Origin of the sequence: Acinetobacter sp. YH01020 (assembly GCF_013420275.1) — a bacterium.
Lineage (GTDB): Bacteria > Pseudomonadota > Gammaproteobacteria > Pseudomonadales > Moraxellaceae > Acinetobacter > Acinetobacter amyesii.
In genome coordinates this window covers 1-57,671 of sequence record NZ_VOYN01000019.1, presented here as the reverse complement: position 1 = coordinate 57,671, position 57,671 = coordinate 1, and the positions used below count along the sequence as shown (strand labels likewise).

General features: G+C 40.3%; 49 protein-coding genes and 1 pseudogene (1 of these 50 running past the window's edge). 23 read left to right on the top strand and 27 right to left on the bottom strand.

Translation table 11 applies throughout. From position 1 onward, the window contains the following. Positions 1 to 1,102: the 3' portion of an adenylosuccinate lyase gene (purB, locus tag FTT85_RS09270; protein ID WP_168379206.1), read on the top strand. Its footprint begins 287 nt before the window's first position; 1,102 of the gene's 1,389 nt are visible here — the last part of the coding sequence; the start codon falls outside the window, past its left edge; the stop codon is at positions 1,100 to 1,102. 184 nt (positions 1,103 to 1,286) lie between these two features. On the opposite strand, the gene FTT85_RS09265 is transcribed toward purB, so the two are convergent. After that, positions 1,287 to 1,526 (bottom strand): hypothetical protein, encoded by a 240-nt coding sequence (locus tag FTT85_RS09265; RefSeq protein WP_180004910.1) that lies wholly within the window; start codon positions 1,524 to 1,526, stop codon positions 1,287 to 1,289. Positions 1,527 to 1,738: 212 nt separating this feature from the next. Here FTT85_RS09265 and FTT85_RS09260 point away from each other — a divergent pair, with 212 nt between their 5' ends. Then, positions 1,739 to 2,404: a DUF2238 domain-containing protein gene (locus FTT85_RS09260; RefSeq protein WP_180004911.1), complete on the top strand. Its 666-nt coding sequence runs from the start codon at positions 1,739 to 1,741 to the stop codon at positions 2,402 to 2,404. A gap of 364 nt (positions 2,405 to 2,768) precedes the next feature. Here the strand turns inward: FTT85_RS09260 and FTT85_RS09255 are convergent, their stop codons facing one another. The 6 genes from FTT85_RS09255 to FTT85_RS09230 form a co-directional block, all read right to left on the bottom strand. Further along, the gene (locus tag FTT85_RS09255) at positions 2,769 to 3,191 is read right to left on the bottom strand and encodes a hypothetical protein (RefSeq protein WP_168379213.1); all 423 of its coding nucleotides are present in this window, start codon (positions 3,189 to 3,191) and stop codon (positions 2,769 to 2,771) included. A 108-nt stretch (positions 3,192 to 3,299) separates the two neighbouring features. Then, positions 3,300 to 4,262, bottom strand: a complete 963-nt coding sequence (sohB, locus tag FTT85_RS09250) for a protease SohB (RefSeq protein WP_180009607.1) — start codon at positions 4,260 to 4,262, stop codon at positions 3,300 to 3,302. A gap of 190 nt (positions 4,263 to 4,452) precedes the next feature. Continuing rightward, positions 4,453 to 5,376, bottom strand: a complete 924-nt coding sequence (gene pstB, locus FTT85_RS09245) for a phosphate ABC transporter ATP-binding protein PstB (RefSeq protein ID WP_218955460.1) — start codon at positions 5,374 to 5,376, stop codon at positions 4,453 to 4,455. Positions 5,377 to 5,389: 13 nt separating this feature from the next. Next, the gene (gene pstA / locus FTT85_RS09240; RefSeq protein WP_180114572.1) at positions 5,390 to 6,781 is read right to left on the bottom strand and encodes a phosphate ABC transporter permease PstA; all 1,392 of its coding nucleotides are present in this window, start codon (positions 6,779 to 6,781) and stop codon (positions 5,390 to 5,392) included. Then, positions 6,778 to 8,157, bottom strand: a complete 1,380-nt coding sequence (pstC, locus tag FTT85_RS09235) for a phosphate ABC transporter permease subunit PstC (protein ID WP_180023450.1) — start codon at positions 8,155 to 8,157, stop codon at positions 6,778 to 6,780. The genes pstA and pstC overlap by 4 nt, the downstream gene beginning before the upstream one ends. Positions 8,158 to 8,256: 99 nt before the next feature. Next, complete coding sequence (locus tag FTT85_RS09230; protein WP_168379199.1) at positions 8,257 to 9,285, bottom strand: substrate-binding domain-containing protein; 1,029 nt, start codon at positions 9,283 to 9,285, stop codon at positions 8,257 to 8,259. Positions 9,286 to 9,695: 410 nt separating this feature from the next. Here FTT85_RS09230 and FTT85_RS09225 point away from each other — a divergent pair, with 410 nt between their 5' ends. After that, positions 9,696 to 10,748, top strand: a complete 1,053-nt coding sequence (locus tag FTT85_RS09225) for a Rieske 2Fe-2S domain-containing protein (RefSeq protein ID WP_180116775.1) — start codon at positions 9,696 to 9,698, stop codon at positions 10,746 to 10,748. A 355-nt stretch (positions 10,749 to 11,103) separates the two neighbouring features. Here the strand turns inward: FTT85_RS09225 and FTT85_RS09220 are convergent, their stop codons facing one another. Continuing rightward, positions 11,104 to 12,636 carry an aspartate aminotransferase family protein gene (locus FTT85_RS09220; protein WP_180183393.1) on the bottom strand — a complete coding sequence of 511 codons (1,533 nt, stop codon included), beginning with the start codon at positions 12,634 to 12,636 and terminating at the stop codon, positions 11,104 to 11,106. Between the two features lie 2 nt (positions 12,637 to 12,638). Continuing rightward, the gene (locus tag FTT85_RS09215; RefSeq protein ID WP_180026310.1) at positions 12,639 to 14,012 is read right to left on the bottom strand and encodes a diaminobutyrate--2-oxoglutarate transaminase; all 1,374 of its coding nucleotides are present in this window, start codon (positions 14,010 to 14,012) and stop codon (positions 12,639 to 12,641) included. Between the two features lie 484 nt (positions 14,013 to 14,496). Between FTT85_RS09215 and FTT85_RS09210 the strand changes: the two genes are divergently transcribed. The 6 genes and pseudogenes from FTT85_RS09210 to arsH all read left to right on the top strand — a co-directional run bounded on the left by FTT85_RS09210 (position 14,497) and on the right by arsH (position 20,238). Further along, positions 14,497 to 15,198, top strand: coding sequence for an SIMPL domain-containing protein (locus FTT85_RS09210; RefSeq protein ID WP_180183392.1), 702 nt, complete (start codon positions 14,497 to 14,499; stop codon positions 15,196 to 15,198). Positions 15,199 to 15,385: 187 nt separating this feature from the next. Then, positions 15,386 to 17,579: pseudogene (locus FTT85_RS09205) on the top strand (TonB-dependent receptor family protein). Between the two features lie 113 nt (positions 17,580 to 17,692). Beyond that, positions 17,693 to 18,022, top strand: a complete 330-nt coding sequence (locus FTT85_RS09200; RefSeq protein WP_180183391.1) for a metalloregulator ArsR/SmtB family transcription factor — start codon at positions 17,693 to 17,695, stop codon at positions 18,020 to 18,022. Further along, a complete protein-coding gene (locus tag FTT85_RS09195) occupies positions 18,019 to 18,492 on the top strand; it encodes an arsenate reductase ArsC (protein WP_180183390.1) in 474 nt (157 codons plus the stop codon). The genes FTT85_RS09200 and FTT85_RS09195 overlap by 4 nt, the downstream gene beginning before the upstream one ends. After that, positions 18,492 to 19,532, top strand: a complete 1,041-nt coding sequence (gene arsB, locus FTT85_RS09190) for an ACR3 family arsenite efflux transporter (protein ID WP_180183389.1) — start codon at positions 18,492 to 18,494, stop codon at positions 19,530 to 19,532. The genes FTT85_RS09195 and arsB overlap by 1 nt, the downstream gene beginning before the upstream one ends. Before the next feature lies 1 nt (position 19,533). Further along, the gene (arsH, locus tag FTT85_RS09185; RefSeq protein ID WP_180076932.1) at positions 19,534 to 20,238 is read left to right on the top strand and encodes an arsenical resistance protein ArsH; all 705 of its coding nucleotides are present in this window, start codon (positions 19,534 to 19,536) and stop codon (positions 20,236 to 20,238) included. 57 nt (positions 20,239 to 20,295) lie between these two features. Here the strand turns inward: arsH and FTT85_RS09180 are convergent, their stop codons facing one another. From FTT85_RS09180 to FTT85_RS09165, 4 genes are all read right to left on the bottom strand, one after another. Beyond that, positions 20,296 to 20,757 (bottom strand): GNAT family N-acetyltransferase, encoded by a 462-nt coding sequence (locus FTT85_RS09180; protein ID WP_218955459.1) that lies wholly within the window; start codon positions 20,755 to 20,757, stop codon positions 20,296 to 20,298. A gap of 148 nt (positions 20,758 to 20,905) precedes the next feature. Further along, positions 20,906 to 22,039, bottom strand: a complete 1,134-nt coding sequence (gene proB, locus FTT85_RS09175; protein ID WP_180022809.1) for a glutamate 5-kinase — start codon at positions 22,037 to 22,039, stop codon at positions 20,906 to 20,908. Between the two features lie 40 nt (positions 22,040 to 22,079). Then, positions 22,080 to 23,294 (bottom strand): Obg family GTPase CgtA, encoded by a 1,215-nt coding sequence (gene cgtA, locus FTT85_RS09170; RefSeq protein ID WP_078190204.1) that lies wholly within the window; start codon positions 23,292 to 23,294, stop codon positions 22,080 to 22,082. 213 nt (positions 23,295 to 23,507) lie between these two features. Then, positions 23,508 to 23,882: a helix-turn-helix domain-containing protein gene (locus tag FTT85_RS09165; RefSeq protein ID WP_180088067.1), complete on the bottom strand. Its 375-nt coding sequence runs from the start codon at positions 23,880 to 23,882 to the stop codon at positions 23,508 to 23,510. 115 nt (positions 23,883 to 23,997) lie between these two features. Here FTT85_RS09165 and FTT85_RS09160 point away from each other — a divergent pair, with 115 nt between their 5' ends. Next, on the top strand, positions 23,998 to 24,852 hold the full coding sequence (locus FTT85_RS09160) for an SDR family oxidoreductase (RefSeq protein ID WP_180183387.1): 855 nt from the start codon (positions 23,998 to 24,000) through the stop codon (positions 24,850 to 24,852). A gap of 58 nt (positions 24,853 to 24,910) precedes the next feature. Here the strand turns inward: FTT85_RS09160 and FTT85_RS09155 are convergent, their stop codons facing one another. The 7 genes from FTT85_RS09155 to uvrB all read right to left on the bottom strand — a co-directional run bounded on the left by FTT85_RS09155 (position 24,911) and on the right by uvrB (position 34,511). Beyond that, on the bottom strand, positions 24,911 to 25,591 hold the full coding sequence (locus FTT85_RS09155; RefSeq protein WP_180183386.1) for a hypothetical protein: 681 nt from the start codon (positions 25,589 to 25,591) through the stop codon (positions 24,911 to 24,913). A gap of 3 nt (positions 25,592 to 25,594) precedes the next feature. Continuing rightward, on the bottom strand, positions 25,595 to 26,296 hold the full coding sequence (locus FTT85_RS09150; RefSeq protein WP_143221649.1) for an MFS transporter: 702 nt from the start codon (positions 26,294 to 26,296) through the stop codon (positions 25,595 to 25,597). Between the two features lie 309 nt (positions 26,297 to 26,605). After that, positions 26,606 to 28,063 carry a glyceraldehyde-3-phosphate dehydrogenase gene (locus FTT85_RS09145; protein WP_180183385.1) on the bottom strand — a complete coding sequence of 486 codons (1,458 nt, stop codon included), beginning with the start codon at positions 28,061 to 28,063 and terminating at the stop codon, positions 26,606 to 26,608. Between the two features lie 709 nt (positions 28,064 to 28,772). Further along, entirely contained in the window at positions 28,773 to 30,458 is a 1,686-nt protein-coding gene (locus FTT85_RS09140) for a hypothetical protein (protein ID WP_180183384.1), read from the bottom strand. A 218-nt stretch (positions 30,459 to 30,676) separates the two neighbouring features. Next, entirely contained in the window at positions 30,677 to 31,609 is a 933-nt protein-coding gene (gene rarD / locus FTT85_RS09135; RefSeq protein WP_078191878.1) for an EamA family transporter RarD, read from the bottom strand. Between the two features lie 134 nt (positions 31,610 to 31,743). Next, a complete protein-coding gene (locus FTT85_RS09130) occupies positions 31,744 to 32,334 on the bottom strand; it encodes a lipocalin family protein (RefSeq protein ID WP_180183383.1) in 591 nt (196 codons plus the stop codon). Between the two features lie 155 nt (positions 32,335 to 32,489). Then, positions 32,490 to 34,511: an excinuclease ABC subunit UvrB gene (gene uvrB / locus FTT85_RS09125; protein ID WP_180183382.1), complete on the bottom strand. Its 2,022-nt coding sequence runs from the start codon at positions 34,509 to 34,511 to the stop codon at positions 32,490 to 32,492. Between the two features lie 301 nt (positions 34,512 to 34,812). On the opposite strand from uvrB, the gene FTT85_RS09120 reads away from it, so the two are divergent. Both FTT85_RS09120 and FTT85_RS09115 read left to right on the top strand, forming a co-directional pair. Beyond that, positions 34,813 to 35,601, top strand: coding sequence for a hypothetical protein (locus FTT85_RS09120; protein ID WP_180183381.1), 789 nt, complete (start codon positions 34,813 to 34,815; stop codon positions 35,599 to 35,601). A gap of 197 nt (positions 35,602 to 35,798) precedes the next feature. Continuing rightward, positions 35,799 to 37,256, top strand: a complete 1,458-nt coding sequence (locus tag FTT85_RS09115) for a sensor domain-containing diguanylate cyclase (protein WP_180183394.1) — start codon at positions 35,799 to 35,801, stop codon at positions 37,254 to 37,256. A gap of 60 nt (positions 37,257 to 37,316) precedes the next feature. Here FTT85_RS09115 and FTT85_RS09110 read toward each other — a convergent pair whose 3' ends face one another. Further along, on the bottom strand, positions 37,317 to 37,496 hold the full coding sequence (locus FTT85_RS09110; RefSeq protein WP_180183380.1) for a hypothetical protein: 180 nt from the start codon (positions 37,494 to 37,496) through the stop codon (positions 37,317 to 37,319). A 444-nt stretch (positions 37,497 to 37,940) separates the two neighbouring features. Between FTT85_RS09110 and FTT85_RS09105 the strand changes: the two genes are divergently transcribed. From FTT85_RS09105 to FTT85_RS09095, 4 genes are all read left to right on the top strand, one after another. Continuing rightward, positions 37,941 to 38,999 (top strand): OmpW family protein, encoded by a 1,059-nt coding sequence (locus FTT85_RS09105; protein WP_180183379.1) that lies wholly within the window; start codon positions 37,941 to 37,943, stop codon positions 38,997 to 38,999. A gap of 240 nt (positions 39,000 to 39,239) precedes the next feature. After that, complete coding sequence (locus tag FTT85_RS09100; RefSeq protein ID WP_180183378.1) at positions 39,240 to 40,451, top strand: MFS transporter; 1,212 nt, start codon at positions 39,240 to 39,242, stop codon at positions 40,449 to 40,451. Further along, positions 40,444 to 40,578, top strand: a complete 135-nt coding sequence (locus FTT85_RS18710) for a hypothetical protein (protein ID WP_257221407.1) — start codon at positions 40,444 to 40,446, stop codon at positions 40,576 to 40,578. The genes FTT85_RS09100 and FTT85_RS18710 overlap by 8 nt, the downstream gene beginning before the upstream one ends. Before the next feature lie 221 nt (positions 40,579 to 40,799). Continuing rightward, positions 40,800 to 41,756, top strand: coding sequence for a TauD/TfdA family dioxygenase (locus FTT85_RS09095; protein WP_180183377.1), 957 nt, complete (start codon positions 40,800 to 40,802; stop codon positions 41,754 to 41,756). Between the two features lie 107 nt (positions 41,757 to 41,863). Here the strand turns inward: FTT85_RS09095 and FTT85_RS09090 are convergent, their stop codons facing one another. Continuing rightward, entirely contained in the window at positions 41,864 to 42,775 is a 912-nt protein-coding gene (locus FTT85_RS09090) for a LysR substrate-binding domain-containing protein (RefSeq protein WP_180183376.1), read from the bottom strand. 102 nt (positions 42,776 to 42,877) lie between these two features. On the opposite strand from FTT85_RS09090, the gene FTT85_RS09085 reads away from it, so the two are divergent. After that, on the top strand, positions 42,878 to 43,729 hold the full coding sequence (locus FTT85_RS09085; protein ID WP_180183375.1) for a pirin family protein: 852 nt from the start codon (positions 42,878 to 42,880) through the stop codon (positions 43,727 to 43,729). Positions 43,730 to 43,823: 94 nt separating this feature from the next. Here the strand turns inward: FTT85_RS09085 and FTT85_RS09080 are convergent, their stop codons facing one another. Continuing rightward, entirely contained in the window at positions 43,824 to 44,807 is a 984-nt protein-coding gene (locus tag FTT85_RS09080; protein ID WP_257232136.1) for an alpha/beta hydrolase, read from the bottom strand. A 335-nt stretch (positions 44,808 to 45,142) separates the two neighbouring features. Between FTT85_RS09080 and chrA the strand changes: the two genes are divergently transcribed. After that, positions 45,143 to 46,381 carry a chromate efflux transporter gene (gene chrA, locus FTT85_RS09075; RefSeq protein ID WP_180183373.1) on the top strand — a complete coding sequence of 413 codons (1,239 nt, stop codon included), beginning with the start codon at positions 45,143 to 45,145 and terminating at the stop codon, positions 46,379 to 46,381. A gap of 35 nt (positions 46,382 to 46,416) precedes the next feature. Here chrA and FTT85_RS09070 read toward each other — a convergent pair whose 3' ends face one another. Beyond that, positions 46,417 to 47,529, bottom strand: coding sequence for an AAA family ATPase (locus tag FTT85_RS09070; protein WP_111885530.1), 1,113 nt, complete (start codon positions 47,527 to 47,529; stop codon positions 46,417 to 46,419). A gap of 142 nt (positions 47,530 to 47,671) precedes the next feature. Continuing rightward, entirely contained in the window at positions 47,672 to 49,087 is a 1,416-nt protein-coding gene (gene sthA, locus FTT85_RS09065; protein WP_078190237.1) for a Si-specific NAD(P)(+) transhydrogenase, read from the bottom strand. 206 nt (positions 49,088 to 49,293) lie between these two features. Between sthA and lipA the strand changes: the two genes are divergently transcribed. From lipA to FTT85_RS09050, 3 genes are all read left to right on the top strand, one after another. After that, positions 49,294 to 50,307, top strand: a complete 1,014-nt coding sequence (gene lipA, locus FTT85_RS09060) for a lipoyl synthase (protein ID WP_078190238.1) — start codon at positions 49,294 to 49,296, stop codon at positions 50,305 to 50,307. 411 nt (positions 50,308 to 50,718) lie between these two features. Continuing rightward, positions 50,719 to 53,232 carry an acyl-CoA dehydrogenase gene (locus FTT85_RS09055; protein ID WP_180183372.1) on the top strand — a complete coding sequence of 838 codons (2,514 nt, stop codon included), beginning with the start codon at positions 50,719 to 50,721 and terminating at the stop codon, positions 53,230 to 53,232. A 159-nt stretch (positions 53,233 to 53,391) separates the two neighbouring features. Beyond that, a complete protein-coding gene (locus FTT85_RS09050; RefSeq protein ID WP_005008801.1) occupies positions 53,392 to 53,778 on the top strand; it encodes a carboxymuconolactone decarboxylase family protein in 387 nt (128 codons plus the stop codon). Positions 53,779 to 53,882: 104 nt separating this feature from the next. Here the strand turns inward: FTT85_RS09050 and FTT85_RS09045 are convergent, their stop codons facing one another. Together FTT85_RS09045 and FTT85_RS09040 are read right to left on the bottom strand one after the other, a co-directional pair. Next, complete coding sequence (locus tag FTT85_RS09045; RefSeq protein ID WP_078191893.1) at positions 53,883 to 54,140, bottom strand: hypothetical protein; 258 nt, start codon at positions 54,138 to 54,140, stop codon at positions 53,883 to 53,885. Between the two features lie 186 nt (positions 54,141 to 54,326). Then, entirely contained in the window at positions 54,327 to 55,505 is a 1,179-nt protein-coding gene (locus FTT85_RS09040; RefSeq protein WP_180064993.1) for a S1C family serine protease, read from the bottom strand. A 169-nt stretch (positions 55,506 to 55,674) separates the two neighbouring features. Here FTT85_RS09040 and FTT85_RS09035 point away from each other — a divergent pair, with 169 nt between their 5' ends. Next, on the top strand, positions 55,675 to 56,433 hold the full coding sequence (locus FTT85_RS09035) for a Nif3-like dinuclear metal center hexameric protein (RefSeq protein ID WP_180183371.1): 759 nt from the start codon (positions 55,675 to 55,677) through the stop codon (positions 56,431 to 56,433). Between the two features lie 156 nt (positions 56,434 to 56,589). Continuing rightward, positions 56,590 to 57,216: a superoxide dismutase gene (locus FTT85_RS09030; RefSeq protein ID WP_078192384.1), complete on the top strand. Its 627-nt coding sequence runs from the start codon at positions 56,590 to 56,592 to the stop codon at positions 57,214 to 57,216. Positions 57,217 to 57,671: the final 455 nt, after the last annotated feature.

The window sequence follows — 57,671 nt, the reverse complement described above, 5'->3', positions numbered from 1 at the left end:
CTTCTTAAAAGAGCAAATCGCACATATCGATGAGCTTAAAAATGCTGGAGAATTCATTCACTTTGCATGTACATCTGAAGACATCAACAACTTGTCTCATGCTTTAATGCTTAAAAATGGCCGTGAAGTTTTAGTTGCAGCAATGCAGCAAATCATCGATTCAATCGTTGCTTTGGCTGAACAACACGCTGAACAACCAATGTTGTCTCGTACACATGGTCAAACTGCAAGCCCAACAACTTTGGGTAAAGAAATGGCGAACGTGGCTTACCGCCTTGCACGTCAAATCAAACAATTCAAACAAGTTGAATTACTTGGTAAAATCAATGGTGCAGTAGGTAACTACAACGCGCACTACTCTGCTTACCCTGAAATTAACTGGCCTGCGCATTCACAAGCATTTGTTGAATCATTAGGTTTAGAATTTAACCCGTACACCACTCAAATCGAACCACATGACTACATGGCGGAACTTTTTGATGCGCTACGTCGTTTCAACACAATCTTAATCGACTTTAACCGTGACGTTTGGGGCTACATCTCACTTGGTTTCTTCAAACAACGTTTGAAAGAAGGCGAAGTTGGTTCTTCAACAATGCCACATAAAGTTAACCCAATTGACTTCGAAAACTCTGAAGGTAACTTGGGTATTGCGAATGCGGTATTGGCTCACCTTGGTGAAAAACTTCCTGTATCTCGTTGGCAGCGTGACTTAACTGACTCAACTGTGCTTCGTAACATGGGTGTTGGTTTTGCACAAAGCTTGATCGCTTTTGAAGCTTGCTCTAAAGGTATTGGTAAACTTGAATTGAATGCTCAACGTATTCTTGAAGACCTTGACCATGCGCAAGAAGTACTTGCAGAACCGATTCAAACTGTTATGCGTCGTTATGCAGTTGAAAAACCTTACGAAAAACTTAAAGCCCTAACTCGTGGTCAAGCAATGACTCGCGAAATGATGGTTGATTTCGTAAATGGTAACGAATTAGAAGCTGTTCCAGCTGCTGACCGTGCGCGTCTTGCAGAAATGACACCTGCAACATATACAGGTAATGCATCAACTCAAGCAGCAAACATTAAAGATCTTATTTCTAAAATCTAATTTTAGATAGATCAAAAAAAACGAGGCTTCATGCCTCGTTTTTTATTTATAATACTTCTGCTCTCTTTGAGATGAGGAGCATGCTCCGCAAGGAGATGAGACTATCCAACTCTCCCTTGCGAACTCAGAATATATTCTGAGGATTCTCATCTCCTATAAGGAGATAGAAAATTTAGACGCAATTTTATTCTGCAGGGCAATATTTCGCCCAATCATCTTTCATTCGCTGTAATTCACAACCCGTTAAAACATCTGAGTAATAAATATAATATGTGGCATTGGGATACTGAATTTCATGGCGAAACATCATGCCCCGCAAAGATACAGAGAGCTCTTCTGGAAAATCATCTGTTAAATTAAGTTCTTCAAACTCATAGTTAAAATAACAATTTTGAGTCGCAATAAATGCCTCAACAACGGCCATAGTTACTTCCAAATACATAAACTTCGATATACATCTGAGTTTAATACAATCTTTTTGAAAATACTTATCCCTAGTTGCTAGCTGATGACATTTGAAAAAATAATGCACAAATTCTAACGCCGGCGAACTAACACCTTTCATCGCATTATGGCTATACTTGCCGCGAATTATAAACATTGCACACCGATAAAAAATTTGAGCTTTGCCTTTTCATGATTGATTTCAAATTAAAACTTAAGCACATCTTAGCTTTTGCGTTATTAACTCTTGCTATTGCGATCGCCAGTATCCAACCTTTAGAAATGGAAGCGTATATACTCCATCAAATTGGCACAGCGTTTATGCTGATCGTGCTGCTCGTTTTCCTCTATAAAATAGGGCTAAGTTTCGCAACTGTTTGCCTGTATCTTGGCTTTTTACTGATTCATGTCATCGGTGCCCATTATTTATATTCTTATGTGCCTTATTCTGAATGGACACAAGCTCTCTTCGGTTTCAACCTTGACCAAAGCATGGGATGGTCTCGGAATATGTATGATCGGCTTGTACACCTTGCCTATGGATTGCTGCTCTATCCGTTCTTTTATCGCATATTTCAAATCTGGCTACCACAATTAAAAGCCGGAACACTCTTTTTATTGGTCGTACAATTCGTCATGGCGACCAGTTTATTTTATGAATGGATCGAATGGCTGATTGCCATTGGCTTATCACCAGAAGAAGCTGAAAATTATAATGGGCAACAAGGTGATATTTGGGATGCGCATAAAGATATGCTGCTCGCAACACTTGGTGCGATGATCACTGGTGGTATTTGTTTAATGACATCAAATTTGTTGAATAACGCTAAACAAAAGCCTGAATATTTTTTATCTTAAATACTGATGTTACGCACCTAGAAGTAATTTCTCATTTTAAAAATGATTTTTAAGTCTATTCGACGGAGTCTTACATCTAGGAATTGAATAACGGGATTAGCCTTCGGCTGGAGGTACTTTTACGAAACGATGTTTCTCATTCGGCAAAATGAGAAGCGAAGCTTCGCAAGGAAACCATCTTGCGAAGCAATGCTCCTCACCGCAAAACTCGTTCGCTCGCGTCTACGTATTCAAAGTATCGCAAAAACATTTTTGATTAGAAGCAGCCCTGTCTCAAACACTTGCGGATGACGTTACCGCGTATCGTTGTTTTATTTGAATCAAATTGCACTTCTGGTGTTACTGCGTAACATCAGTTAAATATTTAAGCAGTCCATTGAATTAAGATTGAATCTGACATTTGCGGATTCAATTTTCGGTCATAATACTGAAAGCACGCTTTTGCTCCCGCTGGCATTTTTTGTAGATCATCATCTATACGAAAATGCCGTGTATATTTTGTATGATTCACTAAAATTTCAACCCGCTCAAAAGGCTGTCTTTTATTTATATTTCCGCTACTCATATAACTCTGATAGGCCACAACAGTGCCGCAGGCTTCAGAGCGAACATCTACCTGTAATGATGAACAATAAATATAGCCTGCCAACAGTGTTGCTGCTGGGCCAAACAGCGCAGCATACTGTTTCAGCACAGATTTTTTCACACTTTGAAAATGCAGCAAATATAGCCAAGGCCAAACCATTAGGCAAATGACACCACCTAAAATAAACAGAAAATTAGACATCATTATCATCAATATCTATGTACGCAACGCAATCTATCACAACAGCATCGTTTAGCATAAAAAAAGCTCACCGAAGTGAGCTTTAAATACTTTATAAGCATAAAGATTTTAAAATTTTAGATCTTTTAATTGAACGATATTTGCATTAGCTTTGCTCAATGATTCCATCACTTTTGACATGACAGCAGGAACCAATGAATCCGCAATTTGTGCTGCTTGTAAGCCTAACTTCTCACCCAGTGTTGGTTTTTTGCGGGTTTCAATCATATATACATCATGTTGTGGCATAAGACTTAATAGATATTCATCTGACGTTTGGAGTTTATCGACCAAATTGAGATCCATTGCATCTTGACCATACCAATGCTCACCTGTGGCAACTTTATCGACATTGAGCTGAGGACGGTATTTTTCAACAAAGTGTTTAAACAAGTTATGGGTTTGCTGTAACTCTTCTTCAAATTTGGCTTTACCTTCAGCAGTATTTTCACCAAACATAGTTACGGTACGTTTGAACTGACCCGCGGTATACAGTTCAAAATCGATATGTTTTTCTTTCAATAAACGGTTAAAGTTCGGCACTTGTGCAACCACACCAATCGAACCCACCACGGCAAATGGTGCTGAAACGATCTCATTTGCAATGCAGGCCATCATATAGCCACCGCTTGCAGCAACTTTATCCACGCAAATGGTTAAGTTAAATCCAGCATCACGTAAACGTACCAATTGTGCAGCGGCCAGACCATAGCCATGCACCATCCCGCCTGGACTTTCTAAACGTAAAACCACGCGGTCACGTCCTGCTTTTGCTGTCGCTAAGATCAGGGTAATTTCTTCACGTAGACTCGTTACCGCAGATGCAGCGGTATCACCATTAAAATCGATTACATAAATTTTTTGGTTATTCTTTTTACGTGCGCGCGCTTCTTTTGATAATTGTTGGCTTAGTTGCAGCAGCTCAAGTTTAGATGCAGTCGTTTGCGCAATTTTTTTTCGTTGTTCATTGATACGTGCATTTAAGTGGCTTACACGAATTTCCGCAGGCAACTTGGGATTATGAAATAGCATAAAATTGAAACTCATTTAATTCATATTTATGTTGTATAACATGTGGGTTACATCACAAAAATTCAATCTATTTTTTGAAAATAATTCTCATTGAGTCAAATTGAGCTTTTTATTTCTATCAATCCTTTTCTACCTAATTATTGACTTCATAAAAAAAGAGCCTTTCGGCTCTATTTTCAAACAGTCTAGATTAACCAAAACGACCGGTAATATAGGCTTCTGTAAGCTGATGATCCGGTTGGGTAAAGACTTTTTCAGTGGAATTCACTTCAATTAAATCACCCAAATGGAAATATGCGGTACGGTCAGAAACACGCGCTGCTTGTTGCATCGAGTGTGTCACAATCGCAATGGTATATTGCGCTGAAAGTTCAGTGATGAGCTCTTCTACTTTTGCTGTTGCAATTGGATCGAGTGCTGAACAAGGTTCATCCATTAAAATCACTTCAGGACTGACAGCAATGGTTCGCGCAATACATAGACGTTGCTGCTGACCACCTGAAAGTCCTGTACCCGGTTGGTTCAAACGGTCTTTCACTTCATCCCAAAGGCCTGCTTTACGCAGACTATTTTCAACAATTTCTTCCATGTCGTATTTGTCACGTGCCAAACCATGCAATTTTGGACCATAAGCGACATTGTCAAAAATAGACTTTGGGAATGGGTTCGGCTTTTGGAAAACCATACCCACTTGGGCACGCAGTAACACCACATCGAGATTTGGATCATAGATATCTTGATTATCCATAAGCACTTGCCCTGTCACACGACAAGAATCAATCGTGTCATTCATACGGTTGAGCGTACGTAGGAAAGTTGACTTACCACAACCAGACGGACCAATAAAGGCAATCACTTCATTTTCATAAATGTTCAGATCTATGCCTTTGATCGCTTCAGATTCACCATAGTACACATGCACATCATTGGTACTGATTTTCACATTGCTCGATTTCGCATCTTTTTTCGCGCTAGATTGCGTATCGAATTGTGACACAAACGCAGTATTGGTTTGTTTTTGGCTGCCCTGAGCAGAGGTAAATTGTGTTTGTTCTGGATTCACAGACTTATCCTGATCTAAGGAATTCTTTTCAGTTGTAATGACGCTATTCATATAATGCCCTCAATTACCAGCGTACTTCAAATTTCTTACGTAACCAGATGGCTAAACTGTTTAAGCCGATCATGAGAGCAAGAAGTACAATGATTGCTGCTGCGGTACGTCCTTCAAAGAAGTTACGTAGCTCATTACCTTGCCAAAGGAAAATTTGTACAGGTAATGCAGTGGATTGATCTAAAGGAGTGGCTGGTACACTTGCCACAAAGGCACTCATACCAATCAATAATAATGGAGCAGTTTCTCCTAGGGCTTGCGCAACACCAATAATGGCACCGGTTAAGATACCTGGTAATGCCAGTGGCAAGACGTGGTGAAATACAGTTTGTAAACGTGATGCACCCAAACCTAAAGCGGCTTGACGGATCGATGGAGGAACAGCTTTTAGTGAAGCACGTGTGGTAATAATGACCGTTGGCAAAGTCATCAAACTTAAGACTAAACCACCAACCACAGGAGCCGAAAGCGGCATATGCATCCAACCAATAAAGATCGCTGCACCAAGCAAACCAAAGACAATCGAAGGAACCGCTGCTAAGTTGTTAATGTTGACTTCGACAACATCGGTAATCCAGTTTTTAGGTGCAAATTCTTCTAAGTAAATTGCGGATGCTACACCGATTGGAATTGAAATAATGATCACGATCAGCATCATAAATAACGACCCCATAAACGCCCCAGCTAAACCTGAAGTTGCAGGTGAGCTACGAGAGTCTGGATTCTTAAATATTTCAGTATTAAATGAGTTAGTAATAACACCATCAGCTTTAAGTTTATCTGCAAGTTGGCGTACTTCTGGGCTCAATTGTTGCTGTTCATCAGGCAAGCTGCGGTCAATATTACCAGCCAACCAGACATCGACATTAGCATCTGCAAGGATTTTAAAATCTTGTTTTTGACCAATCAATGACGGATCTGCCATTACCATGTCACGTAAGCGATAAGCTTCTGAACTTGTATATAAACTGTTGAGATCATCACGTTGTGAGGCAATCGCTGGATCTTTTGCTATGATGCCATTTACGATGAGCGCATCCCAATCCACCATGCCCATTTCAGTTTGCCAAGCAATGTAACGCTCTTGGAACTGTGCAGGTGATTCACCTTCTTTTTGAATTGGTTTCGCACCAACTTTGACAATGTTTGGATCAAAAAACACAGGTACCGTCATTGAGCTTTGCCAAAATGCAGGTAAACCTTTGGCTAAAATACTACCAAACAATAGCACGACGAACAATAAGCCAGTCACTACTGCACTAAAGCCCAAGACACGGAAGGTATTTTCTTTACGGTGTCTTTTCGCCAATGAGTTTTCAATGATTTTCTTACGTTTTTCACGAAGCTCAGCGGCTGCATGTGAATCAAATTTTTGATCCATGTTTGATGTATTCGTAGTACTCATTCGTATTGCTCACGGTATTTACGCACAATGTACAGTGCAACAATATTCAGCCCTAAGGTAATCACAAACAGTGTTAAACCGAGTGCAAAAGCAACTAATGCTTGAGGACTCGCAAAGTCTGTATCACCTGTTAATTGGTTTACGATGGTAATAGTGACGGTAGACACCGCTTCGAGTGGGTTGATATGCAGTAAAGGACTGTTCCCTGCTGCAAGCACCACAATCATGGTTTCACCAATTGCACGAGATGCTGCCAATAAGAATGCACCGATGATGCCCGGCAATGCTGCTGGAATCACCACTTGGCGAATGGTTTCTGATTTTGTAGCACCCAAACCAAGTGAACCATCACGAAGCGCGCGAGGCACTTGAGTAATGATGTCGTCAGATAATGATGAAACGAATGGGATAATCATAATCCCCATCACAAAGCCTGCTGTTAAAGCACTGGTTGCATTAATATCGAGTCCAATATACGCGCCGAGCTGTTTTGCAAAAGGTCCAATAATCATTAAGGCAAATACACCGTAAACAATCGTTGGAATACCTGCGAGAACTTCAATGGCCGGTTTTGCCCAAGCACGGAAACTTGGCTTGGCATATTCAGCCAAGTAAATCGCAATCATCAGACCAACTGGAACAGCAACCAATAGCGCAATTCCACTAACCATGAGTGTGCCCCAAAGGAGTGGCAGCAAACCATAACTACCTTCAGCATTCCCTGATGTACTAAAACCGGGGTTCCATTCAGTGCCTAAGAAGAAATCTAGTGGACTGACAAAACTAAAGAAACGCATGGCTTCACTGAACATCGACATCACAATGCCAACTGTTGTCAGGATTGCGACACCCGAACACAGTGCCAATGCGATATTAATGACTTTTTCGACTTGGTTACGTGCACGATATTTTTCTGCGATGCGGCGTTTAGCCATGACTAAACCAATCAATGCCGCACAAATCACAACGGCCAATTTTGCATATGAGCCGATACTTTCAATTTTCTTTAACTGTTCTGCTGCTGCAAGTTCATATGCAGCTGGCGTATCACTTACTCCAAAACCAGAAGCAATCGCTTGAACGCGGTCAACCATTACGCTCGTGCTTGCAGGATCTAAACTTAAACGAATATTTTCAGGGACATTATTTAAAATAACGTGTTGAAAAATACTCGGTTCAACCAAGTTCCAAACAATCAAGATTAAAAAAGCGGGAATCCCACACCATAAAGCGACCAAAACACCATAATAGCCCGGTCGTGAATGCAACATTGCTGAGTTATTGCCTTTACCTGCAAGTTTGCGACTTTTGGTCAGTCCAACTTGATAAGCGATTGCAATAATTGCGAGCAACACACCAATAAGTAGCAGATTCATGTAATCCCCACTGTTTTTTCAAAAGCCCTTCTTGAAAAAACTGTTTCTTTGCAAAAAGCCAATGGCAGGTCAATCCTGCCATTGGCTGTTTCAATCCAATTATTTAACTGCTTTACCAGCTTTAAAGTTTGCAAGAACTGCAGCGCGCTCTTTATCAGACATTGAAATTAAGCCTGCTTTTTCTAGCTTAGAACCTTTACCTGATACTTTTTTACTTAGGAAGAATTCTGTGAACTCTTTTAAGCCTTTAATTGATTTTAAGTGCTCACCCTTTACATAGAAGAACAATGGACGAGATACTGGGTATGAACCATTTAAAATTGTCTTCTCAGACGGCGCTACATTATTCACTGTTGCTACACGTAACTTGTCACGGTTTTGGTCATAGAAACCTAGACCGAATACACCTACAGCGTTAGGTGAAGTTTTTAAGCGTGCCAATGTCTCTGTATAGTCGCCTGCGATTTCAATCACACGACCATCTTTACGGAATGTTGAACATGCTTTTTTCTGAGCATCTTTATCTAATTTTGCGAAAGCTTCATAAGTTTCACAGCCAGCATCGACCATTTTTTCTTGGAACACTTCACGTGTACCATGGTTTGATGCAGGAATAACTAAAGTGATTGCTTCGTTTGGTAAAGTTGGGTCGATTTGATTCCAACGTGTGTATGGGTTTGGAACCAATTTACCTTTTGAAGGTAATTCAGCAGCAAGTGCAGCAAATACGTGCTGTGGGCGAAGTTTGAATGCCGCTTTTTTCGCATTTGAAGCAAATACGATACCGTCATATCCAACTTTAATTTCTAAGATTTGGTTAACGCCTGCTTTTTTACATGCAGCCAATTCAGTACCTTTAATTTTACGAGATGCGTTTGCAACATCAATTGTGTTATCGCCTACACCATTACAAAATTGTTTCAAACCACCTGAAGTACCGCCTGAACCTACGACAGGTGCTTTAAATTGTGGGAATGTATTACCAAACTCTTCTGCAACAATACTTGCATAAGGCAGTACAGTTGAAGAACCAGCAATTTGGATCGTGTCACGAGCTGCATTTGCAGTTGTAGCGACTGTTGCCCCAGTAGTGAGTACCATAGCAAGTGCGATATGATTTAAGCGCATTCTCATCTCTCTTAATTGATGCATTTATTGGAGTACGCCACTTTTATTTTTAAAGTCTTGTACTTTTTCGATATCTGCATTTTGATTTTAGAGTATGACAGTTAGGTTACATCTTTATGACGCTTTTATGATAATTGATGATTGCTCATTGATTTAAATATAATTCTTTATTTTTCAATACGTAATGAAATTTATCAAAGTATTGGTCTTATTTATTTCTACTTTGATATTCGTAAGAATTCATGTCACTGTCATATTTTGTCTTATTTTCTTTTTTCAAATTCTCCTCTTTTTCTGAATGATGCACATTTGCATGTTCGATTTTTTATTCCATGTTATTCCAATAATTGAAATTTCATTACATTTTTAGTTAGCTCAATATGCAACTTTACATAAAAACAGAGCCTAAAATGACCAGTAAAGCCATTGCGACATTTAATCCAGACTTGCCTGTGCATATGACTTTTGAAAAACATGACTGGCACTTACTTGCAGAATATTGGTATCCCATTGCACTCGCTCGAGACATTACAGAACAACCTTATGGCACCATGCTTTTAGATATGCCGCTCGTCATCTATAAAATGGGAGAAGAACTGATTGTCGCTAAAGATGCCTGCCCACACCGCGGCGTACCCCTAAGTTTAGGTAAAAATGATGGTCTAGGCGTTGTCTGCCGCTATCATGGTTTACGCTTTGGTGAACATGGTCATTGCAATCGCATCCCTGCACATCCTGAGCACAAAATTTCACCTCGTTTCAACTTGCGTACTTATGCTGCTGTTGAGCGTTATGGACTGATATGGTGCTCACTTACTGCCGCTAAAGATACTGCACCGAATATCCCTGCAATGCCATATTGGGATGAAGCCGAGTTTCAGCAATTGGTGTGCCCAACGGTCGATTTTCAATGTTTTGCAGGCCGGCAGCTTGAAGGCTTTATTGATGTTGCGCATTTTGCATGGGTACATCCCGATACCTTTGGTGATCCTGAAAATGTAGAAGTACCTGACTATAAAACATTTGAGACTGAAACAGGGTTTAATGCGGATTATTGGAGCAGTGTTGGGCGCTACCCGATTGGTTTAGAACAACGTGGACAAGATGGCTTTCAATGGCTGCGGCATTTTGAAATTCATCTGCCTTTTACTGCAACACTCACCATACATTTTCCAAACGACAGCAAGCAAGTGATTATGAATGTGGCTTCACCGATGACTGCCCGCTCCACCCGTCTATTTGCTCCCATTTGCCGTAATTATGACAAGGACTTACCTGTCGAAGATGCTTACGACTTTAACCTGAAAATATTTGAGGAAGACCGATTAGTCTCTGAATCACAAAAGCCTGAATATTTGCCTTTGGATTTAAGCATCGAAGCGCATTTCCCGGCGGACCGCAGTTCCAGCATGTACCGCAAATTATTGCGTAAAAAAGGTTTTAGTCCATTATTTGCGGCATAACATCAATATCGTATTGCATTCACCTCACCCTAACCCTCTCCTACAAGGAGAGGGAAACTCCTTTACAAGTCTTATATTGGTTATAAATATTGTGGTATCTCATTCATCAAATGATAAACATCAATGAATATCGCGACTGGCGACAGGGATGTCACTATAAGGTAATGGTCACATGGATGTACCTTTTACATGAGAAGGATTTTAGATACTTTGATCCCTCAAAGTAACAATCTGCCTACGCAGTAAACTATCATCTTTCAATGAAAAATTGTGGCCATGTAATAAATTAAGCGCCTTTTCATTTAAAAAAAAGGAGCTCAAATGAGCTCCTTCTTCTACACCTACAAAATGATGATTAGTCAATTGCAGGAGTATATGTACCTTCAGCGATTGGGCCTTTGATACGATCCGCTTCCGCTAGCACAAGAGCAAGCAAATTCTTCACGTTGTCTAAAGTCGCTACTGGGCTTAAAGTCGTCATTTTCAATGATTGAACTTGACCTACTTTAGTTACACCAATATTCGCTTCACCACGAGCAAACAATTCGTCTGCAACGTTTTGGTTCAATGTATCTAACAATTCAGCTGGGTAACCTGCTGGTACTACACGGAACAATACCGATGCAAATTGAGGATCAACTAACATTTCTAGACCATCAGTCGCAGTAATATATGCTGCAACATCACGTGTTAGACCTACACCATGATCAATCATCGAACCGTAAAGCTCTTCACCTAACGCTTCAACCGTCATCCACAATTTCAACGCGTCAAAACGGCGAGTTGTTTGTAGTGACTTAGATACTAAGTTAGGAACGCCATGCTCTTCATCATAAGCAGAGTTTAAATACTCAGCTTCATAATGCATAAAACGATAGTTCGCTTCATCTTTAAGCAAAAATGCGCCACATGAAATCGTTTGGAAGTAATGCTTATGGAAATCAAGCGTTACCGAGTCAGACAGTTCAATACCATCTAACATTGAACGATAGTCATTTGAAAGAATCAGTGCACCGCCCCATGCTGCGTCGATATGCATCCACGCGCCATATTTGTTGGTGATTGCACGCACTTCTTTCAATGGGTCAATTGCGCCTGCATCGGTTGTACCCGCAGTTGCAACCACACATGCTACAATTTTACCTTCAGCTTGAAGGTGTGCCATGGTTTTCTCAAGCGCGTCTATATCCATGCGTGCATTTGCATCTACAGGAACAGTGACAACAGATTGGAAACCCATACCCATCATGGCCATGTTCTTTTGCACAGAGAAGTGTGCATTTTCAGAACAGATCACTTTTACGTTACGCATTGCTTCCGCAGGTACGCCATCACGCTGAACAGACCACGGGTTACCGTTTTCGTCTTTCCAGTTTTTAGCAATACATGCATCACGTGCAAGCAAAACGCCCATTAAGTTAGACTGCGTACCGCCAGAGGTGAATACACCTGCTTGACCTGCACCATAGCCAACTTTTTGGCGAAGCCAGTCAATTAACTGAACTTCCATCAATGAACCTGCAGGGCTTTGATCCCATGAGTCCATAGATTGGTTTGTCGCGTTAATGAGCACTTCAGCGATTTGGCTTGTTACCATTGTTGGGCAATGCAAATGCGCTAAAGAATGTGGGTGATGTACTTTTAAGCTTTTGTTTAAGAACAGCTCAACCATACGGTCTAGTGATTTTTGTACACCCATACCTTCTTTTGAAGGATTGAATGCAATTGCACTACGAAGCTCTTTAATACTACCGCCGGTGTACATTTTGTCATTTTGCAACCATGCAGAAACGGCTTTTACCGCTTCGCCCATTGCTGACTGGTAGTCAGCAATGGATTGTGCATCATTGCAGAATAACGCTTTACGATGTTCTGCAAAATCAACCATTATTACGCGCCTCGAGTTGCAACAAGTGCTTCAGCAAGTGCTTTCTTGAAGCGAACGATCACCTCAATACATTCAGCTTGATTGATGATCAATGGGCAAAGTAAACGAATGACAGTACCGTTACGACCACCTTTTTCTAACAACAATTTATTGTTGAAACATGCTGCTTGAATTGCTGCTGCCAATTGAGAATCACCCGGTAAAGAACCCATGTGATCTGCTTTTTGACGTTCATCAACAATTTCAACACCAATCATCAAACCACGGCCACGTACGTTGCCGATACATGGGAATTCTACCGCTAATTTTTTAATTTCAGCTTGTAAGAAGTCGCCACGCTCTTGTGCGTTTTGAGCCAAGTTTTGTTCTTTGATGGTTTTGATTGTTGCAAGACCAGTACCCATAGCAAGTTGGTTTCCACGGAATGTACCCGTGTGACCTGCTGGTTGCCATGCGTCAAACTTACGTTTAATACCCAATACTGCAAGTGGTAAGCTACCACCAACTGCTTTAGACATTACAACGACGTCTGGCTCAATACCTGCATGTTCAAAGGCAAACATTTTACCTGAACGTGCAAAGCCCGCTTGTACTTCATCAAGAATCAACACGATGTTGTGCTTTTCAGTCACTTCGCGGATTTTCTTTAACCATTTTACAGGTGCAGTCACTACACCGCCTTCGCCTTGGATTGCTTCCAAGATTACAGCTGCAGGTTTCGTTACACCGCTTTCTACGTCTTCAATGAAGTTTTCGAAATAATACGTTAATGCGTCTACACCCGCTTCACCACCAATGCCTAATGGGCAACGGTATTCATGCGGATACGGCATAAATTGAACACCTGGCATTAAGCCGTTCACAGCGTTCTTCGCAGACAAGTTGCCTGTCATTGCTAAAGAACCGTGAGTCATACCATGGTAACCACCTGAGAAGCTGATTACTGAGCTACGACCAGTGTAAGTTTTTGCTAATTTAATTGCTGCTTCTGTACCATCTGCACCAGACGGACCACAGAACTGTAGGCAATACTCTTCTTTACCACCAGGTAATTGCTCAAGTAGTGCTTCAGTGAAAGCATCTTTTAAAGGCGTTGTTAAATCCAAAGTATGCAATGGGAGACCACTTGCAAGTGTATCTTGGATACTTTGAATTACCGCAGGATGATTATGGCCTAATGCCAATGTTCCTGCCCCAGCTAAACAATCGAGGTACTCTGTACCTTCAACATCAGTAACCCAACAACCTAAAGCTTTTGCTATCGCAAGTGGAAGTTTACGCGGATAGCTACGAACATTGGATTCCATCTGGCTTTGGCGAGTCAAATAGTATTCGTTAGTAGAATTAGTGGCAGGGTTTACAGAAGAAACGCTCATATCGAATTACCATCTCTGATATGGGTTGAAAGAAATAAGTCGGGTGACTTGCGGTCCTTTGACTCGGTGCTTTATGAGTTTCTAGTTAGCTTTAAAAGCTCTTTAAGTATGGGCTAACTAGGAGGCGGATGATACAGACTTTTTCAAGAAAATAAATCACTTTTATGATCAAATAAAAAGATAATTTAGAGAAAAAACAGATCTATTCCATGGATATCTTGAATTATCATCTTACAGTGTGACAAAACAAAGAAAACCTTTTTATTTTATGCTTTTTTACAACTTATGAATGATTATTGTAATCTTCAATTATTAAAACAACTAAGTACTGATTATTTAAATAAATATTCATCAAGCACTACATTTATTTTTCTTGAAAGATTTACAATCCCACCACAGATTTTCCTTTAATCCATCATAATCACCTTTTAAGATAACAGCATAAGCTAAATTAGTCATTCTGAAAGAAGAATAGGTCATAACAATGCGTAAAATTATCTTATCTACTGTTTTATTAGCATCCAGTCTAGGTTTGGCAGCAGCAACTCAAGCAGCTGACCCACTCAATTACAACATCGTGAACATTCAAGCGGATGCCACTCGCCAAGTGTCGAATGACCAAATGCATGCCGTTTTATATATTGAAAAATCAAATAAACAACCGGCTGAACTTGCTACCCAAATCAACCAATTGATGACCCAAGCGGTGAACACAGCCCGTAAATACCCTGCGGTAAAAATCGAAACGGGGTCTCAAAGCACCTACCCGATTTATGACAATGACAGTCGTAAATTGAAAGAATGGCGTGGTCGTGCCGAAGTGCGTTTAGAAAGTACAGACTTTAAAGCAGCTAGCCAATTGGTGAGCGAGTTACAACAAAATTTCCAAACTCAATCCATCAGCTTTAGCGTGTCAGATGCACAGCGAAAAAAAGTAGAAAATGAACTCATGGTTGAAGCCTCTAAAAACTTCCAACAACGCGCGCAAACATTGTCACAAGCGTGGAATAAGTCAGGCTATAACTTGGTGAATATCAATTTAAATACCAGCAATTATGGTGGTCAGCCAGTTCCGCGTATGGCGATGATGAAAGCTGCAAGTGCCGATGCTATTCCTGAACAAGAAATGGCAGGTGGTGAATCTAAAATCACTGTCAGTGCAAATGGCTCTATCCAGTTCAAATAATTAAATTCATTTTAAGAAACCGTGCTTTAGCGCGGTTTTTTTGACTATAAATTACACCTATTCTTTATTTAAATTAAAAAGTCTATTAGCTTAATCATATTCATAGTTTTAAATGATAATCATCCTTATTTAAATTTATCGCACGCAAGATTATGATACGCACTCTCTCTCCATTGCTCACACTTTTATGTATAGTTCAAGCAAAAAATCTCCAAAGCTTCAAAATTTCCCGTTATTACCGCTGAGTATTGCTGTAGGTATAAGCATGGTTGCTACTATGGCTTCTGCTGCTGAAAATACAGAGACCGCGCAAGCAGATGTTTTACCGACCATCACCATTGAAACTCAAGGTAACTGGCTGGAAAACGCCAATGAAAAAAAGGTGCAAAAACATGCCGGTGCGCGGACCATTATTGACCGTAAACGCTGAAATGAAAGCGCAGCAACATCTCTAAAAGATGCGTTACGCCAAGTTCCCGGTGTTCAGGTTCAAGAAAATAATGGTACTGGCGGTAGCGATGTTTCATTAAATATTGGCGTTCGTGGCTTACCTCTCGTCTTTCTCCACGTTCAACTGTGTTGATCGATGGCATCCCAATGTCATTTGCACCGTATGGCCAACCACAGCTTTCGATGGCGCCTGTCTGTTTAGGAAATATAGAATCTGTTGATGTAGTCCGTGGTGCAGGTTCTGTCCGTTTTGGACCACAAAATGTCGGCGGTATTATCAACTTTGCCACACGTAGCATTCCTGAAGACTTTAAAGGTACAGTGGCATTAAACTCTGAATATGCAACAGGTACAGATCAGGTAAAATTAAGTCCTAGTCTGTTTGTTGGTGGAACATTAGATAATGGTTTAGGTCTTGCCTTGCTTTATTCAGGCACTAAAGGCAACGGTTATCGTGAAGCGAACAATAAAAATGACATTGATGATGTCATGTTAAAAACCGCTTATGACATCACTGATCAGGATAAAATCGCATTAAATTTCCATCACTACGATGGTACAGGTGAAATGCCTGAAGGTTTAAGTGCTGCTGAATTCGAAGCAAATCCGTATCAAACGTCGCATTATCGTGACTTTTTCACTGGCCGTCGTTCAGATGTATCTTTACGTTATACACATAAAGATGACACGAATAACTTTGAACTTTTAAGTTATTACATCGATTCATTCCGTACCAGCAACCTTGAATCTACTTTAGCCAATGGCAATCATCGCTTAGATACTTCACCACGTGATTATAAAGTCTTTGCCATTGAGCCACGTTATTCACGTAACTATAGCTTAGGAAGTACGCTGAATGAAGTGACCGTCGGTTACCGTTATATGGACGAAGAGAGCACCGAGTTCGCAGGCCGTACTGAATACGCAGCAGATGCAGAACCCGGTCAGTTTATAGCACGTACCCGCAGTGCGGGTGGCACCAAAGCACACGCTGCTTATATCGATAACCGTATAGAGCTGGGTAAATGGAATATTACACCCGGCGTTCGTTTTGAATCGATTGATACGCAAAACCGTTTTAGTGCCTATAAAAATGGCGTATTACAAAATACTGTTCATCCATCGATCCAATCAGATGAATTTTTGCCAAGTTTAGCTATCCTGTATAAAGCAACAGACCATTGGAATTTCTTTGCCAATGCCGGTGTCTCTTTTGGTCCACAGCAATATAACCAGTTAGCAACAACGCAAGGTACTACAGCGGTCACCACCTTAGATGGCTTACATCCTGAAAAGTCTAATAACTATGAAATTGGTACCAAATATTTAGGCAATGGTTTGAGTGCTGAATTGACTGCGTTTTATCTAGATTTTGACAAAGAACTGATTTTAGAACGTGATGCTGCAAACAATGGCATTTGGACTGACCTCGGTGCTACAAGTCATAAAGGGATCGAAACCGGTTTTAGCTATGACTTTGGACATTTAGCTGACAATCTCGAAGGCTTAAAAGCCTATGGTAATTACACCTATACCAAAGCGGTTGCTGAAGCAGGTAACTTTAAAGGTAAAGATTTGCCTTCTATTCACAAAATGTCGCAAACTTTGGCTTAGATTATAAATATGATGCTTGGTCCATCAATGCCGACATGTATGCACAATCTAAACAACGTGCCCCAGGCAACCAAGATTCTAACATCTACCAAACTGAAGAAACAGCAAATGGTAAACTAGGCGATATTCCAGGCTATTCAACTTTTGCTGTGCGTACAGGCTATGACTTTGGCGGTTCGCTACAAGGGGTTAAAGTTGCTGCTGGTATTAAGAATGTCTTTGATAAACAGTATTTCACCCGTTCATCAGATGCAACAGGTGGTAAATATATCGGTCAACCACGTACCTTCTTCTTACAGACGTCGTTTGACTTTTAAACTGATCTAAATATAAAAATCCCACCAAGTGTGGGATTTTTATTGAGGAACACATATGGACATCCATATATTCATATGTAAAGATATATGAAAATCCATATATGCAGATAAACATGGAACAGACTGAATTTTTCAAATTACTTGCAGATGAGACTCGTCTGAACATCATCATGCTGTTGGCTTGTAAAGGTGAACTCTGCGTCTGCGAACTCACTGAGTCCCTTGAATTGAGCCAACCTAAAATTTCGCGTCATTTGGCATTACTGCGTTCATCAGGTGTGCTGAGTGATCAACGTAAAGGTCAATGGGTCTATTACTCCATTCACCCTGCACTGCCTACTTGGTGTACACAAATACTCGATGTCATGCGTCACCAAGAACGATTTAAAGACCTCGATTTGAATTCCCCAAAAAGCACGACAACATTGTGTGAAACGCTATGAATTTTTTATTTCTATGTACTGGCAATAGCTGCCGCAGCATTTTATCCGAAGTACTTTTTAACCAGCGTGCCCCTGAAGGTTTCCGTGCTTATAGCGCAGGCAGTAAACCTTCAGGACAAGTCCACCCATTTACCTTAAAAACCCTACATAACCTCAATCTACCGACTGAGGGCTTGTCGAGTAAAACCATCACAGCATGTGAACAATACCAACCCGATGTGGTAATTACTGTCTGTGGTTCTGCTGCTCAAGAAGCTTGCCCAATTTACTTAGGCTCTGCCATCAAAGCACACTGGGGCTTAGAAGATCCTTCCCATTTAGAACTTGCAGATGACATCAAACTTGCAGCATTTCTTGATACCGTGGCGCATATTAACCGCCGTTTAGATGCTTTATTTGCATTCGATTTTAAGCAATTAAGTCGTGAAGAGCTTAACCAAGAAATCCAAAAAATTTCAGAGATTCAATAATGGCTGCTGCAAAACTGTCATTTCTAGACCGCAATCTAACGCTATGGATTTTTATCGCAATGGGGCTAGGCATTGCGATTGGCGTGTATGTTCCAAGTGCTTCAAGAGCTTTAAATCAACTCAATATCGGTGATGTCAATATTGCGATTGCCATTGGTTTAATCCTGATGATGTATCCACCTTTGGCGAAAGTGGATTACAAAGCACTGCCTGAAGTGTTTAAAGACAAACGCACCCTATACCTTTCACTGCTTCAAAATTGGTTAATCGCGCCTTGCCTGATGTTTATTTTGGCGATCGTGTTTTTACAACACTACCCTGAATACATGACCGGTTTGATTCTGATTGGTTTAGCACGGTGCATTGCAATGGTTCTGGTTTGGAATGATTTAGCTTGTGGGGATAACCAATACGTTGCAGCTTTAGTAGCATTTAACAGTATTTTCCAAATTGCATTTTTTAGTACCTACGCATGGTTCTTTTTGAGTTTTTTACCGCCTTATTTTGGTATAGAAGCGCAAGTGATCCAAGTCAGCTTTTGGACCATCACACATGCAGTATTGGTGTATTTAGGTATTCCCTTCCTGCTCGGTTTCCTGACGCGTGCCATATTGGTAAAACAAAAAGGTCTGGATTGGTATAAAAATCAATTTATACCCAAAATCAGCCCCATCAGTTTAATCGCATTACTCTTTACCATTGTTGTGATGTTTAGCCTCAAAGGTGCAGATGTCGTGAGCCTTCCGATGGATGTACTGCGTATTGCCATTCCCCTCACAATCTACTTTGTGGTGATGTTTTTCATTAGCTTTTTGATGAGCAAATGGATGGGCAATAACTACGCCAAAACCACTGCGATATCCTTTACCGCAGCAGGTAATAATTTTGAACTTGCCCTCGCTGTTGCCATCGCCACCTTTGGCATTGCATCTCCGATTGCATTTACCACGATTATTGGCCCATTGGTTGAAGTCCCTGTGCTGATTGCATTAGTGAGTGTATCGCTATGGTTAAAACGCAAATGGTATAAAGAGAACTAAAATGAAGCTCCCCAATATTCAACTAGATTTACTTGAAACACCGAGTTTTGAACATGTTCAAGCAAAAGCACTTGAACATCCGCCACGCATTCTGCTGCTATATGGCTCTAACCGTGAACGCTCATTTAGCCGTTTAACGGTATTGGAGGCGGGTCGAATCCTTGAACATTTTGGTGCAGAAGTCAAAATCTTTCATCCTAAAGGTCTTCCTCTGCCTGAAGATGCTGAAACATCACATCCCAAAGTTCAGGAATTACATGAATTGCTTACATGGTCAGAAGGCATGGTTTGGTGTTCGCCAGAACGACATGGCGCGATGAGTTCTATATTGAAAGCACAAATTGATTGGATTCCGTTAGCCGCTGGTGCCATTCGTGCTACTCAAGGTAAAACTCTAGCGTTAATGCAAGTCAGTGGCGGTTCACAATCCTTCAATGCTGTTAACCAAATGCGAATCCTTGGGCGTTGGATGCGGATGATCACAATTCCAAATCAATCTTCCGTTGCGAAAGCATTTTTAGAGTTTGATGAAAATGATCGCATGAAACCTTCCTCCTATTACACTCGTATTGTCGATGTGATGGAGGAATTATATAAATTTACCCTACTCACACGTGGTCAATCTGCCTACCTCACAGATCGCTATTCTGAACGAGTTGAAAGTGCGGAAGAACTCTCTAAACGAGTTAATCAAAAGAACCTTTAATGAAAAACTCCTGCATCTGTGCAGGAGTTTTGGTCTAAAATATCCATCCGTTTCAACTTAAACTAATAATTTATAAAATAATGTCGTTGAATCTATTGTACCTGTATGGCTCAATGCAAATTGCGGGATGATCCCAGCTTTTATAAAGTTAAATTTTTCATATAGCTTTTCAGAGACATCGCCTGTACGCGTATCAAGTACAAGTAATTTCAAGTTCAAGTGTTTTGCTTTATCTTCTGCAAGTGTTAATAGTTGGTGAGCAATGCCTTGCTGACGTACCTTTGGATGCACCATAAGTTTTTCAATCTCAGCACGATGCAGTGCATTGGCTTTGGTGGCACGAACCAATTGTACTGTGCCCACAATTTCACCGCTTTGTAGCGCCGCCCACAAAAAGGTTTTATGCTTTTGAATATCCTTTGTCACAGCAGACCAATATTCATCATAGTGCGACTTAGATTCTTTAGCTAAAAAAACCCAGTGATGCACCATCTTGCACACATTGTGCCAATAATTCACACAGTTGAGCCTGCTCATCTTTTAGATCTTGAAGGTTTAAATATTAAATTTAGCTCATATTATTTTCCTCTTATTACTATTTTTATCGTTATATTCAAATGGCATGCCATAAAAAATCCCGCTCGGAAGCAGGATTTTGATTTTCAATTTAGTAAATCGACATATGATTGCGATGGATCATTTCAAGTGATCGGGCTTCCCCTAAAACTTGATGAACTTTATCTGAGGCCAAACCTTTAACTATTTCTGCCGAGCGTGAACTGAAGTTTACACGACCTACGGCAACACGATGACCTTGTGTATCGACACATTCCACCACATCACCACGTTCAAAATGCCCTTCAACTGCTTTCACACCTACAGGTAATAAACTACGGTGATTATCACGTATTGCCTTTACAGCACCATCATCAATCACCAAACGTCCAGCTGTTTGTAAATGTGCAGCTAACCATTGTTGATGGGCTGTCACACGATCATTGTCCGTAATGAATAAGGTACCGAGTAATTCACCTGCCATCACACGTGAAAGCACATTATCGCTATCACCGCTCGCAATGACTGTTGGACAACCAGACTTGGCTGCTAAACGTGCCGCACGAACTTTGGTCAACATACCGCCACGACCGAATTTACCGCCGCTACCAGCCATATCGAATAATGATTCATCCATTGCGCGTACTGTATGAAACAGTTTTGCGTCTGGATTGGAACGAGGGTCAGAGTCGAACATACCTTCTTGGTCAGTTAAAATCACCAATAAGTCTGCATGTACCTGACCCGCCACCATAGCTGCCAAAGTATCGTTATCACCAAAGCGAATTTCATCTGTCGAAACAGTGTCATTCTCATTGATGACTGGAATGACACGCCAGTCGATCAAGTGTTGCAACGCATCACATGAGTTTAAATAGCGACGACGGTCTGCCAAGTCATCATGCGTTAACAACACTTGCGCTGTGCGTATCGAACGTTGTTCTAATACGCTAGACCAAGTATGAATTAAGCCCATCTGACCAATGGCAGCACAAGCCTGTAGACTGGGTAGATCTGTGGGTCGGTTGTCCAAATTCATACGAACCATCCCTTCAGCCACAGCACCGGAAGACACAAGAATGATCTCGTGTCCTGCATTGTGTAGTTCTGCAATTTGTCCCGCCCAATGCGAGATTGCATCCAGATCTAACCCTTTTCCGTTTGCTGTGAGTAGTGATGATCCGATTTTAACAACGATACGTTTACAACCCTTGAGCTGACGTTGCCCATCTACCACTTCTATCATCTTGTCCTCAGACTTGTTTGCTTTGACACTTATTCAGCAATTAACGTACGTAGTACGATTCTGCCTCATCATCACCGTCTTCAAATTCATCATCAAAGTCTTCACCTTGACCTGCCAGACGTTGTTGACGACGCATTTCACGATATGCTTCTTTCGCAGCAAGCGTTTGCTCACGTGTTTCAGCTTCAAGCTGATCACGGAACGCTTTAACTTCTGCTGCATATTCAGGATCTTCAGTTTCGCGTTCGCGCTGTTCTTCAATTTGATCCATCAGGTAGTACACAACGTCTTTAGTACCTTCAAACGTTAAACCTGAAGTTTTGAATACAGGGCCTTTCCACTGCAACTCTTCGAGAATGTGATCACACCATTCATCACGCGTTTCAGCCGCCAATTGGTCTACTTTATTGAGTACCAATACAACAGGTAATTTTGAAAGTGTTGGAGAGAATTTTTTCAACTCTTCCAAAATTGCTTTTGCATTGTACGCAGGGTCTGATCCATCAATCGGTTGAACATCTACGATGTGCAATAAAATACGTGTACGCGCCAAGTGTTTCAGGAATCGAATACCTAGACCTGCACCTTCTGCCGCACCTTCGATTAGACCTGGAATATCCGCCATTACAAATGAACGGTGACTATCGGCATCAACTACACCTAGGTTTGGCACCATAGTGGTAAATGGATAATCTGCAACTTTTGGTTTTGCTGCTGAAACTGCACGGATAAAGGTTGATTTACCCGCATTTGGCATACCCAACAAACCAACGTCTGCGAGTACTTTTAATTCAAGACGAATTTCACGATATTCGCCTTTTGAACCGTGTGTACATTTACGTGGAGAACGGTTGGTTGAAGATTTGAAGTGAGTATTACCCAAACCACCTTCACCACCTGCTGCCACTAACACACGCTGACCGTCAGCCACTAAGTCGCCGATGATATCGCCAGATTCTGTATCTACAATTGTTGTGCCCACTGGAACGAGCAATACGGTATCTTCACCGCCACGGCCTGAGCAGTTCGCTCCACGACCATTTTTAGCACGTTCTGCACGGAATTTACGTGTATAACGATAATCTACTAGGGTACTTGTGTCGTTGTCGGCTTGAACGTATACGTTACCGCCACGACCACCATCACCACCATCTGGACCACCAAATGGTACGAATTTTTCACGGCGAAAACTGGCTACGCCATTGCCACCGTCGCCAGCCTCTACGGTAATGACTGCTTCATCAACAAAGCGCATATTTGCCAATCCTCTAAAAACTTTAAAACCGCTTATTCTGCCATATTTTAAAGAATTTCTCGAACAATATTATTCAGCAATACTATAAATTTCATTCATCTTGGTGCTGATGCAAATTTTTAGGAAAATCCGCACATCGCTCGAAAATCTTTGGCGCACCATCAAAATACCGTTGATAAATGGCAAACGAATTTCACTCCCCATTTCTGAAAGCTATTTACGTGCATTTTCCTTGGCTTCAATAATTTCAGGCAAGGTTCGTTCAACCCAACCAATCAGATACATTAACTTTTCTGCAGCCTGTGAGCCCATTAAAGTCAGTTGATATTCAACTTTGGGTGGCACGACTGGATAGACTGTCCGTAAGATAAAACCATCTTGCTCGAGCATTTTCAGCGTTTGAGCCAGCATCTTTTCGCTCACCCCTTCGATCCGCTGCTTAAGTTCACTAAAACGGTGTACCCCTTCAGTCAAACAACGCAAAACTAATACTGACCATTTATTGGTGAGATGTTCCAATATTTCTCGAGATGGACAATCAGTGGATAAAACTTGACCTAATAATTTACTTGTAGCGTATGTGTTCATTAAATCTTTCCTCAAAGTCACTAACTTACTTTTTGGTACGTACTTACATTTAGTAAGTTAACAGATTAAGATTCAACCATCAAGATCATTTATTCAACAATCAGAGGGTTTAAATATGAAAATCGCAATTACAGGTGCAACAGGTCAACTAGGCCAATTGGTCCTTCAATTTTTATTGAAAGAAACCGCAGCCGAAAACATCATCGCTTTAGTTCGCTCGCCAGAAAAAGCAGCATCCCTACAAGCTCAAGGCATCGAACTGCGTCATTTTGACTATGATCAACCAGATACACTGGTTCCTGCACTACAAGGTGTGGATAAATTATTACTCATTTCCGCCAATGAAATCCGTCGGCGTACTCCACAACACAAAGCCGTAATTGATGCTGCAGTAGAAGCGAAAGTTCCATATCTTGCTTATACCAGCCTGTTACGTGCAGATACGTCACCATTGGGTTTATCTCAAGAACATCGTGAAACAGAAAGTCTGATTCAAGCTAGTGGTTTAACCTATACCTTCTTACGAAATAACTGGTATGTCGAAAACTATCTTGCTGCTGCAGGACATGTGGTGGAAACAGGTACCTTATTTGGTGCAGCAAAGGATGGGAAAATTAATGCAGCGACCCGTGCTGACTATGCTGAAGCAGCTGCAAAAGTACTTACAAGCGCTGGTCATGAGAATAAAACCTATGAACTTGCAAGCTCAGACAGTTTCACATTGGCACAGCTTGCTGAAACCCTACAGCAAGTTTCAGGTCAAAATGTTCACTATCAAAATTTAACTGCAGAAGACTACACACAAGGCCTATTACAAGCTGGCTTACCTGCTGGTCTTGTAGATGTGATCGTCGATGCTGATATCAACAGCATTGACGGTGCAATGCAAAGTGATCGTAAGGACTTGGAACAGTTACTCGGTCACCCAACCACTTTTCTACGTAGTGCTGTTGAAGCTGCTTTAAAATAAGATCAAACCAACAAAAAAGCCCGAATTGATTCGGGCTTTTTTTTGAGTTAAATCTAACTTATGGATGTACATTTTTTATCGGCAAATCCATATTCATATCTAAATTTGCCTTGGTATTACGCTCTGCGTTGTACATCGTGGCATTAAAGGTTGCGATTTTTCGCATGGTCATCGGGTCATTGAGTTTTAGCTGTGGTGCAAACTGATGTACCACATGCAAATCGACTTTTTCATTAAACTCAAAATACACTGGACCATTAAAATTTATTCGAATAGGAATGTTATAGGTTCTTTTCAAATGAAAAGGCACATCTAACTTGACAGGAATATCCATTTTTAACGGAAATTTCGGCACGAGTTTATTTTTAATCACCAAATCTGTGGTCGCCTCAAGCGGCATCGTCTGGTTAATTTGAATATTGGTGGAATAATCAATATCCACTGAGATCGGAACCTCTACACTAAACTGCAAATCTGCCAGATATTTTCCCTTTAAGGGTAGTTGCAGCTTCCGATCTAAAGCAATCTGCGTATCCAACGTCCCGATGGACTGCGTTTGCAAATAATTGCAAACGGAAATTTTGGTGGGTAGTGAATGCGACAATTGAATATCAGCATTTTTTGCACGTACTTGCATCGACGCATAAATATTTAAATACAACCAAAATAGTACCGCAACCAATAACGCAACTGCGATAAAACTCAAAATGATGCGCTTCGCCGATTGAAATATCCACATGGCTTACTCCTGAGCTTTCGCTTCAGTTTTGGCATGCTCTCTGTTGAGTCGCATTGTTTTTAGTGGAATTACCAATTCACCCTTTTTAATTTGAACCGGCAACGTATTTTGCACATCCACTGTCGCTTTTAATGCCGTTTTAATTGGAACATTTAAATTACCTTCAATAGGAATGTTGGTTTTTAAATTTGCATTCAGTGGAATATGTAGGTTTTCTTTCAGCACGGTTTTGACTGGCGCATCAAATTTTAAATGTACTTTTTGCTCCAAAGGCACATTCATATTTACTGGAATATCCAATTGTATCGGGATATCACCTTTGAGCGGCAAAGTCACATCCTGCCCCATGACTTTAACTTTCACTTTGGTATTCACAGGTAGGTTTTGATTCACTTTCAAAGTTTCACGCACTGGAATCGTGGTCTTAATCGGGACTTGATTATCAAAATACACCCGTGGCGTCAGCGTTTGAGTTAAGGGAATATTTAAATTTTCATGTATCGGAATTTCAGCATTCACCCTCCCTGTCACGTCCACATCCAAGGCATCATGAATTTTGACTTCGGCTTGTAACGGCTCTTGCAGGTCAATATTGACGTTCTGATTTTCTAGCGGGATATAAATATTAAAGTGCTTAAACACCCAAATGGCGATAAGTACACCACAGAGCGCAGCAAACACAATAAATGCCAATCCACTGAGCATGTGCTTTGCTTGCAAACTAAATTCCTTTTGCTTTTTTATTTTTTACAGTCTCATTTTGAACACATTATACAAACCAGTTTGCAATTTTTTGTATTTAATTCTTTAATAATTTCATTAACTTAAAACTTGAACATTTTAGTCAGCTTTTCATTATAAATGACTCACACTCATCTAACAGTGGCAGAAAAAACAAGAACTTTTGATACTTTTGATCAATCCATTCGTCATCTATGCCTTAAGTTTTTAACCTATACTCTTTAGATAAAAAAAGAGCCTCAAATGAGGCCCTTTTTTTACAGCGTGAACTAATTAAGCATTAGTTTCAGCAGGAACTTTTGGATAGCTTACGCCACCCATTTGCTCAGCAATACGCAATACTTGGCAGCTATAACCCACTTCGTTATCGTACCAAACATAAGCAGTTAAACGGTTACCAGAAGCGATTGTCGCTTGAGCGTCAAACACACCAGCAGTACGTGAACCGATAAAGTCAGACGATACAACTTCAGTTGAGTTTGTATAACCAATTTGACCTTGAAGGTTAGAGTTGATTGAAATTTGGCGAATGTATTCATTCACTTCTTCACGGTCAACATCTTGACCCAAAGTAAGGTTCAAAATTGCAAGAGATACGTTTGGAGTAGGTACACGTACTGAGTTACCAGTCAATTTACCTTGAAGAGCAGGAAGCGCTTTAGCAACAGCTTTAGCAGCACCTGTTTCAGTAATAACCATGTTCAATGTTGCAGCACGGCCACGACGGTCAGCTTTATGGTAGTTGTCGATCAAGTTTTGGTCGTTTGTGAACGAGTGAACTGTTTCAACGTGACCATTGATCACTGTGTACTTGTCATTTAACACTTTAAGTGTTGGTGTGATCGCGTTTGTTGTACAGCTTGCAGCAGAGATGATTGTATCTTCATCAAGAATGTCTGCTTGGTTCACACCATATACAACGTTCTTCATATCACCTTTACCAGGTGCAGTTAGAATTACACGTGCAGCGCCAGCGCATTTAAGGTGCTGTGCAAGACCTTCAGAATCACGCCATTTACCTGTGTTATCGATTACAAGTGCATTGTTAATACCGTAAGCAGTGTAATCAACTTCAGATGGGTTAGACGCATAGATCACTTTGATGAAGTTACCGTTTGCAATGATTGCTTCGTTTTCTTCATCAACAGAAATCGTACCTGCGAATGGACCATGAATAGAGTCACGACGTAACAAAGACGCACGTTTTTCTAAGTCACCGTCAGATGATTTACGAACAACGATTGCTTTAAGGTTAAGGCCACGACCTAGACCAGATTGGCTGATCATCAAACGTGCAAGGATACGACCGATACGACCGAAACCGTAAAGTACAACATCACGGTTTTCAACGTTAGTTGCATTGCCTTCAAGTGATTTCACAGCGTCAGCAACGAATACGTCAACGTCACCGCCTTTTTCTTTGAACTCAACAGCAAGTTTGCCAAGATCAATTTCAGCAGTACCGATGTTTTCGATTTTCGCCAAAGCTTCAAGAATTGGGAAAGTGTTCACAACTGAAAGTTCAACGTCAAGTACGCGAGTACGACGATGCGCTTTAAGAATTTGGATAACCGAACGGTTAATTAAAGAACGACCGTATACTGTAGCTACGATGTTTTTTTCACGATATAACTGACCCACTAGGGCAATCATACGTTCCGCGATTTCTTCACGGTTTTTCCAGCGACCTTGGTGCTCTGCATGTAGGGCAACGATAGTGTCTTTGCTCACAGATACGTCCTCTAATTAATTGTAAATCTAAGCATAAATTTCAAAACCCCACAATTGTAATGGAAAACTGAAAATTAATGAATCTAAAAGCAGATTTCGACAAGGTTATTTTGTTATATATTCACTATAAGTTTTCAAAATAATCATGATTAGTATTATGATTTTATAGCCGAAAGTTGAAAAACAGGCTTTTTCGCAGATTTTTGTCACAAAATTTCAAATGTAGTTTTATCAACCAGATCTCAGCACATTTAGCTCGAAGATGCACGAATATTTATATTTTTCAAATTGCGGTGTTTTTTTATTTTGGTCAATTTATTGTATTTTTACTAATGTTAAGCTCGTAATAATAATTTCACATTTTTAAATGATTTTTAAGAATATTCGACGGAGTCTTACATTTGAGGTTTGAATAAAGGGTTTAGCCTTCAGCTGGAGGTACTCTTACGAAACGTTGTTTCTCATTTGGCAAAATGAGAAGCGTGCTTCATAAGGAAACCATCTTGCGGAGCAATGCTCCTCACCGCAAAACTCGTTCACTACCGTCAATTTATTCAAAGTATCGCAAAAACATTTTTTATTAGAAGTAACCCTGTCTCAGACAATTGCGGATGACATTACCGCGTATCGTTCTTTTATTTGAATCAAATTACGCCCCTAATGTTACTGCCTAAAATTATTTAAAGTCAGATCAATATTGAAAATTCAGCTAATTTTTCAGATTATCAGCAAACTTTTCCAGATTAAAATCAAAGAAATTTACACTCAGCTCTAATATTTTCGGTAGTGCATTTAAACTATTCTCACCAGCACTAATCGCAAAATATCTCTGATCACTAAAAGATCGCACGTTTAAGGCATTTTCACATGGCTCAAAATCAAGATTGACGAGCTGTGAAGCATGTTCCTTCAGCAACATTAAAACCTGCATATAAGTCTGGCGCTTTTTTTGCTGCTGCGCTTTTAAAGCATCGGCTTCAAGGCTTTCATACTCCCCTGTTTTCGTCATGCGTTTGGAAAATCCAACATGCGCATGCGCGCCATGGGTACCCGTATTTTCTACAGTTGCGTCTGTAGCAAAGATCTTCTGTTGATCATCGACCGACTGCAAGAGCGCCTTCAGCGCCGTATGAATTTGCTGTGACTGATGATGATGAAACTCCCACTCATCTTCGTTTTGAACATTAAAAATGTGCGTACGCCGTTTCAACAACAGTACTTGCCAAGCCTGTAGTTGAAGTCGCAGTCGTTTCAACTCCAAACTTGCCTCAAACTTAGGGCAACTACTCAAGACATTTAGACTCGTGATGAGCTTTTGAGATATTTGCATGCAATGAAAAAAGACAAAATCATGCTGTATCTGCTCACTTAGTTGAAATTGAACAGTCTGATGTAATGGCTTCAAAATCAATGCATTGAACTGCTGCTCAAAAGCAGGTAAAACCGTCGCCAATTGTTGAGTGGCATCCTCTACATGCAGCATCAAAAGTAGATGCTTATCTACCCGTGTATGTAGTTGCTGCATTAAATTTTGTAGATCTAAATGTATAAAACCTGCAATGGATGCTAGCTTTGACACTTGAATTTTTAATTGTTCTATTTGCTGATTCTCTAAAGCAGTAGTTAAATCTATGGCCACCCCATCAAAAACGTCGTCTGCTAAAGCGTCATTGTGCTTTGTCGATAAAAACCGTGTAGCGGAATACTGCGTCGTCCAATCTAAATCAGGCGACAAAATATAAATAAACTCAGATGTTTGTACGACTTGTAGATATCGTATTTTTTGTTCACGCTTTAAATAGTATTTAAAAATCGGATGTTGCCAAACCTCAGATGATTTCGGGATAGAAGCATCAAAAACTTGCCCCAACACATGTGACTTTAAGAAAATTTCGATCAAGAAAATTTTGACTTGCTGGGCAGTGAGTTGACGTGCATCGCTCGGCGCAATCAAATCCATTTCACGAATGATTTGTGCGGCATTTAAAATAAAATGCCGATGTAATATGTTTTTTTCATGCTGTAATTCAAAATCTTCTTCGGCATCTATTTTATTGATATAGGATAGGTTTTCTTCTAATTTTTGCGCAATTTGAATACTCATTGTCAATGTTCGAAGTTCTTCAAGCTGTGTTGCCAAATACTGTGCATGCTCACGCATGACATCATATTTTATTACTTTCATCAGCATGCCCAAATTTATCGGCACATCAAGTTGATAAGACTGTGAAGAAGACTCAAAACGAATTCCCTTTTGTAATAACACCAGCTGTATCTGCGCTAAATTGGATTGATCAAGATCAGTGCATACTTCAGATACAATACTCTGCCAATGCTGATCCAACACAGGCTCTAGCTGTAAAAGTTTTGCGCTTTGATGAAATGGGACAACCACTGACTGCTTCCTGTATCTTGGTTCTTTAATCAATCTTTTATCGATTTCAGTTTATTTTTATCTAAAATAAATATTTTTGTACACCATCATTCAATGCTGTTCTTCCTAAACAACAAATTGAGTCATGGCGTGTTTTAGTTTTCTAAGTTTAAGATTTTATTAAAAAACAGCAAGCATTAATTGTGAACTGATCAATTTATCGTACCAGCATTTTCAGTCTAAGAATCGATTCGATCATTTAACGCTTTTACATTTTTTGCTAGCGCACGTTCATTTTGCTTTTGTTTAAACAGATGCAAAACACCCTCTATCACCAATAACAATACCGCACCCCAAATTGGAATATAGGTCAGCCATTCTTCGGCTTCTACTCGCTCCCCCAATGCGATGGATGCAAAAGCTAACAACACGGGTTCTAAATAACTCAACAAACCAAAAATCACAAATGGCAAATAACGACTCGCCAACATATAGCTACCTAAGCCAAGCGCACTCAGAAAACCCAGTCCTAAAACCGCCAAAATCAGATACGGGAATAACGACATCAGCGCTAAACTATCGCTATGAATAAATCCTAAATAAAAGGCTACAGGCAAAATTAAGCAAAGATCCCACCAAAAACCACCCAAATGATCGGTTTTAAAGGTACGACGTAAAAAGAAATAAATCGGATAAGCCACAGCGACATAGACAGTTTCCCACGCGATGCTGCCAATACGCCAAATTTCGTGGCCGACCCCTAAAATTGCCAATGCCACGGCAGCCATCTGCCATTTAGACAGCTTTTCTTTATACAGTACACATCCAACCAGAACCATCACTAAGGGCAATAGAAAATACCCTAAAGATACTTCTAGCCCTCGGCCATTAATTGGTCCCCACAAAAACAACCAAAGCTGTGTAGTACATAAAAATGAACTAATGATTAACCAAATGAGAAAGATCGGTTGCTTGACCACACGCCAAAAAATTTCACTGACTTTGTTTAAATCTTTCATCCACCACATAAATAAGGTTAAAAATGGCAAGGTCGCCAACATGCGCCATGCAAAAGTTTGCTCGCTATCTAGAGGTTTTAAAAAGATGGTAAAGAAATACAAAATACCAAAAGTGACCGATGCCAATACAGACAATGCAACGCCTTTATACATCTTCCACTCCAGTCCAAAATACACCATAAATTTGATATTTTGCTTGATCAATCAAGCTTTTCGCAGAGACATTCTAGCAAATAAAAAACCATGCACAGGCATGGTTTTTTAGCATTTGTTCAAATATTTAGGTTTTATGGTTTTACTGTTTGCTTGGTATGAATAATATCTGATAAGTCATAACCGACAGATTGAGCATAATTTAGATATTCCTGAATCACTTCCTGATCTGGATGAGCCGAACGAGAAAGCACCCACATATATTTACGACGAGGCTCACCCACCAAGACTGTTTGATAGTCTTCATCGGCTTTGAGCACCCAATAATCACCACGCCCCACAGGCAACCAACGAATCGCTTCAGGTAAAAAACTGACTTTTAATTTTGAGTTAAACGGTGCATTTTGTACAAATGCCTCGCCTATTGATTGTTTCTTGGTGCCATCTTTAGATACACAGCGATTATTGACATTAATATTGCCGTTTTCATTTAAGGTATAAACCGCAGTAACATCACGGTCACAGCTTTTTTGAAAAACCATAGGCTTACGAGCTACTTCATACCACATACCTAAATAACGATCGAGCTCAACTTTTTCCACAGTCTGTAATGGTTTCGTCTGTGCATAGGCCATTGTAGCTGCACCCAAACCAATTAACACTACTGCACCAAGTGCAATTTTTGCGAGTTTAAAACCAGCTTTCGGAAGATTCGTTGTTGTCATTTTTATGCCTCATTTCGATGCAAAACATTCGATGAAAATTAAGTAATTCTTTCTCTCGTGTTTTTACTCTAGCGGAAAAAATTGCTCTAAAAATCATTTTCTTGTCTGAATTATGTATGTAATTCAGACAATATTCCGCATCTTGTCTAACAAAATTATGAAATCATCTGTGCTTTTAAACGCAAGATTTCATCGCGTAATCGAGCGGCTTGTTCAAACTGTAAATCTTTCGATGCCTTCAGCATTTCTTTTTCCAGCTTGTTCATATGTTTTGCTAAAAGTTTTGGATCAGACATCAAATGACGTTCATCTGCAGTTAATGCCTTGGCCTGATCTGAAATTTTTGCATCGATTTCATCATCTGTCAGCACTTCACCTGTATCAATATCATTGACGTTTTGACGCACTGCACTGCGTGGCGTAATGCCATGTTCAAGGTTAAATGCAATTTGTAAATTACGACGACGATCCGTTTCATCAATGGCTTTTTGCATGGAGTCGGTCATACGATCTGCATATAAAATCGCTTTACCGTTTAAGTTACGCGCTGCACGACCAATGGTTTGAATCAAAGAACGCTCAGAACGTAAAAACCCCTCTTTGTCAGCATCTAAGATGGCGACTAAAGACACCTCTGGCATATCTAAGCCTTCACGCAGCAAGTTAATCCCGACAATTGCATCGTATACACCTGAACGCAATTCATGAATAATTTTAGTTCGTTCAACAGTGTCAATATCAGAATGTAAATAAGCGACCTTAATACCATATTCTTTCAAATATGAAGTTAAATCTTCTGCCATACGTTTGGTTAATGTCGTAACCAATACACGCTCATTTAAGTTTTTACGATTATTAATTTCTGACAATACATCATCCACTTGCGTTAACACTGGACGAATTTCAATTTCAGGGTCGACCAAACCTGTGGGTCGAACCACTTGCTCAACGACTTGTTCAGACTTTTCCATTTCATAATGTGCAGGCGTTGCACTGACATAAATGGTCGAAGGAATAATCCGCTCCCATTCTTCAAATTTCATTGGCCGGTTATCAAGCGCACTTGGTAAACGAAAACCGTAATTGACCAAATTTTCTTTACGTGAACGGTCACCTTTATACATAGCCCCAATTTGCGGAACGGTAACGTGCGATTCATCAATGATTAATAAAGCATCATCAGGTACATAATCAAACAAAGTCGGAGGTGCTTCACCAGAAGGACGGCCAGACAAGTGCCGTGAATAGTTTTCAATACCGTTGGTATAGCCAAGCTGCTGCATCATCTCTAAGTCATAACGTGTACGTTGTTCGATACGCTGTGCTTCAAGTAATTTATCATTTGCACGGAAAAAACCCAGTCGGTCTGTAAGTTCTTCACGAATAGTCCCAATTGCACGCTGTAAATTATCTTTAGGCGTCACGTAATGGCTCTTTGGATAAATGGTAATCCGTGGAACTTTACGGACCAGTTTGCCCGTCAATGGGTCAAACCATCGAACTGAATCAACTTCGTCATCAAACAATTCGATACGAATGGCATTTTGATCCGATTCTGCAGGGAAAATATCAATAATTTCACCACGGATACGGTATGTACCGCGTAGGAATTCGAGTTCATTTCGGGTGTATTGCATTTCCACCAAACGACGAATGATGTCATCACGACTGATACGATCACCCTCCACGATATGCAAAAGCATACTCATATAGGCATTCGGGTCACCCAGACCGTAAATGGCTGAAACTGACGCTACGATAATTGCATCACGTCGCTCTAATAATGCCCGTGTTGCCGAAAGACGCATTTGGTCGATATGATCATTAATCGATGAATCTTTTTCAATAAAAGTATCTGAAGATGGAACATAGGCTTCGGGTTGATAATAGTCATAATAACTGACGAAGTATTCCACGGCATTATGCGGAAAGAAGGCTTTAAACTCGCCATAAAGCTGCGCAGCCAAAGTTTTATTATGCGCCATAATAATCGTTGGACGTTGCGTGCGTGCTATCACATTTGCCATGGTATAGGTTTTACCTGAACCTGTTACCCCTAAGAGCAACTGATCATGCATTCCTTTTTCAATCCCCTTCACCAATTTCTCAATCGCTTGAGGTTGATCACCTGCGGGCTGATATTGTGTTACCAGTTCAAAAGGCTGTTCCTGCATCACACTCTTCTTCAACAGTTTTTATAGGGCTTTATTATGAGGGCAAAGTTGCACAAAACAACGCTAAATTTATGTAAAAAGCCAAAGTCTCTTACAGACAGAAGTAATCTTTATTTAGTACGTGTTTCTAGTTTTTTTCGTCAACTTCAAAATTATAAATCACCTGATTGTGCCATTTTTTTTTCGAAGAAACTCTTTAGGCTAAAAAACTCATAGATAAAGCGTTCATTTACCGCAGATAGATACTTGACCTAGCTAAATTTCACCTGCAACATGGACAAAAGGACGCCACAGATCAAACTTTATGACTTATCAATATCATGACGAAAGTATTGTTAAAAACTTAGCTGAAGATACCATTTTTGTTTTTGGCAGCAATATGGCAGGTCAACATGCTGGCGGTGCAGCGCGTACCGCACTAGAGCATTTTGGCGCAATGAATGGTATTGGTCGTGGATGGGCAGGTCAAAGTTTTGCTATTCCAACCATGAATGAGCATTTACAACAAATGCCATTGTCGCAAATTCAACACTATGTCGATGATTTTAAAATCTATACCAAGAATCATCCGAAAACCAAATACTTCATTACCTCGATCGGTTGTGGTGTCGCTGGCTATAAAGTTGAAGAAATTGCCCCGATGTTTAAGGGCATTTCCAGAAATGTTATTTTTCCAATTTCATTCCGTCCTTTCGTTGAAAAAGCATTACCAAAACTGACCTCGAAACTTCTACATACAATTTTTCAAGACTCGGTAATTTTTGCACCTTCGGCAGATGAATTGGTTGATGTTCTGGCCTTAACAGATAATGAAAAAAGTCTTGCGAAAATTGTGCTGAATACCCAAATGTACCCGACAGATAGCAATGGTCGTGACCGTATTTTTGAAATTGAAGATATTTTGCATGCCCTGAATGGGAAAATATTTGAGTTTCAAAGCAACTCAGAAGGCCCGATGATGTTTGGCGGCGTCATTTTAGCCCTACTTGAACTGTATAACATCAATGAAAAAGATTTCATTGATGTTTGGAAAGCTGAACGTGAAATCGCTGCACCAAGACCTGAAAATAAAGCTCGTAAAGCCAGCCGCTAAAGACTATTTTCACCTCATTTCCCCCCAAAAAAAGCCAAAGTCTAAATTGGCTTTTTATCTAAGGTGGATTAATGACTTTTAGCGACTTAAATCACATTAAAAATAAATTTTATTTCACATATCACATTATTTTAATATCATTTTTTTCGTCTTATACTACATGCTGTAATTATCATGAAGAATGACGAGCACATAAAATAGACATGCTAGATTCTCTTTTTTTTGAGCTATCCCCCATTGCCATGTGGCTTGAAGATTACAGTGAAGTCAAAAAACAATTTGATCTCTGGCGTCAGCAAGGTGTGCAGGATCTCGCTACTTTTCTTCAACAAGATGAATCACGTATTCTGCAATGTGCAAGAAAAATAAAAATCTTACAGGTCAACACAAAAACGTTAGAACTGTATCAAGCACGTGACTTTGAACATTTATGTCAAAACCTTGATCTCGTTTTTCAGGCGGAGATGTGTCAAACACATATTAGAGAATTGGTTGCATTATGGAATGGGGAAACACATTTTTCCCATTCTGCCGTAAACTATACACTCAGTGGGCAACGCCTAGACATTCAACTCAAAGGCATCGTGCTACCGAGTCATGAGCAGGATTTGTCTGCCGTTTTAATTACAACTGAAGATATCACCTCTTATACTGAAGCTTGTCGTTTACATGAACAAAGTCGTCATTTGGCAGAAGCGCGTTTCCATTATTCGCCAACCTCACTTTGGGTAGAAGATTTCAGCCGGATTAAAATAAAATTAGATCAGCTTCGCGCTTTAGGTATAGAAGATTTTGTGACATTTTTGGATGTTCACCCCGATTTTGTACAAGAGTGTATTAAGGAAATACTGATCGTTGACGTTAATCAGGCCACCCTTGATTTGTTTGGCGCTCCGAACAAAGAAATATTGCTCAAAAATGTACATAAAGTATTTGCCAAAGAAATGCTTCAAACTTTTAAAGAACAACTGATTGAACTTTGGAACGGTAATTTACATCATCAACGTGAAGCTATAAATTATGCACTTGATGGCAGTATTCGCCATGTCTTGCTGCAATTTACCGTATTTCCTGATTATCTCGACGACTGGAGCACCGTGCAGGTTGCTCTGACTGATATTACCGCACGTAAAAAGGCTGAAAATTATCTTGAATATTTAGGTAAACATGACGTCCTGACCAAACTCTATAACCGTTCATTTTATATCGCAGAACTCAATCGTCTCGAACGCAATCAATTACGTCCTGTTTCTTGTATTTTTATTGATTTAAATGGACTAAAAGAACTCAATGACAGTATTGGGCACGATGCTGGTGACAGTATCCTCAGACGTCTGGGCAACATTTTAAACCAACTTATTCAGCATACGCCCTATTCTGCTTCACGCATTGGCGGTGATGAATTTGTCATACTTTTACCGGGTGCTGATGATGCAGCATTGCAAAACTGTTTACAAAGTTTGAATGAGTTGTTATTGGTCGATAACCAATTTTATTCTAATCAACCGATGAGTATCTCGATTGGCTGTGCCACCAATGAGCTGAATGAGCGGATGGACGATATGCTTAAACGTGCCGATTTGGACATGTATCGTCAGAAGAAAAAGTATTATCTCAATAAAGACCGAAGAATTCAGTCTGAAATACGCAATTAACATCAATAATTTGCAATAAAAAAGCCATGGTTTTTACCATGGCTTTTTTATTTAAATCTTTTAACGCTTACCCATCGAACGACGTGTACCGCGTGGTGGCATCCAAGTACGTTCAGCATAACGCTGCGGTTTTGGACGCATATCCTCAAAGATTTCATCCGAAGCATTATCTTCAGCTTTTTTAATCGGAAAAGGCAAATTGACTAAAGCCTTTTTCTTGGGAGGGTTTTGCGTACTCATACGAATAACTCAATTGAATCTGGCGCTATTGTACAAAAAAAATGGTTTTGGTGTAAAAGGCTTTGAGTGATTAGCCTCGATTGACATATAAAGACTCCATAATTAGCTATGAATTTTTATATCTATAGAGGACAACAGCACAAAAAACTGCTTTAAATATGGTCGTTTTAAACTAATTTATTGACCCAAATCAACCAAAGCACTGTCATTTATGTCAATAAATATTGAGTATTTACAAATAGATAGAACCATTTCTAAATTTCAAAAAAGTTAGATTTTTTTACACAAATACCTAATTAAAGCCTTCAAATAATACAAATCATCAAAAATGTTACAGGACTATTACGTTTATTCTTGTTTTCTATAACATTTTTTACGCACTAATTTTGAATAATGAGCACTTAGAAAAATTATTATCAATTTACGGACATGGAGTCCTTTCAAATGAAAAAAAGTGTATTGTGCATTGCTGCTTCTATGGCTGCCCTACCAATCATCAGTCATGCAGACTCACCATATTTTAGTTTAAAAGATGGCGATGGCTTCAAACGTTTTTCTGTCTCTGTCGGTGCTCTACATGTTATGCCACAAGGTAAAGCACAACCATTCCGTGTAAATACTGCCATCAATGAAGGCTATGAGGCAGATGTTGGCGAAGTTAAATCACAAACAGTAAAAGACAATATTCGAGAAGGGTACAAAGTTCCGCCCCTACTAGAAGTTGCACTAAATACTTTGGACACTGTTCCTGCTGCAATGAGTGGTAAAGCCACTATTTCAGGACTTGAACAATGGGACAATCCAGGGACCGGTCTTGAAGCAGATAATGTTACTACTTTTGGGATCATGACCAACTATTTCTTCACTGACAATGTATCATTAGAAATGAAAGCGGGTATTCCGCCAAAAGTTGATTTACAAGGATCAGGAAAAATTTACGCACCATTTTCAGCCATTGCGAAACCACTAGGCGGCGCACTTGGAAATCTAGAACTGGAAAACGATATTTTCATTACCGACTTAGGCGCACATGGTGCAGCAGCTTCTGCACGTGCATGGACTCCTGCTGCAGAAATCCAATATCACTTCGGTAAAACTGGCGTTAATAAATTCCGTCCCTATGTGGGTCTAGGCGTGATGTATGCTTACTTCAATGAATTGGAAATGAATCCACAAATTGAGAAAGATTTGATTGCTGCAGGTCACATGATTGCCAACATTAAAGAAGGTAATGCAGGCGCTTCTTTAGAAGGAAAACCAAGTAAGGCAAATCCCAAAGTTGATTTAGAAGCAACTGATGCATTTGCGCCAGTTGCAACGGTTGGCTTCACCTATGACTTCAATGACAAATGGTTTGCTGTAGGTTCTGTCAGCTATGCACACCTACAGAATGAAACCACCATTACCGTTACAGATGCGACACACGGCGAACTGATCAAATCTAAAGCTGATATTGAAGTAAATCCAATTCTTGCGTATGCAGGTATCGGTATGCGTTTCTAATAAATAACATATATAAAAGACGACTACGGTCGTCTTTTTTATTGGCTTTTATATGGTCTTTTATTCTGAGATACCTTTTCTAACTCTTTTAGACACTTTTGAATTTCCGCTGTGTCAATTTCCTTTATTCATCCATAGTTACCTATAAAAAAAATTTATTGTTTGGTGAATTAAATTTAATCGCAACTCTGCGTTTATTCGAATACCATTGGATTAAATTTAAAGAATGTAGACTGCTGTATGTCTGATACTCGTTTCTCGAAGCCCCTGATTTACATGCTCATTGGCAGTGCAATTATTTTGGCATTGTCTTTAGGGGTGCGTCATGCATTTGGCCTCTATCTCGTGCCGATGAGTGATGAATTCGGTTGGGGACATAACGTATTTAGCCTTGCCATTGCCATGCAAAACTTAATTTGGGGTGCTGTGCAGCCGATTACAGGGGCTTTTGCAGATAAATATGGCAGTAAGATCGTGGTCGCCGTCGGTGGTGCATTATATGCCCTCGGACTATTACTCATGGCCGTGAGCTCCACCGGTTTACTGCTTAATTTAAGTGCAGGTTTAATCCTGGGTTTGGCTCTCTCAGCCACATCCTTTCCAGTATTACTCTCGGCCGTAGGACGTGCAGCGCATCCGGACAAACGTAGTTTAGCCATGGGTATTGCCAGTGCCGCAGGTTCTTTTGGTCAGTTCATTATGCTGCCCTCTACGTTACTGCTACTGCAAAAATTGGGTTGGTCTTCAGCTTTGGTGGTTAGCGCCATTTTAATTGCGCTTATTATTCCTTTAGCATGGATGCTAAAAGCACCAATGTATGTTGCACCAAATGCAACTAATACGCATGAAGCCTCTCTGAATTTTAAACAAATTTTGCAATTGGCTTGGGAACATAAACCCTTTTGGTTTCTAGCACTCGGTTTCTTTGTTTGTGGCTTCCAAGTGGTGTTTATTGGCATCCATCTTCCGGGTTATTTAATCGATCATGGCTTTAATGCCACTACGGGCACTATTTTCCTCGCGCTCGTTGGACTGTTTAATATTGTCGGCACCTACACAGCAGGTTGGCTCGGTGGCAAATATTCCAAACCAAAGCTGTTAATGGGACTTTATGGTTTACGTGGCATTGCCATTATTGCCTTTCTTTTGCTGCCTTTAAGCACATGGACAATCTATGCTTTTGGCGTCATTATGGGTCTACTATGGCTTTCTACCGTACCGCTCACCAACGGTATTGTAGCCAATATGTTTGGCGTTAAATATCTCAGTATGCTCAGTGGCATCGTGTTCTTTACTCACCAAGTCGGTTCATTTTTTGGTGGCTGGTTGGGTGGTGTGAACCACGATATGACCGGTAACTATAATGCCATTTGGATTTTTTCGATTGTCCTGAGTATTTTTGGGGTATTGGTACATTTCATGGTTAATGAGGAAAGTGTCATTCATGACTAATTCAACATTATGGTTCCGACTCAGTATTGCCATCAGTATTCTGGCCTTGTTGGCTTTATCCATCGGCTTATGGAGCCAAACACCTGAATTATTTGAATACTTTAACCAAGCGTTTTGTGCGCATTAAAAACGTATTGAAATCTTAATTCCGACCCAAACTGCTGTTTTATCAACACTACAACAGCAGTTTTTTAGCTATTTTCTACACGATTCAATAAAAGCTGCATTTTCAGCATATTAGTATTAATAATACGTTTTTTCATAAACTTAGCTTATTTTTTAATTTTCCATCCTGTGCTTTCTTCCATAGATTAAGTCTCAATAAAGAACAAATTGAGAACTTATGAAATGACCGCATTAACTCAACTTTCGCAAGCCATCCATGATGCTCCACGTTGGCATCAAGCAGAACAATTTCAAGATGGCAATGAAATTCGTATTGAAGCGCAACATGACCAAGCTTTGGGGGCTGTGGTTTATGGTTTAGATGCGCGTAAAGCACAGTCTGGGGAAACCATCTATCGTTTAAAACAAGCGCTGGCAGAACACTTGATTTTAATTTTCAAACATCAAAGTCTAGATGATTTACAGTATCTCGCGTTTGCAAGTTATTTCGGTTCAATCTTCCGTCCCGGTGCAGATATTCCTGTGCTAGCGTCACAAGATGATACCGGTACACCACCAGACGTGGTACTCGTTTCAAATGCAGTCGGCAAAGGTGACTATACTGGACATGGTGAATTGGCTGCGCATGCAGATCATCAGTGGACTCCACTGCCATCTTTTGGTTCATTACTCTATGCCATTGAACTGCCACAAGACGGCGGACAAACCTCATGGTATAACACCATTAAAGCCTATGAAGCTTTAGATGAAGCGACACAAAAACATTTAGACCAACTTCAACTCATTACCTATAACCCGTTTGTCCGTGCCAAAAACAATAAAGGCACAACGGGCTATGGCGCTACACCGCTATATCGTTTCAAAGACCAACCGATTGTTGGACATGCCTATCCACATCCGCTTGTACGTACCCATCCAGAAAGTGGCCGTAAAGGGCTGTGGTTAAATGAACGTTCTGAAGTGGAATTGGTTCATTATGATGATCAGTCCGGCAGTGAATTGATTGCATCTTTACGTGAACATTTATTGAAACCTGAGTTTCGATATGAACATCAATGGGAAGAAGGTGACATTGTATTTTGGGATAACCAAGCCACTTTACACTCACGCCGCCCTTTCCCTTCAGACCAACGCCGCTTATTAAAGCGAATTAGCCTAGCAGGAGGACGACCATACTAATGTTGAACTTCATGCCAACAATAAAAAATAAATAACCCAGCAAAATCCGTGTTTGAGCAATAACTCCAAATAATTAAAATTTTAAAACAATAAGAACACTGCTCAAATTACGGATGATCTATATCTAAGGCCTTAAAACCTGAAATCAAATGGTCTAACATCGCACGCACACCCGGCAGCATGCCTTGTCGTGTCGCGTAGGCAACATGGATGACCCCTTGCGGCAATTGCCATTCAGGAAACAGTTCAATTAACTCACCACTTTTTAAAGCATCACGTACAAACACTTTGGGCAAAGATGCGATTCCCACGCCAGAAAGAGCAGCAGAAATCATCGCACTAAAACTGTCAGTTCTTAAGCGTGGATGAAATTCAATTTGTTGAGTTTCACTTTTTTCACGATGTCGGAAATCCCAAAAATGTTTAGGCCGGTCAAAACCAATACACGGAAAATTTTGAATATCAGCCAATTGCTGTGGCATTTCACGCTCTAAGAAAAGTTGTGGCGATGCCACCAAAACATGATCCCAAGCATCTAAATCTCGAACGATCAAATCACTATCCAATAAAGGTATATTACGCACACGAATGGCTAAATCTACGCCTTCCTCGATAACATCAACCCGATGATTGGTCGCCATCAGATGCACACTGATGTCTGGATATTGCTGCATAAAATCAGTGACCATTTTGGCAACAGGCATTTCCACCAAAGCCACAGGACAAGAGATTTTAATTTGGCCACAGAGTTGGTCATTCAACGTACTAAGCACAAAGTTTTCCGTTTCGCTGACTTCCTCTAAAATTTTTAAGCAATGCAAATAGAACTGTTGTCCTATTTCAGTTACTGTAAATTTACGCGTATTACGCTGAATCAAACGCACCCCCAAACGGGTCTCTAATTCTGTGATACGGCGTGATAGCTTAGATTTTGTAATACCTAATGCTTCACTGGCTTTGGTATAACCTTGGTATTTCACCACTTGCACGAAATAGTAATAGTCATTTAAATTTTGCATGATTGTTTCATTTTTAGAATAATCTGTTGAGTTTTTCGCCCTGTCATTCCCTCACTATACCTCAATAATAGATCTCAGAAGCAATAAATTGAGGGCTGAATTATGAATTCAATCAAACGTGTTTATCATAGTGATCGTAGGACTTGGGTGGGCGATGGCTTCCCAACAAACTCTATGCTCCCTATGCAAGAAATGGGCAATCAAATCAGTCCATTTCTCGTTATGGGCTATACCGGCCAATATCACTTCTCTCCAAGTCATCATCAACGTGGTGTTGGATCACATCCACATCGTGGCTTTGAAACAGTAACCATTGTTTATGAAGGTGAATTAGAGCATTTTGACTCTAAAGGAAATCACGGCAGTATTGCCAAAGACGAAGTGCAATGGATGACCGCAGGTCGAGGCATTATGCATGAAGAACATCATTCTAAAGATTTTACCAAAACAGGCGGAAATTTAGACATGGTACAACTTTGGGTCAATTTACCTAGTCATGCCAAAATGACTGAACCTCGCTACCAAGAACTGACTACAGCAAACATTACTGAAGTTAAACTTGCACAAAATGCAGGCGTGGTACGCGTCATTGCTGGCCAATTTGAAGATACATTGGGCGCAGCTGAAACCTTTAGCCCGATGAATGTATTGGATGTGCGCTTGAATGCAAATGCTGAACAGGAATTTTCATTCAACCCACATTGGAATAACATGATTTTTGTATTAAGTGGGGCGATCGAAATTGAAGGTCAACGCTTTGATGCGAAACAGACTTTATATGTCAGTGACCAAGTATCGTCCTTGAAACTTAAATCTTTTGAAGCAACCAAACTGCTTATTTTAAGTGGCGAAGCTTTAAATGAACCGATTGCGGCACATGGACCATTCGTCATGAATACTGAAGATGAAATACGTCAGGCATTTTATGATTTTCAACATGGTCATTTTGCTTAAATATTTCCACGATAAAGTCCCAATAAAAAAACCGCCTTCTGGCGGTTTTTTTATATCTATGTTGGTATGAATTACGCATCACGCTTTCAACAGATTATTGCGTGACTTTTTGATAAAACGCATCTATTGCATTGACCATTTGCTCAAGTCCCGGCTGTTCCAAAGGATAATGTCCTGCATTTTTCAACAGCACGACATCGACTGGAACTTGATGAATCCGTGCTAAAAATGGCTGACTTAAAGCCAAAGGCGTCCAGCGGTCTTGTTCAGGCTGTGTCAGTAGAATTGGGCAGACATTAAACTGCTCCGGTGGCGTGTCATTTTTATAATATAAATACGAATCTAGAAATTTAACCGATACACTATTCCCTGCGGATGTTTTATCTTTTAAGAAGACCTGCAATGCTGCGTCATTATTCACCAAGCGATGCATTTTACTTACCCAACGCATCGGCATTGGCAATGCTGATAATGGTATATGTGCTGTCACATGAGCCATTGGACTGCCCACGCGGCTCATAAATTTATTCAAAGAGACTTGATCACGCACGGTTTTATTTGAAGTATCTAGAAAGGTCATACCGACGATGCCTTTGACCTTTTTATTCTTTGCCGCCACGTGATAAGTCAACATACCACCTGCACTGAGCCCATACAAAACGATAGGACGATGATCTTTTTGTAGCTCGGCTTCAATGAGGTCATTGCCTGCTTGAACCCAATCATCATAACGAATTTTTGAGCCCTTTTTGACTTGAGTTAGGCCATAACTAGGCATATCAATAGCGATAGTTTCATAGCCACGCTGTGCCAAAGGATGACCCAAAATCATCGACATTTGTCGACCATTTGTTCCCACACCATGAAACAGAATCACCTTCACTTTTGCCTGTGGATTCCGATAAGTATCTAAGTGAACAGTATGACCCTGCCAACTCCACCACTCTTCTTTGGGTCGCTGCGTTTCTGTTAAATGGTATTCTTTGGGTAGATAGTGCTGAATGCCCTGCCAACTGTTTTGATCTGTATAACTTGCTAATGCTTGTGAAGCAAGTAGCTGATCATCTGCAAATGCCATGATTGAAAGTAACGATGCAATGCCACTCATCAACCACTTCAATAAAGCGCTCAAAATTTCTGATAAGGTGTCTGATTTTGGAGAAGTCATTTTTAGACAATTTTTTATGTGTATGTGCTGATGCTAATCAGCGGCGGAAACCGACGCCATGTGCATGTGGGACAGCACTATGTCACTTCGTCCAATTATCTTTTTCCCTGCTAAGCACTTCAAAATATTTTTGAAGCAGGATTTACATACTCCTGCAATAATCAGCCTTTAAGATCTTTTAACTTTCATAATTTTATCCTTTAGAAATTCATAACCTTACTTTTGATTTTAAATATTGGTAACGCATGAGCCAGTCCAAACCACAACGAAACCTTGTCATCTTTCTCACCTTTTTAAGATTAGGCTGTATTGCATTTGGTGGACCTGCGGCACATTTGGTGTTGTTTTTTCAGTATTTTGTGAAACAAGAAAAATGGATAACGGAGCATGAATATGCGCATTTGCTTGCCTTGGCTCAAGTCCTTCCAGGCCCAACCAGTAGCCAGCTCGGCATGGCAATTGGATTTCAACTCAACCGCTATCAAGGTGCTTGTTTTGCGTGGTTAGGCTTTACTTTACCTTCAGCCCTACTGATGTGTGCTGCGGCGATTTTAAGCTTAAAACTGAGCGATCAACTCTCAACTTTATTCTTTCATGTTATTCAGTTAATTGTACTAGCCGTTGTTGCATGGGCGTTTTGGCAAATGATGCGAAGCTTTTGTAAAACAAAATTTCAGTATCTGGTCATGCTCTTGGCTGCATTTTTTATTTATTTCTTTCAGTTTTCTCTAAATCAAGTTTTGGTGATTCTAGCTGCTGCAATTATCGGTTTAGTTATATCGTCAAATAACTTGCACATCAAAAAGCCAAATATCGCCGAAACAGTTCCACCCAAACATGACAATTTTAGCCAGAATGCACATGAAAATACTCGCACCTCTTGGCTATGGCTTCTCGCCTTTATCAGCCCTTTTTTCGTTCTGCCATTCTTCGATATACAACATAGCAATGTATTGGCATTCAGCTTAGAAAGCTTCTACCGCACAGCATCCCTCGTCTTTGGTGGTGGACATATTATTTTGCCATTTTTACATCAGGACTTTGTCTCTACAGGACTGATCAGTAATGAAAATTTTGACTTAGGCTATGCCCTTGCGCAACTCATGCCGGGACCTTTGTTTAGTTTCTCCGCCTATCTCGGCACACTTTTACCCATGACTGATGTGCTACTCTTAAATGCTGTACTCGCGACTGTGGCGATATTTTTACCATCATTTTTATTATTGTTTGGCTTATTACCGTTTTGGAATAAGTTGATGAAATACCCGATGCTTTTCGGCACCTTAAAAATAATCAATGCTGCTGTCGTCGGTCTATTACTGTGTCTACTATTTCAAATGAGCCAGAAATACATCATTCAATGGACGGACTTTATATTTGTTGTCGTCGTTATTGCTTTACTTCGCAGCAAGCTGCCAGTCTGGTTTAGCTTAATAAGCAGTTTTATCGGCTATTATGCTTTTTTAACTTTTCTACCTTTTTAAACTTAAGCAAAAAAAACTATAGCTAAAGGAATAATCTAATCCTCATCGATTAAGCTTGCACCCTTGACCACGGTCTTCCCCTCGACTTGATCTAGTTGATAATGCTGCACATCACTATACTGTTTGATCATTTCAACCAGTTCATTGGAATGTGTGGTCAACCAAAGCTGCGTATAGCGACTTGCTTCGGCAATCAGCATCGCCAAGGCAGGTAATAAATCGGGATGTAAGCTATTTTCTGGCTCATTCAGTGCCATAAAATTTGGGGGTCTTGGACTCAATAAAGCCACAGCTAAACACAAAAACCGTAAAGTCCCATCTGAAAATTCGGCACTTTCCAAAGGTCTTAAGATCCCTTGCTTTTGCATCATCATTTGAAAGCGCCCACCCATTTCCTGCACATAAAATTGGGTCTGCGGAAAGGCTTTTTCTAGTACTTCAAACAAGGTTTCACTGTTACCTCGCTCACGCAAGGTTTCAAAAGCTGCGGCTAAATTTGTACCATCATGCGCTAAAACTGGCGAACGAATCCCCACCTGTGGGACACGAATCGGTGAATTTCCACTGACTGAAAACTCATGATAAAAGCGCCAGTTTTTCATAGTTTCACGCACTTGTGAAACTTCGGGATATAAATGTGGATCGGACAATTGTCCAAACACCGACTCTTCAGGTGTTAAAGACATCGGATAAGCAATCCGTTCTTCATCAACATTTTTAAGAAATGCCGCTTGGTTGGTTCTCTCTAACAACTCGCTCATTTTTCGACGTTGATAACCGCTTAACCAAATTCCTTCTACTTTGACCAAAGGATCGAGTGCAAACAAGGTGATGAGCGGTTCAGGAAAACCTATTTCAAGTTGATATTCATAATGCTCCATCTCCACTGCAAGCTTCATGCGCTTAGGGTCTTTCGATCGATCACCCGCACGGTGACCACCTGCCCACATGATTTTTTGAATCCCGCCCTCATTTGCAATAGCTTGGGATAATTGGCCATTTGCAGCTTCATGCAGGAGACGTACAGCTTTATATAGATTGGATTTACCACAACCATTCGGACCACTGACGATATTCAGACGCGATAAGGTCAGATTCATATGATGAATAGATCGAAAACCTTGAATGGTCACTGAACGGATCGTCATAAGCTACCTAAAATGAGTTGGAAATGCTGATGATTATAAGTGGATTGAATGTATATTTTGCATACACTTTATTCTTACCATAAAAAACCCGCAAGCCGAAACTTACGGGTCTTTCATTGTACATTCTAAGTTCAATTTAGCCTTAGAATAAACGGTTCATACCATTCAATGTTGCCACACGGTACGCTTCCGCCATAGTCGGATAGTTAAATGTGGTTTCTACGAAATATTTAATCGTATTGTTCGGGCTGTTCATCACGGCCTGACCAATGTGAATAATTTCCGCAGCATTATTACCGAAGCAATGAACGCCTAAAATTTCTAAAGTATCACGATGGAACAAGATTTTAAGCTCGCCCACGGTATCACCGGTAATTTGTGCACGTGCCAAATGACGGAAAGATGCCTGACCCACTTCATACGGAATTTTTTCTTCAGTTAACTGTTGTTCAGTTTTACCAATCGAAGAAATTTCAGGAATTGTATAAATACCTGTAGGAATATCCGTTACAGGTGCAATTCCTTCTTCACCGCTCATGTTAGAACCGGCACAGCGACCTTGGTCATATGCAGCAGATGCAAGTGAAGGCCAACCGATTACATCACCCGCAGCAAAGATATTCTCTACTTCAGTTTGATATTGATCATTCACGGTTAATTGACCACGGCTGTTTGGTTTGATGCCTACATTTTCTAGGCCTAAACCATCTGTATTACCAGAACGGCCGTTACACCACAAAATCGCGTCGGCTTTAATTTTCTTACCACTTTGCAAGTGCAGAACCACATGATCATCATGTGTTTCAAGATGATCAATCTGTTCGTTGTGGCGAATCAATACACCCTGCTCACGTAAACGATATGACAATGCATCTGAAATTTCATCGTCTAAGTAGCTGAGTAATTTGTGTTGTGTATTGATCAAGTCAACTTTGTGGTCTAGACCAATAAAGATAGACGCATATTCACAACCAATCACACCTGCACCATAAATGATGATTTTTTGGATTGAATAATCCAGATCCAAAATTTTGTCTGAATCAAATACGCGAGGATGATTAAAGTCTAAAGCAGCTGGACGGTAAGGACGTGAACCTGTAGCAATCACTAATTGCTGGAATACTAAAGTTTCCGTCATACCTTCATTGCTAAAAATCAAAACAGTGTTTTGATCTTGGATATACGCACGGCCGTGGAAAATATCAATTTTATTACGGTCATAAAAACGTGAATGAGTTTCAACTTGTTGTTGAATCACTTTATGCGCATTACGTAACACCTGTTTCATCGTGAACTGTTTCCATTCACCGACTTTTTGGAACATAGGGTCACGTTGGTAACGTAAAATGCTTGAAACGGTCTGACGCAATGCTTTACTTGGAATTGTTCCTACATGGGTACAGTTACCACCAAGCTGTTCACGCATATCTACAATTGCAACTCGCTTACCTGATTTAGCAAGTTTCATTGCAGCGCCTTCACCCGCAGGGCCAGAACCCAGAACTACCGCATCGTATTTCACGAAAGTTCCACTAACGACCTCTTTCTTACGTGGCATTCAACGCTCCTTTACAAATATTCTTTAATCTAGGCTGTATTATGACGTATATCCTAACTTTTTTGGATATTTAGCTCACATATATTATGTGATAACCACATTTATTATATGAATATCGTTTTCCCCCTATTTAAGCTCAAGTCCGCTATAATGATTGAGCTAATTTTTTGAATATCTCCTCGTCAAAAACAGTGGAAAAGTTGAATATGTCTGAGAACCGTAAACCTGTACAGGGTGTAAAACTTCGTGGCGCAGAAAAAGTCGCTCGCATACCTGTGAAGGTCGTGCCAACGGTTGAAACGCCTCGTAAGCCTGACTGGATTCGGGTCAAAATGGCTGCCCCTGATGAAGTTCAACGTATTAAAACAACTTTGCGCGCACAAAAATTACATACCGTGTGTGAAGAAGCGGCTTGCCCGAACTTACCTGAATGTTTCGGTGGCGGTACTGCAACCTTTATGATTATGGGCGATATCTGTACTCGTCGTTGCCCATTCTGCGACGTTGCGCATGGTCGTCCCAATGCTCTTGACCCAGATGAACCACGTCACATGGCAGAAACCATTGCCAATCTTGGTTTGAAATATGCCGTAATTACGTCGGTCGACCGTGATGACCTAGTTGATGGCGGCGCACAGCACTTTGTTGACTGTATTAAAGAAGCTCGTGACTTGAGTCCAAAAACACTTTTGGAAATTCTAGTTCCTGACTTCCGTGGTCGTATGGATGTTGCCCTTCGTATTATGACGGAGTGTCCACCTGATGTGTTTAACCACAACATTGAAACCGTGCCACGTTTGTATAAAGCAATGCGTCCGGGCTCTGACTACCAACACTCTCTAAACTTATTAAAAATGTTTAAAGAATACTGCCCAGATGTACCAACTAAATGTGGTTTGATGGTCGGTATTGGTGAAACTGAAGAAGAAGTGATCGCGTTATTAGATGACTTAAAAGCACACGATGTTGACTATGTCACCATTGGTCAGTACTTACAGCCCTCTAAAGAACATGCCCCGATTGACCGTTTTGTAAGCCCAGAAGAATTTGAGCGTTACACTGCACATGGCCAAAAGCTTGGTTTCAAAAACATTTGGGCTGCACCAATGGTCCGTTCAAGTTACTTTGCTGACCGTCAATACTATGGTGAGCCAGTGCCTGCGGTACGTCGTAAAACTGATCCTGCAAAGAAAATTGCAGTTCAAACGATTGAAGCTTAATCACTCTTAGATTTAAAACATCTCAAATTAAAAGCCCTCATTGATTGAGGGCTTTTTTATGGCTTTCACACTCAGCCCAATTCATTTACCAATATAAGATCTTTCGAAAATAGTGCGTTCCTTTAAACGGTATCCAATATATCGAATCATCCAAGTTTACGTAATGTGACATTTCTTTGCCCGATAGGGATTGTGTTGTGATTATTTATTAATCAATCTATTGATAACACTTTATTTGCGCTTTCATTATATTCGCGCAATTGTCCAATCATACTCACCAGCCGAGTGATGCCATTTTGACAGTCTCATGCACTTTAAAATCAGAAAGACAAAAGATGAGATCATTTTTAAACGCATGTAGGCTGTTTTAAACGCATAACGCTCTGGCCCTTGTCACTGGAGCCATAACAAATGCTATTTATACTCAGTGCCGTACTCTTGATTTTTGCTCTTTGGGCCGTTTTTTTCTTTGAACTTTCACGTGCTGTAGGCGCAATAACACTGATATTTGTTTCAATTGCACTCGCCTTTTTAAGCCCATGGTCATTGATACTTGGCATCCCGCTTATTGCTTTAAGTTTAATTGTGTTGATTGACCCACTGAGGCTCAATCTGCTCACCAAACCTGCCTATAAAACCTTAGCAAATGCGATGCCGAGTATGAGTACTACGGAACGTGAAGCGTTGGATGCAGGAACAAGTTGGTGGGAAAAAGAGCTATTTATGGGCGCGCCTGATTGGAAAAAATTTGAGGCTTATCCCTATCCTCAGCTTAGTGCTGAAGAACAATCCTTCATTGATAATGAAGTCGAGCAACTTTGTGACATGCTCAACGAGTGGGATATTCACCATAAACATAAAGACCTCCCACCAGAAGCTTGGCAATTCATCAAAGATAATGGTTTCTTAGGATTGGTGATTCCAAAATCGTATGGAGGCCGTGAATTTAGCTCATTTGCACAAAGCCGTGTCATGAGCAAGATTGCATCCCGCTCACTGACTGCCGCAGTCAGTTGTATGGTGCCCAACTCGCTTGGACCCGGGGAATTGCTACTACACTATGGTACTGAAGCACAAAAAGATCGATATCTCCCAGGCCTTGCCAAAGGTGAAGAAATTCCATGTTTTGGTCTCACTAGCCCTGAAGCCGGCTCAGATGCAGGCGCTATTCCAGATACAGGTGTCGTCTGTTATGGCACCTTTGAGGGACAACAAGTGCTCGGCTTAAACATGAATTTCTCTAAACGCTGGATTACCCTTGCACCGATTGCCACCGTCATTGGTCTAGCATTTAAACTATACGATCCAGATGGATTATTGGGAGATAGAAATAAAACTGAATATGGCATCACTTGTGCACTGCTACCGGCGAGTCATGAGGGTGTCATTACAGGTCCACGTCATAATCCAGGCTCTCCGTTTATGAATGGTACAGTTGAAGGCAAAGATGTCTTTATTCCCTTAGACTGGATCATTGGAGGGATTGAAAATGCCGGCAAAGGCTGGCGTATGCTGATGGAATGTTTAGCGGTTGGTCGTGGCATTTCACTCCCAGCTTTGTCAACGGCAGCCGGAGAAATGGCATATTTAAATGTTGGTGCATTTGCCAAAGTTCGTCAGCAGTTTAAAATTTCTGTAGGTAATTTTGAAGGTGTACAAGAAGCTTCGAGTGATATCGCATCAGACGCTTATATGCTTGAAGCATTTCGCTATTTGGTGACTTGTGGTTTAAACCAAGGCGGCAAACCTGCTGTAATGACTGCAATGGCCAAATACTATGCCACTGAAACCATGCGGAAAGTGGTGAATCATGGCATGGACATCGTCGGTGGACGTGCCGTGCAAATGGGGCCTCGTAATTTTTTAGCTTTGAATTATCAGGCCATTCCTGTGTCAATTACTGTCGAAGGTGCCAATATTCTAAGTCGCTCTCTGATGATTTTTGGACAAGGCTCCATGCGTTGTCATCCATATTTATTTGAAGAGCTACAATTACTTCAAGCCGAAGATAAAAACGCTGCACTCAATACATTCAACGAAATGCTCTTTAAGCACTTGGGCTATACTTTTAACCGAACTGCACGTGCCTTTGCTTATGCGTTCACTGGTGGCCCATCAGACTCACCTGCTTCAGCGGATGAATTTAGTCGCCCCTACTATAAAAAAATTAATCGATTCAGTGCCGATTTCGCGCTGACTGCAGATATGTGTCTTGGCCTTTTAGCCGGCGATATTAAACGTAAAGAAATGCTCTCTGGCCGACTTGCAGACATTCACTCTTATTTATTTATCGCGACGGCTATTCTTAAATATTATGAACAAGGTCAAAGAAGTGAAGCTGAACAATTACATGCGCAACTTGCATTAGATAAAGCTTTGTACAATGTTGAAAAAGCTTTCCAGGGCTTATTTGACAACTTCCCAATGCGACTAGCCGCAAGTATAGTAAAAATCATCTGCTTTCCGTTTGGACGAGTTGTTGCTAAACCGACAGACCGTTTAAAACGTGAAGTTGCCACTCAAATGATGCTAGACAATACTTTCCGCCAAGAACTGAAAAAGCACGTGTATTACAGCACAGCAGCAGATGAAGTTTCTGGTCGTATGGAAAATGCCTTTTTACAACTGTTAAAAATTGAACCGCTGTGGAACCAATTTAAAAAAGCTGAATCTAAAGGTCAATTCAAAGGTTTAACTTTTGAAGCACATATAGCCGATGCAATTGCACAAAAAGTCATTACTGCCTCCGAAGCTGAACAGCTCAGCACTTACAACATTCAACGCTATGACAGTATGCTCACAGATGTATTTGACATGCAGCTCATCCACGAACTTGAGCTATCCAATCCACATTTAACCATTTCACCAGAAGTGAAAAAGCAACAACACACTGATGATGAACCAGAAGCCTTCCTGCGTTATTAATCAACTTCTTCATCGATTTTGAGCTTTATTTTTCTCAAAATAAAAGCCATTCCACTGTTAAACAATGGGATGGCTTTTTTATACGACCATCAGCCAATGGTATCGCAGAGTCAAAGGTATAGGCTGTACTGCAAAATTACATCACAGAGGGTTTGCTACATGTCACAACAAGATTATGAAAATGGCTTAAAAGTTCGTACTGAAGTTATGGGTGAAAGTTTCGTTAAACGTGCTCAAGACAATACCGTGCCATTTACTCAACCTTTGCAAGATTGGATTAATGAGCATGCATGGGGTTCAACTTGGCAGCGTGAAGGCGTTTTACCCCGTAAATATCGCTCACTGATTACTATTGCATTTTTAACAGCACAAAAAAGTCCGACAGAACTCAAAGGTCATGTCCGAGGTGCTTTAAATAACGGGGCGACTGTAGAAGAAATTCAGGAAGTATTACTTCATAGTTTGCCATATTGTGGTGCACCAGCGACTCAAGAAGCCTTTCGTGCGGCGCTTGAAGTCATTAACGACTATCAAAAATCTGAATAAGATACTGCGTTATAAAACAGTTTTAGAAAACTACGCTTAGCGTGGTTTTCTAAAGGGTTTCATCTTGTTTTTAACTTACGACCTTAAATGCAGTGAATCCCGAATCAAATCCAGTAGACATTAAAATTATAGAAGAATTCATTCACTTCAAATCGAACTTGATATCCCAATTCTGTAAGCTCAGCAGATAAACTTCGAATCTCTTCTAAAGCTAAATGCTTGGGTAAAACCGTAAATACGGCGGTATTCCCCTGTTTGGCATTTTCCTCAATCAGCAAAGCCAAACGTGTCTTATATAAGGCGATATCTAAATTGGCTTGACTGGATAAAACTTTGGCATGTTCAGCGGGTAAAAAGCTCATATTCTTATACGCTTATCTGATTATTATTGCTTATAAATTAAGCCAAATTCAGCAAAGCGTGCAATGCATTTTTGTAATTGATATTTCAATTACAAAGCGCATTGTTTGGCGCAAACGATGCTCTTCAAAGCGATATACAAAAAAAGGTACTCAAAAGAAATCCCTCATGACGAGGGATTTTCTATGCTAGCGGGGTAATGGAATATATTGCGAGTCACTGTTTTGAGTTTGCGGTTTACGCTCTCCCACTTGTACAGGTAATGTCATCACCTTTCCGTCTCGCTCAATGTCAATTTGCATAGTGCTCAATGGCGCTTGTTGTGCAACGTAGTTGATTAAATGCGAAGTCGAGGTAATTAGCTCATTATTCACTTTCATGATTTTATCACCACGTTTTAAACCTGCTTGTGCTGCAGGTCCATTGCGAATGACATCTGCGACAATCACGCCATTCACCCGTGGATCTAAAATATTTTCTTGTTTAATTGGAAGTAAACTAATACCTAACCAACCACGTACCACTCGCCCATCTTTTAAAATAGCGTTCAGCACTTGTTGGCACACTTTTGCAGGAATGGCAAAACCAATCCCCAAAGAGCCACCTGACTGCGAGAAGATCGCGGTATTTACACCAATTAAGTTCCCTGCAACATCAATTAAAGCACCACCAGAGTTGCCGGGGTTGATCGCCGCATCTGTTTGAATAAAGTCTTCGTAAGTGTTGATTCCCAAATCTGAACGACCTGTAGCTGAGATAATCCCTTGCGTAACCGTCTGACCCACGCCAAAAGGGTTACCAATCGCTAGGACGACATCACCGACTTCATTGCCACTTAGCTTAAATGGCAAAACCGGTAATTGACTCATTTCAATCTTAATCACAGCTAAGTCTGTATCTGGGTCTGTACCTACAACTTTCGCTTCAGCACGGCGACCATCATGTAAAGCCACAACGATCTGATCGGCCTGCGCAATCACATGGTTATTCGTCAAAATATAGCCATCTGGACGAACAATCACACCAGAACCTAAACTATTTTCGTTTTGATTGGTTTGATCTGGAAGTTGATTACCAAAAAACTCACGGTAAACCGGATCATTTAATAAAGGATGATCCAATTGTTTCACTTTTTGCGTAGTGAAAATATTGACAACCGCTGGAGCCGCAACTTTTACCGCAGCACTATACGAAACTACACCGCCTGTACGCGACGTATCAATGAGGGGCTCAACCTTTTCTGCAGGCATTTTGACCCCATCTGGGGCAATGGGTGCTTTAGGTTTTTGAACCTGTTGCCATGTAAAGAAACCGATGATCACAAGTATTAATAATACCCAAGGTAACCATGTAAAGGTCCGACGCACGTCTATATCCTCTAAATTTTATAATTCATTGATGGCTAAATAATTTATATCGTATTGTAATGTAATATTTTCAACAAACTTAAAAATAAACACAGAGATTTGTGATTCTTTAGTTACAATTTAAACAATCGTAAATTTTGATGCATCTTTTTGAGATTTTGGACAGTATATGGCTCAGTTAAGTGAAATTATTCAATGGTGTGATAGCACACTCAAAGCACATGAATTTAAGGACTATGCTCCCAACGGCTTGCAAATTGAAGGCTCAGCAGAAGTGCATAAAATTTTATGTTCAGTTACCGCGTCACAAACAGCGATTGAAGCCGCGATAGCAGCAAAAGCTGATTTGCTATTGGTACACCATGGTTATTTTTGGAAAGGTGAAGCTTACCCAATCACAGGTATGCGTGGCAAACGAATCAAAAGCCTGATCAAAAAAGATATTTCATTAGTTGGCTATCACTTACCTTTAGATAGTCACCCTACTTTAGGTAATAATGCAGCGATAGCAGATTTGCTCGAATTAGAGAATATTGAAGCCTTAGATCCTACTGAGCGCAATCCTATTGGTAATGTTGGTTATTTAAAACAAGCAATGACTCCAGCGGCGTTTAAAGACTTCGTTTCTGAAAAATTAGGATTTGATGCCATTCACCTACCGGCAGATAAACCATCGATTCAAAAAATTGGTTTGTGTACGGGTGGCGCACAGGACTTTATTGGCAAGGCGGCTGCATTAGATTGTGATGCGTACATTTCAGGTGAAGTGAGTGAACGCACTTTTTATGAGGCTGAAGAATTAAACGTGCATTATTATGCATGTGGACATCATGCAACCGAGCGTTATGGTGTACAACGACTCGCAAAAGCTATTTCAGAACAGTTCAATATTGAGTATAGTTATTTCGAATTAAACAACCCGATTTAATTTAAATCGTCTTGGTCTTTGGCTCAGTCCTTATACGTATATTTTCAGGCTTTATTCTGTATTGTTATTTATAAGCAATGCGCATTTTACTGCAAGAATCTATTACAATAACGGCACTTAATGTCAAAACCCAGCAAAATGCAAGGAATTGAAAACATGACAACGATTACTTTACCAGCGTTACCTTACGGTTACGAAGATCTTGCTCCGCACATCAGCAAAGAAACTTTAGAATACCATCACGACAAACACCACAATACTTATGTGGTTAATCTAAACAAAGCAATTGAAGGTACTGACCTTGCTGGCAAAACTTTAGAAGAAATCATCACTGCTGTTAAAGGCGATGCTTCTAAAGCTGGTATCTTCAACAATGCAGCCCAAGTATGGAACCACACATTCTACTGGAACTGTATGGCTAAAAACGGTGGCGGTAAAGCTACTGGCGCTTTAGCAGCTAAAATCGACGAAGCTTTCGGTTCTTACGAAAAATTCGCTGAAGAATTTGCAAATGCTGCTGCAACTCAATTCGGTTCAGGTTGGGCTTGGTTAGTTGCTGACGAAGTAAACGGCAACCTTTCTATCCTTAAAACTTCAAATGCTGACACTCCACTTGCTCACGGTAAAGTTGCTGTGTTGACTATCGACGTTTGGGAACACGCTTACTACATCGACTTCCGTAACGCTCGTCCTAAATACATCTCTACTTTCTTAGAAAGCCTAGTGAACTGGGACTATGCAAACGCTAAATATGCAGGTCAAGCTGCTGGCGTTGAAAAATAAGTTTTAAAACTTATTCAAAAGTCAAAAAAATCACCCTTTTAGGGTGATTTTTTATGCTTTAAATATCATACTGCCACAACAAACAATATTACACAAAAGAATGAATCAAGAGCCATTACTAATCATAAAAGCAAAATATACCAAAATATTAGTGATGTTTATCTTTATCACTATAATCCAGTATGTGAGTTACTCTTATGTTCAAGAATCTATTAAATATAGTTTTAATTCAGCACTAATACTGACTGGATTATCAATTATGGAATTCGTCTTAATTTTACTTATCATCAAAAATGGACTGCCACAAATTAGATTTTTCGAAAGTCATTAGACTTCCTTCATAAATCATTTTTCAATCAATTTAATTGTTTATCTTTCACCCAATCTAAATTGTATATGCCAGCAAGTAAATTAAACCGCAGGTTTAATCGTTTACGACGATTTCTATATACACA

What these genes read in the sequence shown, in the direction of transcription:
- FTT85_RS09080 (WP_257232136.1), bottom strand. Translation starts at nt 44,807, where the DNA reads ATGGCATTTGCAGATGATCAGCTACTTGCTTCACAAGCATTAGCAAGT.
- arsH (WP_180076932.1), top strand. Translation starts at nt 19,534, where the DNA reads ATGAAGCTCCCCAATATTCAACTAGATTTACTTGAAACACCGAGTTTT.
- FTT85_RS09070 (WP_111885530.1), bottom strand. Translation starts at nt 47,529, where the DNA reads ATGACGATCCGTTCAGTGACCATTCAAGGTTTTCGATCTATTCATCAT.
- pstB (WP_218955460.1), bottom strand. Translation starts at nt 5,376, where the DNA reads ATGAATAGCGTCATTACAACTGAAAAGAATTCCTTAGATCAGGATAAG.
- FTT85_RS09265 (WP_180004910.1), bottom strand. Translation starts at nt 1,526, where the DNA reads ATGGCCGTTGTTGAGGCATTTATTGCGACTCAAAATTGTTATTTTAAC.
- FTT85_RS09090 (WP_180183376.1), bottom strand. Translation starts at nt 42,775, where the DNA reads ATGCAAAATTTAAATGACTATTACTATTTCGTGCAAGTGGTGAAATAC.
- pstC (WP_180023450.1), bottom strand. Translation starts at nt 8,157, where the DNA reads ATGAATCTGCTACTTATTGGTGTGTTGCTCGCAATTATTGCAATCGCT.
- FTT85_RS09195 (WP_180183390.1), top strand. Translation starts at nt 18,019, where the DNA reads ATGAATTTTTTATTTCTATGTACTGGCAATAGCTGCCGCAGCATTTTA.
- FTT85_RS09030 (WP_078192384.1), top strand. Translation starts at nt 56,590, where the DNA reads ATGACAACGATTACTTTACCAGCGTTACCTTACGGTTACGAAGATCTT.
- FTT85_RS09215 (WP_180026310.1), bottom strand. Translation starts at nt 14,012, where the DNA reads ATGAGCGTTTCTTCTGTAAACCCTGCCACTAATTCTACTAACGAATAC.
- FTT85_RS09085 (WP_180183375.1), top strand. Translation starts at nt 42,878, where the DNA reads ATGAATTCAATCAAACGTGTTTATCATAGTGATCGTAGGACTTGGGTG.
- FTT85_RS09110 (WP_180183380.1), bottom strand. Translation starts at nt 37,496, where the DNA reads ATGAGTACGCAAAACCCTCCCAAGAAAAAGGCTTTAGTCAATTTGCCT.
- FTT85_RS09150 (WP_143221649.1), bottom strand. Translation starts at nt 26,296, where the DNA reads ATGCTCAGTGGATTGGCATTTATTGTGTTTGCTGCGCTCTGTGGTGTA.
- proB (WP_180022809.1), bottom strand. Translation starts at nt 22,039, where the DNA reads ATGATAGAAGTGGTAGATGGGCAACGTCAGCTCAAGGGTTGTAAACGT.
- lipA (WP_078190238.1), top strand. Translation starts at nt 49,294, where the DNA reads ATGTCTGAGAACCGTAAACCTGTACAGGGTGTAAAACTTCGTGGCGCA.
- FTT85_RS09130 (WP_180183383.1), bottom strand. Translation starts at nt 32,334, where the DNA reads ATGACAACAACGAATCTTCCGAAAGCTGGTTTTAAACTCGCAAAAATT.
- FTT85_RS09210 (WP_180183392.1), top strand. Translation starts at nt 14,497, where the DNA reads ATGCGTAAAATTATCTTATCTACTGTTTTATTAGCATCCAGTCTAGGT.
- sohB (WP_180009607.1), bottom strand. Translation starts at nt 4,262, where the DNA reads ATGCTATTTCATAATCCCAAGTTGCCTGCGGAAATTCGTGTAAGCCAC.
- FTT85_RS09155 (WP_180183386.1), bottom strand. Translation starts at nt 25,591, where the DNA reads ATGTGGATATTTCAATCGGCGAAGCGCATCATTTTGAGTTTTATCGCA.
- FTT85_RS09160 (WP_180183387.1), top strand. Translation starts at nt 23,998, where the DNA reads ATGAAAATCGCAATTACAGGTGCAACAGGTCAACTAGGCCAATTGGTC.
- arsB (WP_180183389.1), top strand. Translation starts at nt 18,492, where the DNA reads ATGGCTGCTGCAAAACTGTCATTTCTAGACCGCAATCTAACGCTATGG.
- FTT85_RS09050 (WP_005008801.1), top strand. Translation starts at nt 53,392, where the DNA reads ATGTCACAACAAGATTATGAAAATGGCTTAAAAGTTCGTACTGAAGTT.
- FTT85_RS09095 (WP_180183377.1), top strand. Translation starts at nt 40,800, where the DNA reads ATGACCGCATTAACTCAACTTTCGCAAGCCATCCATGATGCTCCACGT.
- FTT85_RS09220 (WP_180183393.1), bottom strand. Translation starts at nt 12,636, where the DNA reads ATGGTTGATTTTGCAGAACATCGTAAAGCGTTATTCTGCAATGATGCA.
- pstA (WP_180114572.1), bottom strand. Translation starts at nt 6,781, where the DNA reads ATGAGTACTACGAATACATCAAACATGGATCAAAAATTTGATTCACAT.
- FTT85_RS09200 (WP_180183391.1), top strand. Translation starts at nt 17,693, where the DNA reads ATGGAACAGACTGAATTTTTCAAATTACTTGCAGATGAGACTCGTCTG.
- sthA (WP_078190237.1), bottom strand. Translation starts at nt 49,087, where the DNA reads ATGCCACGTAAGAAAGAGGTCGTTAGTGGAACTTTCGTGAAATACGAT.
- FTT85_RS09255 (WP_168379213.1), bottom strand. Translation starts at nt 3,191, where the DNA reads ATGTCTAATTTTCTGTTTATTTTAGGTGGTGTCATTTGCCTAATGGTT.
- FTT85_RS09055 (WP_180183372.1), top strand. Translation starts at nt 50,719, where the DNA reads ATGCTATTTATACTCAGTGCCGTACTCTTGATTTTTGCTCTTTGGGCC.
- rarD (WP_078191878.1), bottom strand. Translation starts at nt 31,609, where the DNA reads ATGTATAAAGGCGTTGCATTGTCTGTATTGGCATCGGTCACTTTTGGT.
- FTT85_RS09105 (WP_180183379.1), top strand. Translation starts at nt 37,941, where the DNA reads ATGAAAAAAAGTGTATTGTGCATTGCTGCTTCTATGGCTGCCCTACCA.
- cgtA (WP_078190204.1), bottom strand. Translation starts at nt 23,294, where the DNA reads ATGCGCTTTGTTGATGAAGCAGTCATTACCGTAGAGGCTGGCGACGGT.
- chrA (WP_180183373.1), top strand. Translation starts at nt 45,143, where the DNA reads ATGAGCCAGTCCAAACCACAACGAAACCTTGTCATCTTTCTCACCTTT.
- FTT85_RS09120 (WP_180183381.1), top strand. Translation starts at nt 34,813, where the DNA reads ATGACTTATCAATATCATGACGAAAGTATTGTTAAAAACTTAGCTGAA.
- FTT85_RS09045 (WP_078191893.1), bottom strand. Translation starts at nt 54,140, where the DNA reads ATGAGCTTTTTACCCGCTGAACATGCCAAAGTTTTATCCAGTCAAGCC.
- FTT85_RS09230 (WP_168379199.1), bottom strand. Translation starts at nt 9,285, where the DNA reads ATGCGCTTAAATCATATCGCACTTGCTATGGTACTCACTACTGGGGCA.
- FTT85_RS09165 (WP_180088067.1), bottom strand. Translation starts at nt 23,882, where the DNA reads ATGAACACATACGCTACAAGTAAATTATTAGGTCAAGTTTTATCCACT.
- FTT85_RS09260 (WP_180004911.1), top strand. Translation starts at nt 1,739, where the DNA reads ATGATTGATTTCAAATTAAAACTTAAGCACATCTTAGCTTTTGCGTTA.
- FTT85_RS09225 (WP_180116775.1), top strand. Translation starts at nt 9,696, where the DNA reads ATGACCAGTAAAGCCATTGCGACATTTAATCCAGACTTGCCTGTGCAT.
- FTT85_RS09100 (WP_180183378.1), top strand. Translation starts at nt 39,240, where the DNA reads ATGTCTGATACTCGTTTCTCGAAGCCCCTGATTTACATGCTCATTGGC.
- FTT85_RS18710 (WP_257221407.1), top strand. Translation starts at nt 40,444, where the DNA reads ATGACTAATTCAACATTATGGTTCCGACTCAGTATTGCCATCAGTATT.
- FTT85_RS09035 (WP_180183371.1), top strand. Translation starts at nt 55,675, where the DNA reads ATGGCTCAGTTAAGTGAAATTATTCAATGGTGTGATAGCACACTCAAA.